The sequence below is a fragment of the Streptomyces sp. NPDC028289 genome (genome assembly GCF_055565975.1).
Genome location: NZ_JBVHTI010000021.1, coordinates 1 through 57,671, shown reverse-complemented (window position 1 = coordinate 57,671; position 57,671 = coordinate 1). Strand labels below are relative to the sequence as shown.

Sequence of the window (57,671 nt, the reverse complement as noted above, 5' to 3'; positions counted from 1 at the left end):
CCGTCGGCGTGCCCGTGTTCGGCAGCACCTGGGTCGGGTCGGCCGCGCCCGGCACGGCGGCCGGTGCCGGGTCGGGGGCGAGCAGCGCGCCGACGCCCTCGGCCGCCGCGATCTGCGCGGAGTTCGCGTGCACGCCCACGCCCTCGGCGACGACCCGCAGGCCGCGCGCGAGGTTCTCGGCGCTCGGGCGGTCGTCGGGGTTCTTGCGCAGGCAGCGTTCTATGACCGTCCACAGCGGGTCGGGGACGGTGGAGGGGCGACGGGGCTCGGCGCTGAGGTGCTGGTGGAGGACTTCCAGGGCGCTGCCGCCGGAGAACGGCGGGCGGCCGGTGACCAGCTCGTACAGCAGGATGCCGGCGCCGTAGATGTCGACGGCGGAGGTCTGCGGCCGGCCCTCGGCGGACTCCGGGGCGACGTACGCGGGCGTGCCGACGAACTCGTGGGTGCGGGTCAGGCCCGGGGAGTCGGCGAGGCGGGCGATGCCGAAGTCGGTCAGCATCGGGTGCATCTGGCCGTTGTACTGCGCGAGCAGCACGTTGGCCGGTTTCAGGTCGCGGTGCACCACGCCGTCGGCGTGGCTGGCGGCGAGCGCGTCGGCGACCTGGGCGGTGAGCAGGGCGGCGGCGACGGGCGTGAAGGGGCCGCTCTCGCGCAGGTAGCGGTGCAGGTCGGGGCCGTCGACGAGGTCCATGACGAGGGCGAGGAGATCGCCCTCGACGACCAGGTCGCGGACCCGGACGATGTTGGGGTGGGTGAGCCGGAGCAGGACCGAGCGCTCCCGCAGGAAGCGCATCACGATGTCGGGGTCGCTCGCGAGCTCTTCCTTGAGGACCTTGATCGCGACGGTCTCGCCGGGCTGGCCGGGCACGGCCGCCTCGGCGCCCGCGGTCTCCCGCTGGCGGGCACGCCAGACGGTCCCGGTGGCGCCGCGTCCCAGCGGCTCCTCCAGGAGGTACTTGCTGCCTACCGGCCGCACGTCATGCGCTCCCTGCTGCTTGCTGAATGTCTCCGACCCATGTGTCCGACCCACTGTAGTGCCGTGGTGCCTGGGACCGGGCTGTCGTCCGGCTGTGCTTTCCCCTCCCCGGTAGGCAGCCGATAAGCGTCCCGACGTATCCCCATACGTTGGCGTTCCGGCCTGCGTTCGATGGAAAGACGCTTGCTTCGGTCCACTGGTTGCCGGGGCCGGACGTGACCGATCTCAAGTGATCGCCCGCACGGTATTGGTCAGGCACTTTTGGGGGCAGAGCTGACCAATCAAGATCACTTACCATCGGGGCGTGGGCGCGTTGTCAGTGGCAGGTGCGAGGATGCGCTTGACAGCAGAACTGGCCGACGTGCTCGTGGTGGTGGGGGGAATTCCCGCGCCCGCGCAGAAGGGACCGCTGACGGCGATGCAGATCCGGCTGACCGTCGTAGACCCGCTGGGCCCTGCCGCGCAGCGGGGCCGGCCCCTGAGCCGCGACGTGCTGGTGACGGCGCCCTCGGGCACGGACCTGGCCGCGGTGGCGTCGGGGCTGGCCTCGGCGGTCACCGGGGACGGCAGCCTGGGCGGCCGTGAGCCCAGCGGCGCCCCGGTCGTGCTGTACGCCGGGACGGAGCGGCTGGACGCCCGCCGCCGCATCCTGGGCGAGCCCCCGCTGGTCGACGGCGCCGTGCTGTCCCTGGGCGCGCCCGCGGCCCCCGAGCCGCACCCCGAGCTGGACGACGCCCCGACCCAACTGCACGTGATCGCCGGCCCGGACGCGGGCGGGGTCCACCTCCTGCACGGCGGCCAGATCACCATCGGCCGCTCCGCTGACGCCGACGTCCCGCTCGACGACCCGGACGTCTCCCGGCTGCACTGCGCGGTCACGGTCGCCGCCGACGGCCGGGTCTCGGTCGCCGACCTGCACTCCACCAACGGCACGGCCCTGGACGGCACCCGCGTCACCGACCGCCCGGTCCGCCTCACCCCGGGCTCGCTCCTGCGCATCGGGGAATCGGCCCTGCGGCTTACGCCGTCCGGGGGGCCGGGGGCCCGGGTCGGCACGGCACCCGACGGAGAGGGGTGCGTGCGGGTGCTGACGGGCGGCGAGGGGGCCGACGGCGACGGTTCCGCCGCCGTCGGGGGCGGTACGGCCGCGCCGGCCGACCGCACCCACCACGCCTACGGCACGGCGGGCTGGGGAGCCGCGGGCGGGGCCGCCGGGAGCCACGAGCACGGCTCGATGGAGCCACCGGTCGTACCGGCACAGGGGGACGCACCGAGGATCGAGAGCCGGGGCGGGCAGCTGGTGGCCGGCCGTGGCGACGGACCGCCGTGGACCGGGCGGGCAGGCGGATCCCCCACCGGGGACGGCGGGCACGCGGGCGGGTTGGCGTCGTCGGCAGGGCAGCGGACCGAACCGCCGTCGGCCGAGCGCGGGTACGACGGTGACCGGCACGGCTACCCGTCGACCGGGAATCGCGGCACGCTGCCGGGCCCGCGCGGCGCTTCCGCCGCCGCGCACGGTTCGGGCGCCGCATACGGCCCCGACGCGGCGCAGGACCCCGGCACCGGCCCCGGGTCCGCCGTCAAGCACAGTTCAGGCGACACCCACGCCGGCCGCTCCGGAGTGCTCGGCGATCGCCCGGCCCCCTCTGGAAGTGCCGGAGACGTAGGAAGCGGCCGGAGTTCCACCGGCGCGGCAAGCACCGCCCCCGGCCCGGCCCCCGCCGACGGCGGCACCCTCGCCCACGACCCCGCCGACGCCCCTGCCCCCTCCGGCAGGCGCAAAGGCACCCCCCTCCGCGGTACCGAAGCCCCCGCCCTGCCCGGCGCCCGCAGGCGCGGCGGGCTCGGGGCCTGGGCACGGCGGCTGGCCGGCGGGCGCGGTGAGCCTCCGTCGGCCGCCGACGACGAGACCGCGGCGGAGGACGGCGGTGCCGGGTCCGCCGATGTGCCCGCCCAGCCGGAGACCTGGCCCGACCCCGCCGCCGTGCTGCTGACCGCGCTCGGCCCCGGCCCCCGCCTCTGGGAGCGCGCCCCCGGCCACCCCGAGGCACTCACGGTCCGGCTCGGCACGGCCGACCGCCCGACGCCCGACGGCTCGGGCCTGCTCCCCGCCGTCCCGGTCACCGCCGATCTGCGCGAGGCCGGTGCCCTCGGCCTGGCCGGTCCACGCACCCGCCTGGCCGGCCTCGCCCGCGCGGTCCTGGCCCAGCTCGCCGCACTGCACTCGCCCGACCTGCTGGAGATCGTCCTGATCAGCGCGGACCGGGCCCGCCCCCTGGAGGAGCGCACGGCCGAGTGGTCGTGGCTCGGCTGGCTCCCGCACGTCCGCCCGGGGCACGGCCAGGACTGCCGCCTGCTGCTGGCCTACGACCGCGAACAGGCGGCCGCGCGTGTGGAGGAACTGCTGCGGCGGACGGAGGAGCTGTCGGCCCCCCGCAGACCGGCCACCCCGTCCGACCGCCCCGCACCGGTCCCCGCCCCGGCCCGTACGGCAGCGGACGCCGCGGCGGCCCCCGAAGCCGCCAAGGGCCCCTCCTGGGCCCGTCACGACCCGGGCGCCGACGGCAAGGACGGCTTCCCGGGCCCGTACACGGTCGTCGTCGTGGACGGCGATCCCGGTGGCTCCGCGCTGCGCGACGCGGTGGCGCGGCTGACCGTGGCCGGACCGCGGGCCGGAGTGCACGTCATCTGCCTCGCGGAGACGGCCCCCACCTCGCCCACCTCCCCGGTCGACCAGACCTACGAGCAGGCGTGCGCGGTGACGCCGACGTTCCGGGAGTGCGGGGCGGTGGCCCTGCTGAGCGGCGACGTGGCGACGGCGCTGCACCTCATGCGGGTCTCCGCCGGCGTCCGCACCGGCCACGCCGGTTCCGCCGGCCCGGTCGGCCCCGGCACCCTGGCCGCGGTGGACGCGGTCTCCCCCGCCTGGGCCGAGCGGTTCGCGAGGGCGCTGGCCCCGCTGCGCCCCGACGGCCCCGGCGCCGACCGGCGCACGCGCATGGCCGCCCCGCTCCCCCAGTCCGCCCGGCTGCTGGACGAGCTGGGGCTGGCGAGGGCCACCCCGGCCTCGCTGATGGCCCGTTGGGCGGACGCGGCCGACGACACCGAGTCGCTGGGCGGCCGGGCCCGGGCGGTGCTCGGCGCCGGACCGCGCGGCCCGCTCACCGCCGACCTGGTGGCCGAGGGACCGCATCTGCTGATCGAGGGCCCGCCCGGCAGCGGTCGTACGGAGCTGCTGCGGGCGGTGGTCGCCTCGCTGGCCGCCGCCGAGCGCCCCGACCGGCTCGGGATCGTCCTCATCGACGGCCGCGACGGCGTCGGCACGGGCGCCGGGCACGGCGAGGGACTGCGGGTCTGTACGGACATACCTCATGTCACGACCCACCTGACCGCCAACGACCCGGTGCGGATGCGGGAGTTGGCGCAGTCGCTGAGTGCGGAGCTGAAGCGCCGGGCCGAGCTGCTGGGCCGTTCCGACTTCACCGGCTGGCACGCGCGGCGGGAGATCTCCGGCCGTATCGTCCCGCAGCGCGCCCGCCCCGCAGCGGGCGCCGCCGACATAGAGGCCCCGCCGAGTTCGACGCTCCGCCTGCGCCCGGCGGCCGGTGCCGCGGCCCGCGGGGGGGCGGAGGCACCGCCGCCCCCGCTTCCCCGGCTCGTGGTCGTGGTCGACGATCTGGACGCCCTGGTCTCCCCCGCGCTCGGTTCACCGGGCCGCCCGGCCGCCGGTTCCGTGATGCGGGCGCTGGAGGCGGTGGCGAAGGAGGGCGAGCGGCTCGGCGTCCACCTGGTCGCGGCGGCCGGCGCCGGCGGCCGCACGGCGGAGACGGAACCGGCCCGGCAGGCCACCCTGCGCATCACCCTGGACACCCCGGCCGGCGGCCCCGACGAACCGGCGCCGGGCCGCGGCCGTCTGACCACCCCGGACGGCCGCACCACGGCGTTCCAGACGGGCCGTGTCACGGGCCGTATCCCGCGCACGGCGACCCAGCGACCCACGGTGGTCGCCCTCGACTGGCACCGTATGGGCGACCCCCCGGCCCGCCGCCCGATCCGCGAACTGGGCAACGGCCCCACCGACCTGGCCCTGCTGGCGAGCGCGGTGGAGAGGGCGGCGAAGGAGGTCTCGGCGGCGGAGGTTCCATCGCTTTTGTGATCAGGGGGCGCTGTCAGCCCGTCCGGGGGTGCCCCCTCTGGGGGAGTCTGAGGACGAGGCCGTCCAGGCCGAAGCGGGGGCCCGGGGGCGGCAGCCCCCGGTGACGCCCGCACCGACACCGGCCACCGATCACAACGCGATCACGATCCCCGCCGCTGACCTGTCGGCCTACTTGCCGCGTACGCGGCCCCCGCGTACACCGGAGCGCACGGGACACAGTTCTGACGTTCAACGAGGAACGACGAACGGGGAAGTGATGCGCGTCATGAGCAACACCATCCGGACACACAGGGCCCTCGCCACACTCGCCGCCCTGCTAGCGGGATCCCTCGCACTCACCGCGTGCGGAAGCAGCGACAAGAAGTCCGACGGCGACACCAGCACCGGCGCCACCGAGACCAGCACCCTCAGCCTCCCCAAGCTCGACGGCACCACCCTCGAAGTGGCCGCCGTGTGGACGGGGCAGGAGCAGAAGAACTTCAAGCAGGTACTCGCGGAGTTCGAGAAGCGCACCGGCGCGAAGGTCACCTTCGTGCCCGCCCAGGACCCGATCATCAACTTCCTGGGGTCGAAGATCGCGGGCGGTCAGCCGCCGGACATCGCGCTGCTGCCGCAGCCCGGCGCGATCAAGCAGGCCGTGCAGAAGGGCTGGGCGAAGCCGCTGAGCGCCGACACGATCACGGAAGTGCAGAAGAACTACTCGCAGGGCTGGCAGGACATCGGCAAGGTCGGCGGGAAGCAGTACGGCGTCTACTACAAGGCCGCCAACAAGTCGCTGATCTGGTACAACGCGAAGGTCTTCGAGAACGCGGGCGCCAAGGAGCCCAAGACCTGGCAGGACCTGCTGACGACGGCGCAGGCGGTGTACGACTCGGGCGTCACCCCGTTCTCGGTCGGCGGCGCCGACGGCTGGACGCTGACCGACTGGTTCGAGAACGTCTACCTCTCCCAGGCGGGCCCGGAGAAGTACGACCAACTCGCCCAGCACAAGATCAAGTGGACCGACCCGTCGGTGAAGCAGGCGCTGACCACCCTGGCCCAGGTCTGGGGCAAGAAGGGGTACGTCGCGGGCAACGCGTCGGGCGCACTGCAGACGGAGTTCCCGGCCTCGGTGACCCAGACCTTCACCGGCGGCGACCAGCCGAAGGCGGCCATGGTGTACGAGGGCGACTTCGTGCAGGTCAACATCGGTGAGACCAAGGCGAAGGTGGGCACGGACGCCAAGGTGTTCCCGTTCCCGGCGGTCGGCTCCACCGCCCCCGTGGTCTCCGGCGGTGACGCGGCGGTCGTCTTCAAGGACTCCAAGGGCGCCCAGGCGCTGGCGAAGTTCCTGGCCTCCCCGGACGCGGCGACGATCCAGGCGAAGCTCGGCGGCTACCTCTCGCCGAACAAGAGCGTGCCGAACTCGGCCTACCCGAACGAGGTGCAGCGCACGATCGCCAAGTCCCTGATCGCGTCCGGTGACGACTTCCGCTTCGACATGTCCGACCAGGCCCCGCAGGCGTTCGGCGGCACCCCGGGCAAGGGCGAGTGGAAGGACCTCCAGGACTTCCTGCAGAACCCCACGGACGTCGCGGGCACCCAGGCGAAGCTGGAGAAGGACGCGGCGGCCGCCTACGGCAGCGGAAGCTGACCCGGCGATGGCCGCACCCTCGACCACGGCCCCCGCTCCACCGGGCCGCCGCAGGAGCGTGACCGGCACCCGCAGGAGCGTGGCGGTTCTCTTCCTCCTCCCCGCCCTGGTGCTGCTCGGCGCGCTCGTGGTCTACCCGATCGGGTACTCGCTGATCCGCAGCTTCTACAACGCGAACGGGGACGGTTTCGCCGGCTTCGACAACTACAAGGCGATCTTCACGGACGACAGCATCCGCACCGCCGTGAAGAACAACGTCATCTGGGTGGTGTTCGCGCCGACGGTCTCCACGGCCCTCGGCCTGATCTTCGCGGTGCTGACCGAACGGGTGCGCTGGAGCACGGCGTTCAAGCTGGTCGTCTTCATGCCGATGGCGATCTCGATGCTGGCCGCAGGGATCATCTTCCGCCTCGTCTACGACCAGGATCCGAACAAAGGGGTCGCCAACGCGGTCTGGGTCGGCATCCACGACACCTTCGCCCAGTCCTCCGCGTTCCCGAACGCCCACCCGGGCCGCGAGTCGCCCCTCAGACCGGACCAGGGCGGCTTCATCACCACGGCCACCGTCCACACCGGCCGGACCGTCACCCTCCCGCTCGTCGGCGTCGCCCCCGACCAGATGCCCGACGGCGCCAGGAAGGCCGTGGCGGCCAAGTCCGACCCTGGGAAGATCACCGGCACCACCTGGCAGGACTTCACCCGCGGCAAGGGCGTCGGCAAGCTGGGCGCCCCCGACCCGTCCGAGCTCGGCTACGACGGGATGCGTATCGAGGCGGTGAAGAACGGCGAGGTGGTGGCGTCCACCAAGGCCGCGGCCGACGGCACCTTCACCCTGCCGGCCGCCGCCGACGGCGCCCAACTGCGGCTTCCGGCAAGCAACTTCAAACAGCCCTACAACGGCGTCGACTGGCTCGGCCCGACCCTCGTCACGCCGGCCGTCATCGGGTCGTACGTCTGGATGTGGGCCGGCTTCGCGATGGTGCTGATCGCGGCCGGGCTGGCCGGGGTGCCCCGGGAACTCCTGGAGGCGGCGCGGGTCGACGGGGCGTCCGAGTGGCAGGTGTTCCGCAAGGTCACCGTGCCGCTCCTCGCACCGGTCCTCGCGGTGGTCACCGTCACCCTGATGATCAACGTGCTGAAGGTCTTCGACCTCGTGTACATCATCGCGCCGGGCTCCTCGCAGGACGACGCGAACGTGCTCGCCCTGGAGCTGTACCGGAAGGGCTTCTCGGAGGGCCAGCCGGGCATCGCGAGCGCGATCGCGGTGTTCCTGCTGCTTCTCGTCATCCCGGTGATGTGGTTCAACGTGCGTCGGCTGCGGCGGGAGGAGCGGCGATGAGCTGGCTGCTGGAGAAGATCAACGGCGGTCTGGTGCGCGTCTTCCTGATCGTCGTCGCGCTGTTCTGGCTGGTGCCCACCATCGGGCTGCTCGCGTCCTCCCTCAGGTCCCCGGAGGACATGAGCGCGAACGGCTGGTGGCACGTGTTCGCCAAGCCGTCCCAGCTGACGTTCGACAGCTACCAGAAGCTCCTGGAGAACGGCGACATCACCAACTCCCTCTGGAACACGGTCCTGATCACCGTCCCGGCGACGGTCCTGGTCGTGATCATCGGGGCGCTGGCCGGTTACGCGTTCGCGTGGATGGAGTTCCCGGGCCGGGACTGGTGGTTCCTGGTCGTGGTCAGTCTCCTGGTCGTGCCCGTCCAGGTGGCGCTGATCCCGATCGCCGAACTCTTCGGCAAGATCGGCCTGTTCGGGACGATCTTCGGGGTGATCCTCTTCCATGTCGGCTTCGGGCTGCCGTTCGCGGTGTTCCTGCTGCGGAACTTCTTCGCGGAGATCCCGCGCGAGCTGCTGGAGGCGGCCCGCCTCGACGGCGCCGGCGAACTGCGGCTGTTCACCCGGGTGGTGATGCCGCTCGGCGGGCCGGCGATCGCGAGCCTCGGCATCTTCCAGTTCCTGTGGGTGTGGAACGACATGCTGGTCGCGCTGGTGTTCACCAAGTCGGGCACCCAGCCGATCACGGTCGCGCTCCAGACCCAGGTACGCCAGTTCGGCAACAACGTCGACGTGCTCGCGCCCGGCGCCTTCATCTCGATGGTGATCCCGCTGGCCGTGTTCTTCGCGTTCCAGCGGCAGTTCGTGACGGGGGTGATGGCGGGCGCGGTCAAATAACCCCGTAGGAGGCATCGAAAGAGGGCGGGCCGGCCATCGGCTCGCCCTCTGCCGTTCACGTACGGTCACTCACATGACGTAACGAACCGTAACCGAATCACTCCATTGGCCGTTCCCGGGCAGAACGCCCGCGCCGACCGACCCATGGATGTGCCTTGCCCAGGTTCAGTGTCATCGTCCCCGCGTACCAGGTCCAGGCGTATCTGGCCGAGTGCCTGGACTCGGTGCTCTCGCAGTCGTACCCCGATCTCGAACTGATCGCCGTGGACGACTGCTCGCCGGACGCCTGCGGCACGCTCATCGACGAGTACGCGGCCCGGGACGCGCGTGTGAAGGCCCTGCACCTGCCGGAGAACCAGGGCCTGGGCGGCGCCCGGAACGCGGGGATGGCGCAGGCGTGCGGCGACTACCTGCTCTTCCTCGACGGCGACGACACCCTCACGCCGGACGCGCTGCGGGCGATCGCCGACCGGATCAAGGAGACCGGCGATCCGGACGTGCTCGTCCACGACTACGCGCGGACGTTCTGGACGGGCCGGGCGGAGCGCAACAAGGTCGCGCTGCACCTGACCGAACAGGGTCCGGCGCCTTTCCGGCTCGACGACCGGCCCGGTCTGCTGCGCGTGCTCATGGTGGCCTGGAACAAGGCGTACCGGCGGGAGTTCGTCGAGGAGAACGGCTTCGCCTTCCCGCCCGGCTTCTACGAGGACACGCCCTGGACCTACCCGGTCCTGATGGCCGCCGAGTCGATCGCGACCCTCGACCGGGTCTGCGTGCACTACCGGCAGCGGCGGCGGGGCAGCATCCTCGGCACCACCAGCCGCCGGCACTTCGACATCTTCGAACAGTACGACCGGGTCTTCGCGTTCCTCGCGGAGCGGCCCGAACTGGCGCACTGGCGGCCGGTGCTGTTCCGCCGCATGGCCGACCACTTCACCACGGTGTTCACCAGCCGGGACCGGCTTCCGAAGGGCACCCGCGGGGAGTTCCTGCGCACGGCCCGCGCCCACTACCGGCGCCATCACGCGCGGGGCTCGAACGTCCCGCTCCGCACCCGCCTGCGCCACGCCCTCGTCCACTACGGCCTGCACCGCACCTACCGCGCCCTCCAGTCGGCGATGTCCGTCCGCCGCCGCGCCGTCAAGGCCGGCGTGAAGTCCGTCCGCGGTCTGCGCTCGGCCCTGCTCCAACTGCACTACCGCATCCAGCTGCGCCTCCCGCTGCGCGCCGACCGCGCGGTCTTCGCCGCCTACTGGAACCGCGGCCACGGCTGCAACCCGGGCGCGCTGGAGGAGGCGTTCCGCACCCACGCCCCGCACATCCGCACCGCCTGGATCGCCCGCCCGGAACACCAGCACACGATCCCGCCGGGCCCGCGCCGGCTGCGGCCGGGCACCTTCGGCTACTGGACGGCGCTGGCCCGCTCCAAATACCTGGTCAACAACGTCAACTTCGACCGGCGGCTACGCAAGCGCCCCGGCCAGGTGTTCGTGCAGACCCAGCACGGCACCCCGCTCAAGCACATGGGCCTCGACCTCCAGGAACACCCGGCGGCCGCCGCCGGCATGGACTTCGAGGAGCTCCTGCGGGGCGTCGACAAGTGGGACTACGTCCTGTCCGCCAACCGCCACACCACCCTGACCTGGGAGCGCGTCTACCCCGGCGGCTACCGGACCCTCGAGTACGGCTACCCGCGCAACGACGTCTTCCAGCAGGCCACCTCGGCAGACGTCACCCGGATCCGGGAGTCGCTCGGCGTCCCCGAGGGCGCGGTCGCCCTGCTGTACGCCCCCACCCACCGCGACTACCGGCGCACCCAGCGCCCCGCCCTCGACCTGGACCGGATCGTGCGCCGCCTCGGCCCGCGCTTCGTGATCCTGGCCCGCGCCCACTACTGGCACGGCGGCCCGCTCGCGTCTAGGGACCGGGTGATCGACGTCAGCGACCACCCCAGCGTGGAGTCCCTCTGCCTGGCCGCGGACGCGCTGGTCACCGACTACTCCTCGCTGATGTTCGACTACGCCAACCTGGACCGGCCGATCGTCGTGCACACCGAGGACTGGGACGCCTACCACGCGGCCCGCGGCACCTACTTCGACCTGCGCTCCAGCCCGCCGGGCGCGGTCGCCCGCACCGAGGACGAGCTGATCGACATCTTCGCCACCGGCCACTGGCGCGGCTCCCGCTCCGCCCAGCTGCGCGCCGAGTTCCGCGAGCGGTTCTGCCGGTACGACGACGGACGCGCCGCCGAGCGGGTCGTACGGCATGTGGTGCTCGGCGAGACGGCCGGGCTGCCGGAGGTCGTCCCGCTGGAGCAGCGGCACCCCGTGCCCTCGGCGGCCTCGGGGCTCACCCACTCCCCGTTGGCCACCGTTCCGCAACCTTCCGGACATCTGCCCGTCACCGAGAGCCGCTGAACGCCGTTTGCCTTGCAGGGAGTTCTCTCATGCCCCCCAACACCTCGCGGCCCACTCCGTCCCGGCCGTCCACCTGGCGGCCGACGGGAAGGCCGGGCCGCATGCACACCTGAGAAAGAGCAGCATGCCCCGCTTCAGCATCATCGTCCCGTCCCACGGGGTCGCCGGCCGGCTGTCCCAGGCGCTGGACTCGGTCCTCGCCCAGTCCTTCGGCGACCTGGAGCTGATCCCGGTCTGCGACGGGCCCGACGCCCCGGCCGCCTCGGTCGTCGCCCCCTACGCCGAGCGGGACTCCCGGGTGGCCCCGGTGCACTCACCGCCGGCCGCCGGGCTGAGCGGGGCCCGGAACACCGGGATGCGGGCGGCGCACGGCACGTACCTGCTCTTCCTCGACGGCGACGACGTCCTGGTCCCGGGCGCGCTGGCCCTGCTCGACGCCCGGCTCGCCGAGACCGGTGACGTGGACGTCCTGTATGCCGAGCACGAACGGACACCCTGGTGGGAGGGGGAGCCGACCAACCCGGCGGCGCCCCTGCTGGCAGGTCTCCCGAGCGGCGCGTTCACCCCGGACCGGGCCCCGCGGCTGACCGGCGTGGCCCTGCCGGCCTGGAGCGCGGTCTACCGCCGGTCCTTCCTCACCGAGCGGCACCTGCGCTTTCCGGACGGGCACTTCACGGACCTCGGCTGGGGCGGCCTGACCACCGTCGCCGCCGAGCGGATCGCGGTGCTGCGCTCGGTGGTCGTACGGCACCGGCTGCGCCGGCAGGGCAGCCGGCTGAACCTGCCGGGACCGCACCAGCGAGAACTCCTCGACCAGGTGGAGCTGGTGCTGGAGCGGGCCGCCGCGCTGCCGGGCGACCGGGCGCGGGCGCTGTTCGAGCAGGTCTTCGCGGTGGTGCTGAAGACGGCCGCGCGGCCGGAGCGGATGCCGGCCGGGCACCGGGCGTTCTTCCGGCGGGCGGCCCGGCTGCACCGCACGCACCGCCCGGACGGGTTCCGGATGCCGGGCGGGAGCGTGGGTGTCCAGCACCGGCTCCTCGCGGCGGGCGCGTACACGGCGTTCCGCGTGCTCCGCGGCGCCAACCGGATCGCGGCCGGCGCCGCCGGGCGGCTGCCTCGCCCGCACATGCCGCTCACCCGGCTGCGGTACGCCCTCGACCTGCGCCGCCCGCTGGACGCGAACCTCGCCGTGTACTGCGCCTACTGGGGGCGCGGCTACGTGTGCAACCCGGCCGCGATCCACGCCGTCGCCCGCGTACTCGCCCCGCACATCCGCTCGGTGTTCCTGGTCGAGGCCGGCCAGGAACACGGCGTGCCGGACGACGTCGAGTCCGTGGTGATCGGCAGCCGCCGGTACTGGGAGGTACTGGCCCGCGCCAAGTACCTGGTCAACAACGCGAACTTCGCCGAGGGGATCGTCAAGCGGCCCGGCAGCGTCCACCTCCAGACACAGCACGGCACCCCGCTGAAGAAGATGGGCGTCGACCAGTCGACGTACCCGGTGGTCGCCGCGCAGACCGGCAGCTTCACCAGGCTCCTCGGCCGCGTCGACCGCTGGGACTTCAACCTCTCCTCCAACCGCCACTCCACCCAGACCTGGGAACGCGCCTTCCCCGGCTCGTACCGGACCCTGGAGTACGGCTATCCGCGCAACGACGTCTACTACACGGCGTCCGCCCACGACGTGGTCCGGGCCCGCCGCAGACTGGGGGTCCCCGACGGCAGGACGGCCGTGCTGTACGCACCCACCCACCGCGACCACCACACCGGCTTCGAGTCCGGCCTCGACCTGGAGGCGTTCTGCGAGGCGGCCGGCGAGGACGTCGTCGTGCTCCTGCGCGCGCACTACTTCTACGACCGGGGCCGTCGGGCGGCCACCGGCCGGGTCATCGACGTCACCGCGCACCGCTCCGCCGAGGACGTGTGCCTGGCCGCGGACGCGCTGATCACCGACTACTCCTCCATCATGTTCGACTACGCCAACCTGGACCGGCCGATCGTCGTCTACGCCGACGACTGGGAGGTCTACCGGCAGACCCGGGGCGTCTGCTTCGACCTGATGGCCGAGCCGCCGGGGCCGGTCGCCCACACCCCCGAGGAGCTGGCCCGGATCTTCCGCGAGGGCTCCTACCGGGGCCCGGAGTCCCGGCGGCTGCGGGCCGACTTCCGGGCGCGGTTCTGCCAGTTCGACGACGGCCTGGCCGCCGAACGGGTCGTACGGCGGGTCTTCCTCGGCCGGCCGCCGGAGGAGATCCCGACGGTGATCCCGCTCGCCGAACGCCTGCCCGCCCCGGCCGCGACCCTCGTCAGGAGCTGACCGTGCCCCGACTCAGTGTGATCATCCCCTGTTACCTGGTGCAGGGATTCCTCCGCGAGTGCCTCGACTCGGTCCTGGAACAGTCCTTCCACGACATCGAGGTGATCGCCGTCGACGACCGCTCCCCGGACGGCTGCGGCGCGATCCTCGACGAGTACGCGGCCCGCGACCCGCGCGTGAAGGTCCTGCACCTGCCGGAGAACGTCGGGCTCGGCCGCGCCCGCAACGCCGGGCTCCCGCACGCCACCGGTGATTTCCTCCTCTTCCTCGACAGCGACGACACCCTCACCCCGGGCGCGCTGGGCGCGGTCGCCGACCGGCTCGCGGAGACCGGCGACCCGGACGTGCTGGTCTTCGACTACGCCCGCACCTACTGGTGGGGCGGGACCCGGCGCAACGCCCTCGCGGAGGTGCTGGGTTCCACCGACGGCGTCTTCACCGCGGCCGAACGCCCCGAGATCCTCGACCTGTTGATGGTGGTGTGGAACAAGGCCTACCGGCGTGACTTCGTCGAGGAGAACGGCTTCGCCTTCCCGCCGGGCTACTACGAGGACACCCCCTGGACCTTCCCGGTCATGCTCAGCGCGGCCCGGATCGCCACCCTCGACCGGATCTGCCTCGGCTACCGCCAGCGCCGGCAGGGCAACATCCTGTCCACCACCAGCCGCAAGCACTTCGACGTCCACGAGCAGTACAAGCGGGTCTTCGCCTTCGTCGACGCCCGCCCGGAACTGGCCGGCTGGCGGCCCTACCTGCACCGGAAGATGGGCGAGCACTGCCTGGACATCCTCGCCAAACCGGACCGGCTGCCGCCCGCCGCCCGGGGCGAGTTCTTCCGGCGGACGGCCGAGCTGTACCGGGCGTTCCGGCCGGAGGGGGCCGACCTCGGTGTGCTGGGCGGGTCGTACGCGTCGTACCGGCTGCGGGAGCAGGCCGGGCGGGCCGGACGGGCGGGCGGCCGGCAGGCGCTGCGGGTGCGGCGGGCGGCGGGAACCCGGGCCCGGCGCGCGCTGACCGGGCTCCGCGGCCTGCGCCCGCCGGACGAGAACCTGGTCCTGTACTCCGCGGCCTCGCACCAGGGGCTGCGGGGCGACCCGGCGGCCGTGTACCGGGCGGCCCGGGAGATCGCCCCGCGGCTGCGCGGCGTCTGGGTGGTACGGGACGCGGAGGTCGCGGCGGAGCTGCCGGCCGGCGTGGAGCACGTGCTGCTGGACTCCCCGGAGTACCTGTGGCTGACCGCCCGCGCGAAGTTCTTCGTCAACGACGTCAACTGGCCCGGCGCGCTGGTGAAACGGCCCGGCAGCGTGCACGTCCACACCCACCGGGGCACCCCGCTCAAGTACCTGGGCGCCGACCTGCTGGGCAAGCCCGGCGCCCGGCTCGGTTTCGACGTGCCGCAGATGCTGCGCCGGGCCGACCGCTGGGACCACAGCCTGGTCGCCAACCGCCACTCGGAGCTGGTGTGGGAGCGGGCCTACCCCTGCCACTTCGCGTCGGCCCGCACCGGCAGCCCGCGCAACGACGTCCTGGTCAACGGCGGCCCCACCGACTTCCGGGCCCGGCACGGCATTCCGGCCGACCACACCGTGGTGCTCTACGCGCCGACCCGCCGCGACTACGTCCGGGGCGGGCACGTCGACCGGATCGACCTGACCCGCTTCGCCGCCGACCTCGGGGAGGGCCACACGCTGGTGGTCCGGCTGCACCCGGGCCTCGCGACCGGTCCGGCGCGCGGGATGGGGCTGGCCGAGCTGCACCGGCGCGGAATCGTGGTCGACGCCACCGGCGAACCGCATGCCGAGGAGGTCATGCTGGCCTCGGACGCCCTCGTCACCGACTACTCCTCGATCATGTTCGACTACGCCAGTCTCGACCGGCCGATCGTCGTGCACGCCGACGACTGGGCCGTGTTCACGGCGAGCCGCGGCGCCTATCTCGACATCACCGCCGAGGCCCCGGGCCATGTCTCCCACTCCTATCGGGAGTTGGCCTGGCTGTTCGCCTCGGGCGGCTGGCGGGACGAGGAGTCGGCACGGCTGCGGGCCGACTTCCGGTCCCGGTTCTGCGAGTTCGACGACGGCAGGGCCGCCGAGCGGGTCGTACGGACACTGCTGCTCGGCGAGTCGATGCCGGAGCCGCCGACCCGGGTGCCCGGCCCGGCCGGCGCGCGTGACCTGCTGGCGTCGCCGTGAGACCGCGCACCTGGGTGCTGGTGCTGGCCGCCGTCTTCGCGGTGCTGCAACTCGCCGATGTGACCGGCCGGGACACGCCGGACTCCAAGAACTACGTGTCGTACGCGCTGACCCTGGCCGGGGCGGGCAAACGGGAGGCGGCGGCCGAGACGGTGGACTGGGTGTGCGCCGGCAAGGCGTCGGCGGCGGAGCGCGCGCAGCGCGTGGACGTGCTGCGCTTCCACGCGCCCAGTCCGGAGGGCCGGGTGTTCGCGGAGTGCCGGGCCGGTGAACTGCGGCGGGTGGAGCGGCGGTTGCGGGCGGGGGGCGCGCAGACGGACGGGCACGTCGTGCCGTTCGTGGCCCCTCGGCTGCGGCGGATCTTCGAGGTGCGGCCGGGGTATCCGGTCTTCCTGGTCCCGTTCGTCACCGTGTTCGGGGTGACATGGGGCGTGTGGCTGGCGAGTGTGCTGGTCGCGGGCGCGGGCGGGGTGCTGGTGTTCCTGGTGCTGCGGACGGTGTCGGTACCGGTGCCGCTCGCGCTGACCGGGCAGGCCCTGTACTACGTCCTGCCGGTCGGCACGACCGCGATGCGGCCGATGACGGAGGGCCTGATGCTGGCCCTGACGCTGACGGCGCTGTGGGGCTGCGCGCTGGTCCTGACCGGGCGGGCGGGGACGGAGGCGGCGCGGGCGGCGACCGCGCGGATGGGGACGACGCGGACGGGGACGGCGTTGGCCGCGGGCGCGCTGCTCGCACTGTTCGCCGTGAAGCACTCGCAGGCCCTCTTTCTCGGTGCGTGCCTGGCCGGGGCCGCGGCGGTGGTCGCGTTGTGGCGCCGCCGCCGGCACGGGGGGAACCCCGGGCGCGGGCGGAGTCCCGGGCGCGGGCGGAGTCCCGGGCGCGGGCGGAGTCCCGGGCGCGGGGTGGCCGCGATCGCGGTGGTGGGGTGCGGGGCGGTGGCCGGCACCCTGCTCCTCGCCCGGCTGCTCCGCTACCCCTCAGAGGCGGAGAGCGTGCAGGACCTGCTGACCGGCCACTACACCCACCCGGACCGGGCCCACCCGTGGCGGGAGTTCGTCCACCTGGAGTTCGACTTCTGGGTGGAGTGGCTCCGGCGGCAACTGACGGCGCCGCTGTTCCCGGCCGCGCTGGCGGCCGGGGCGTGGGGAGCGCGGCGGCGGCCCGCCTTCGGGGTCTTCCTGCTGGCGGCCGCCGCGACCGGGATCCTCACCCAGGCCGGCCACCCCGACATCACCGTCTTCGGCGACCGGCTGATCGTGCTGGCGTGGCTGCTGCCGGTGGTGGGCGTCCCGCTGCTCCTCGAACCGCTGGCGCACCGGTCGGTCCCGGTTCCCGTGCAGGGGGCGGTCAAGGCGGTCGGCGTCACTCGATGAGGTGACGGACGGCAACGCGGTCGGGGCGGACGGGAACACTTGGCAAATGGTCCGTCCCGTCCGTTTCCTCCGGTGAGCACCGGCGCCCTGCTCCGGCGCGCCACACGTGGCTCCACCGCCCTGCGCGGCGGCCGCGTCCGCAGACTCACCCCGTACCAGGTCTTCGGCCTGCTGTTCTGGCTGCTGATGACCCTGGCGTACTGGCGGGTGCCGCCGTGCTGCGAGGCCGGACTGCACGCGGCGGCGGTGGCACGGCTGCGGGCGGGCCTGACGGGCACCGCCGCCTCCCCGTACGTACTCGCCCAGGGCGCGCTCGCACGGCTGACCGGACTGACGGGGTGGCAGCTGCTGCGGGCGTGCGGCCCGCTGAACCTGCTGGTGCTGCTGACGGGACTCGGCCGCCTGGTCCGCGTTCTCACCCCGCGCCCGTGGGCGCCGGTGCTGGCGCTGGCCTTCCTCTCCGTGCTGTGGGGCACACGGCCGGCGTGGGGCGGGGGTTCGCTGGCCCTGCTGCCGCTGACCGGCAGCCTCGGCTATCCGTCCGCGTTCGCCCTCGGCCTGACCCTCTGGGCCTGGGCCCTGACCGGCGCCCGCGCCCGCGATCTGCGCCGGGTGCGCTACGTCGGCCCGAGCGGCCTGCGCAGCCTGTCCGGCTACGCGGCGCTCGGCCTGCTGTACGGGACGGTGGCGCTGATCGACCCGGTGACCGGGGCGGGCGCGGCGGCCGGGGCGGTGGCGTTCGTGGCGGGGTGGCAGCGGGGGTGGCGGTTCGCGCTGTGGGGGCGGTGGGCGCTGGTGTGCACGGTGGCGGCGGCAGCGCTCGTCTTCGGGACGCACGCGCGCGTGCTGCCGCCGTCGCCGTACGGGGCGTACGCCGGTCCGGGTGGATGGGCAGGCCAGTGCTGGCTGGCCCTGCTCGGGCTGCCGGCACTGTGGCTGCGGGCACGGCAGGCGGGCGGGGCGGCGGTGCGCGGTGCGGTGCGGTCTGCGGCCTGGTGTGATCCGCTCGTGCTGTTGTTCGCCCTGGAGTGCCTGGTGCTGGTGTGCGGGCGGCTCGTCGGGCTGCTCGGGCTCGTTCTGCTGGCGCCGCAGTGTGCGCTCGCCGTGGAGCTCACGGCGGAGCGGCCCTGGTGCAGGTGGCGGCGGCTGCTGGGGTGGGCCGCGGCCGGCGGGGTCTGCCTGGGCTTTCTGGCCGCGCAGGCCGGGGCGGTCGTACCGCGCTCGGTGGACCCGGTCGGCTTCGTCCAGCCGCCCCGCTGGCCGTCGTACGACTGGGCGGCCCGGCACATCGGCCCGGGGGAAGCGGTGGTCACGGACGCCTACTACGCCCTCCGGCTGCTCCCCGGGTACGGCATCGACCTGACCGACGGGCACGACCACCGCCCCCGGGTGCGCTGGCTGCTGCTGACACGGCAGGAGCGGCTGCCCGCGGAGGCGGTGGTGGTGGACTGGAGCCGGCGAACCGGGGAGGTGCTCGCGCGGCTCACCCGGACGGGGGACGCGTCCCCCGTACCGCTGGTCGCTCGACCGGTTACTCGATGACGAGCTCGACCGGGATGTTGCCCTTGGTGGCCTTGGAGTAGGGGCAGTACTCGTGGGCCTGGTGGACCAGCTTCTCGCCGGTCTCGTTGGCGAGCGCCTCGGGAAGTTCGACGCGCAGGGTGACCTTGAGCGCGAAGCCGCCGTCGGACTCGTCCTTGCCGATGCCGACCTCGGCGGTCACGGAGATCTCGCCGGTGTCGACCTTGGCCTGGCGGCCGATGGCGCCGAGGGCGCTGGCGAAACAGGCGGCGTAACCGGCGGCGAAGAGCTGCTCGGGGTTGGTGCCCTGGCCGTTGCCACCCAGCGCGGGCGGGAACGCCAGCGTGAGGTCCAGCTGGCCGTCCGAGCTGACCGCCCGTCCTTCCCGGCCGGTGGCGGTGGCGGCTGCGGTGTAGATGGCGTCCATGGAAGACCATCCCTCTCGAAGTACTCGAAGTATCGGTGTCCGGCGGCTCCCGTTCCCGCCGCCCTCACGACGACAAGTAGAGCACACAATTCAATTGCCCACAACTAAATGACCCGCAAGCGCTACGATTGAGCCATGACCGCGACGACCCCGACCCCCAGCCCCGCGCCCGAGGCGGAGTGGCTCCGCCTGGACCGCCAGATCTGCTTCTCCCTGCACGCCGCGTCCCGCGCCTTCAACGGCGTCTACCGCGTGATCCTCAAGGACCTCGGGCTCACCTACCCGCAGTACCTGGTGATGCTGGTGCTGTGGGAACAGGGCGACCTGCCGGTCAAGAAGCTCGGCGAACACCTGCGCCTGGACTCCGGCACCCTCTCCCCGCTGCTCAAGCGCCTGGAGGCGGCGGGCCTGGTGCACCGCGAGCGCAGCGCGCTCGACGAACGCTCGGTGGACGTACGGCTGACCGAGGAGGGAACCGCACTGCGGGAGCGGGCGCTGGAGGTACCGCGGAGGATCGTGGCGGCGACGGGCTTCGACGTGGAGGAGATCCGCGACTTGAAGGCGCGACTGGATCAACTGACGGGGACTCTGGACGCGGCAGCCCTGGAAGAGGGTTCCCGCTGAAGCGCCCTCTGCTTCCAGGTTTTCAGGGGCGCGGGGCTGTTGTCGATGTGCGGCTGCCGCCGCGTGGGCGCGACCGGCCCCCGCCGGTCTGCAGCCCGGACTCCTCCGAACCCCCCCGAATCGGCCGCACGTACAACCTCACAGCAATACGGTCGATCACCATCTCCTCCCGCAGCACGAACTGCTGGTTCAGCACAGCGAACTTCGCCCGCTCCGTCCCCAACCGCGGCCGATACCCGCTCACCAGCGCGTACTTCTCCATCACGGCCCACACCTCGTCGGCCCCCGCCAACCTCCGCCGCAGCGTCCCCACCCCCACCTCGCGCCCGTACAACGTCCCGGACTCCGCCCCCGGTTCGGCCAGTGCAACATCCCTCGTGGCTTTGAAGTCGGCGGGATACGCGAGCTCCGCCCCGCGCGCGTGGGCCGGCAGGAACAGCACGGGGTCGCCGGGCCGCAGCACACGGGCCACGGCCGCCGCGACCGCGCCGAGGTCGTCCGGACGGGTGCCCGGCACCCGGTCCGCCCGCAGCAGCGGCAGCTGGTGGGTGAAGGCGAGGAGAACCGCCAGGACCCCGGCCAGGGTGAGCGCGTGCGACCGGGACGGCGCCGCCTGCGCGCCGCGGGGCCAGAGCCGGCCGAGCACCCGGGCGATCTGGTCCGCACCGAGCGCCACCAGCAACGGCGCCCCGGCGAGCGCGTACAGCACGTACCGGTCGACGTACAGCGGTGTGAACTGCGAGGCCAGCATCAGCGCCACCGGTGGCAGCACCGCGAGCGGCAGCGCGACCGCCGCGAGGGTCACCTCGCCGCGCCTGCCCACCAGCCGCGTCAGTCCGAGCAGCCCGAGCGCCAGGCACACCCAGTACACCCGGTCGGTCGGTCCCAGGTACTGGCGCAGCAACTCCTGCGCGGTCTCCACGTCCGGCTCCCGCAGCCAGGCCACCTGGGCCGACTGTCCGTGCGAGACCACGACCATCGGCAGCAGCGACAGCCCCACGCCCCCGGCCGCGCAGCCCCACCGCCGCCACACCCTTCCCGACGAACGGGCCAGCGCCAGGGTTCCCGCGTGTGCGAGCAGCAGCAGGACGGCGAACTCGTGCAGCCAGCAGGTGACTCCGAGGACGGCGCCGTACCACCACCAGGCCCGCCGCCCCTTCTCCCGCACCGCCCGGACCAGGAGCAGCGTCGCGCCGGTGGCGCCCGCGGCGACCAGGGCGTACGAGCGGCCCTCCTGCGCGTAGTGGCCGACCAGCGGGGTGACCGCGTACAGCAGCCCGGCCCACAGGCCGACGCGCGGCCGGGCCAGGCGGCTGCCGAGAGCGGCCACCAGGCCCGCGGTACCGGCCGCCGCGCACACCGAGGGCAGCCGGAGGACGACCTCGCCGGGGTGGCCGGGGTCGGCGGCGAGGACGAAGTGCATCAGCAGGTAGTACAGGCCGTGCACCGCGTCGACGTCGTGCAGCAGCAGCCAGATCTGCGGCACCGTGCGCCGGGCGACCTGGTAGGTGACGGCCTCGTCGCGCCACATGCCGCCGCGGTGCAGCCCCCAGAACCCGACGGCGAGCATCACCGCGGCCGGGGCGGCCACGGCGAGGAACCGGGCGGCGCGCGGCCACCGGGGCGGGCCGCCGAACGGGCGCGGCCGACTCCGTGGAGCCGGCCGGCTGTCGTCTTCTGTTCGCGTCGTTCGCGGATGTGCTTTTACGAGAGGCCCGATACTCACCACGGCCCGATCTTTTGCGATTAGCCAACCTTTGCCGGGTAATGACGGCGTATCGGCATGGATACACCATCCGCGCGGCTTACGCTCGCCGTCGATGAATCGTCACCCGTACACTCCGCTTCCGCGCGTCCCGTTCGCCCCGTCTGTTCGACTCCCGCGTCTGCGCCGCCCGTCCGGCCACTCGCACCTCCCCCCGCACCTCCCGCCACGTCCCTTCCCCCCGCTCCTCCGACTCGCCGTCGCCTGGACCGCCACGCGCGCGCTGATGCTGTGGCTCCTCGCCCACAACAACGAGCGACCCCTGGGTCACGGAGCGGTCGCGCGCGAAGTGTGGCGGCTGTACTTCCACTGGTACGGCGTGCTGTCGCACGGCGCGTTCCCGGCGCACGACACGCTGTGGCAGTACCCGCCGGGCGCCGGCGCGGTACTGCTGGCGCCCGGCCTGGTGCCCGGACTGAGCTACTTCCAGGCGTTCGTGGCACTCACCCTGGCCACCGACGCCCTGGTCACGGCGGCACTCGCCCGCGCGGGCAGGTGCCCCGGCCGCACCCTGCTCGGCGCGGCCCTGTGGACCGGCGGCCTGCCTCTCCTGCTGCACCTCCCGCTGGCCCGTTACGACGTGGAGGTCACCGCCTTCGCCGTGCTCTCCCTGCTGGCGCTGTCGCGCTCCACGCGCGCGTGCGGTGCGCTCGCGGCGCTGGGCGCGCTGGTGAAGGTGTGGCCGGCGCTGGTGCTGCTGGGCCTCGAGCGCGGGCGTCCGACCCGCAGCGCATGGCTGACCGCGGCCCTGACGGGGACCGTGACCCTCGCCGTCTTCGTGGTGTCGTTCCGCAACCCGCTCGCGTTCCTCCGTCAGCAGGGCGGCCGGGGCGTGCAGATCGAGTCGCTGGGCGGGACCGCGCTGAGCCTCGCACGGCACGCCGGCTGGCGGGGCACCACCCGCTACCAGTACGGCGCCATCGAACTGGTCGGCCCGCATGTGCGGGCGGTCGCGACGGCCTCCCTCGCGCTCACCGCGGCCGCCTTCGCGCTGCTGCTTCTGTGGCGGGTACGGGCCCGGCACTGGTCCCCGGCCACCCCGTACGACGCGGCGCTGAGCGCCGTACTCCTGTTCACGGTCACCAGCCGGGTGATCAGTCCGCAGTACATGATCTGGCTGCTGGGCCTGGCCGCCGTCTGCCTGACCTCACGGCACACCACCCAGCGCCCGGTCGCCGCGCTCGTCCTGGCGGCGACCGCGCTCAGCGCCGTCGCCTACCCGGCGTTCTACGCCGAGGTCGTCCACTGCACCTGGACCGGCTGCCTGCTGATGCTCGCCCGCAACGGCCTGCTGGCCACGGCTGCCGTACTCTCCCTCACCCGGCTGTGGTGCGCCACCCGCCGCCGCGAGAACACGTCACGTGTCCGCATGACCGCGTTGCGTCAGGTCGCCCGTCCGCAGATGTCGGCGGCACCTGGTTCACTGAGGAGTGACCGCGGCTGACGAACACCACGGGCCAACTCACGAAGGGGACGGCCACACATGACCTGGCTGATCACCGGCGGCGCCGGCTACATCGGGGCGCATGTCGTACGCGCGATGGCGGAGGCGGGCGAGCGGACGGTGGTGTACGACGACCTGTCCACCGGCATCGCCGAGCGCCTGCCGCAGGACGTGCCGCTGGTGACGGGCTCCACCCTCGACGGTGAGAAGGTCGCGCGCGTGCTGGCCGAGCACGAGGTGACCGGGGTCGTGCACCTGGCGGCGAAGAAGCAGGTCGGCGAGTCGGTGGACCGTCCGCTGCACTACTACCGCGAGAACGTCGAAGGCCTGCGCGTCCTGCTCCAGGCCGTGACGGAGGCCCGGGTCCCGTCCTTCGTGTTCTCCTCCTCCGCGGCGGTCTACGGCATGCCGGACGTCGACCTGGTGACGGAGGAGACGCCGTGCGTGCCGATGTCGCCGTACGGCGAGACGAAGCTGGCGGGCGAGTGGCTGGTCCGCGCGACGGGCCGGGCCACCGGCCTGTCCACCGCCTCGCTCCGCTACTTCAACGTGGCCGGCGCGGCCCGCCCCGAACTCGCCGACGTCGGCGTCTACAACCTCGTCCCGATGGTCTTCGAGAAGCTCACGGAGCACGCCGCGCCGCGCATCTTCGGCGACGACTACGCGACACCGGACGGCACCACCATCCGCGACTACATCCACGTGGTGGACCTCGCCGAGGCCCACGTGGCCGCGGCCCGCGCCCTCCAGGCCGAGCCGGGCCGCGCCCTCACCCTCAACATCGGGCGCGGCGAGGGCGTCTCGGTCCGCGAGATGATCGACCGCATCAACGCCGTCACCGGCTACGACCTCCCCGCGGCCGTCACCGCGCGCCGCCCCGGCGACCCGGCCCGCGTCGTCGCCTCAGCCGACCGCATCACCACCGAACTCGGCTGGAAGGCCAAACACGACGTCCAGGACATGATCGCCTCGGCCTGGGACGGCTGGGTACGCCTGCATCCGGAGGCCGCCCGGGGCTGACACACCGGCCGGGCCACCGGGCACGTGACGCCACGGCTCGGCGCCGGGCGCGCGAGACCACCGGCCCATCCACCCGGTGCGCGACGCGACGGACCCGGCCACCGAGCGCGCGAGACCACCGGCCCATCCACCCGGTGCACGCCTGACCACCACCCCAGCCACCCCGGTACGTGAGGCTCCGTCACTCCACGGTCCTGCGGACCTTTTTGACTTCCTCGGCGATGGCCCAGGCGTCCGCCACCGGGCCCACGTGGCCGAGTTTGTCGGGGTTGAGGACCAGGCGGATCGCCTGGACGCGGCCGTCGAGGATGTCGAGGGCGAAGGTCTGGAGGACCTTGCCGTCGCGGTCGCGGAAGATCGCGCCGGGCTGGCCGTTGACCTCGTGCTGCTCGCAGGTGACGTCGATCCGGAACAGCAACGGGACGACGGCGGCGAGGAGACGGGCCACGTTCGGGGCGCCCAGCACGGCGCGGGCCAGCTGCGGGGCCTTGCCGCCGGCGTCGCCCACCAGCGACACGTCGGCGGCGAGCAGGTCCTGCAGGCCGGCCAGGTCGCCTTCGTGGAGGGCCTCGAAGAAGCGTGCGGCCAGTTCGTCGCGTTCCCTGCGGTCCGCCTCGAAACGGGGGCGGCCCTCGGCCATGTGGCGCCGGGCCCGGACCGCCAACTGGCGGCAGGCCGCCTCCGAACGGCCCACCGCCGACGCGACCTCGGGGAAGCCGAAGTCGAACACCTCGCGCAGAACGAAGACCGCGCGTTCCAGGGGGCTGAGCCGCTCCAGGAGCAGCAGGGCCGCCATCGACACCGAGTCGGCCAGCTCCGCCGACCGGACCGGGTCCTCGTAGGGGTCGGCCAGCAGCGGCTCGGGGAACCACGGGCCGACGTACACCTCGCGCCGGACCCGGGCCGAGCGCAGCACGTCGATCGAGATCCGGGTCACCGCCGCCGACAGGAACGCCTTCGGCGACCTGACCTCCGTCGGTGAGCCGGCGAAGCGCAGCCAGGCCTCCTGGACGGCGTCCTCGGCCTCGCCGACGCTGCCCAGCAGCCGGTACGCGATCGAGAACAGCAGCGGCCGCAGCTCCTGGAACTCCTCGGTCCTGTCCATCACGTCCACTCCCCCTTGTCCGTCGGAGTCTGCTCAGAAGGAGCCCGGGCCGAACCGGCCCACCGCGACGACCAGCGCCAGCGCCAGATAGAACAGGTTCAGCGCCACGAACGCCCGCTCGCCGCGCAGGCCGTGGGTGATCATCGCGCCGATCATCAGCAGGATCCAGGCGGCGGCGGTCACCGGCACCAGCACCGGCGCGATGCCGGTGACGGCGGGCAGCACCAGGCCCACCGCGGCCAGGAGTTCGAGGATGCCGAGCGTCCGCACGAAACCGTCGCCGACGTCACCGGTCCAGCCGCCCCCGTGCGCCGTGGCCAGCTTCTCCCGGGGCACGAACGTCTTGCTGATCCCGCCCGCCAGCGCCACCGCGGCGAGCAGCCCGGCGGTGATCCACAGCGCGAGGTTCATCGTCCACTCCCTGTTCGAGGATGTCTGCGCCCTCTACGACGAGACGGCCGCAGCGCCTGTGACATCCACGGTCGAGTGGCTACAGCGCCTTGAGCGCCTCCGTGGTCCCGCGGGCCAGCGCCGCCAGATACCCCTTCGGCAGCTTCGGGGTGCGGATCACCACCGAGCGCCAGTACAGCGGGCCGGAGATCAGGTCCATGGCCAGGTCGTCGTCGAGGCCCTCGGCGAGTTCACCGCGCCGCTGCGCCGCCTCGATGATCTTGCTGGCGACGCCTTCCTGGCCCTCGCGCAGCGTCTTCTGCATGGCCTCGGCGATGTCGGGGTTGCGGGCCGCCTCGGCCTGCAGGTCCGGGATGATCTGCGAGGCGACCGGGTGGCGCAGCGCACGGGACGTGACCTCGTACAGCAGCCGCAGGTCGCCCTCCAGGGAACCGGTGTCGGGCACCGGCAGGCCCATCACGGCGAGGGCGGAGACGACGTCGAGGACGAGGTGCAGCTTGGAGCGCCAGCGGCGGTAGACGGCGGTCTTGCCGACGCCGGCGCGGCGCGCGATGCCCTCGATGGACATCCGGGCATACCCGACCGCCGCGAGCTCCTCGAAGACGGCGGCCCGGATGGCCTCGGTCACGTCCTCGCGGAGGACGGCCGCCCCGGCGGGGGCTCGTCGGCGCGGACGCGTCTGGGACTCCTCGGCGTTCGTCGTCATGCCTCCCAGCATAGGGGCGTAACGACGAAACGGTTGCGTTCCGACGACGCCCCGGCACCGAGCCGCCACCCGAACGCCGCAACGCGGCCGCAACCCGGTCGCGCTGAACACGCCCCAGCTCACCGCCGTACCGAACACGTGCCCGCAACACACCGCAACGAATCGGTCGCGTCATGACCTCGAAAGTGTTACGGCACACATCCGTCCGTGACGACGAAACGGTTGCGTTCCGACGCCAACTCGGCCTACGCTCCCGTTGCGACGATACGGTCCCGTCCCGACGTAAGAAAACGTGAAGAGAAGCGTAAGGAAACGCCGGATGTACGGGCCCGGCGCCCAGCCGGACGCCGCACCCCCACCCCCCGAGTGAAAGCAGCGGATGTGACCCAGGTCCTTCACACACCGCCCCCGGCCCCGGTCACGGCCGAGGACGACCTCGCGGCGCTCGCCGCCCGGTACGGTCTCTCGGTCAGCGGCGCCCGTCCCTCCCTGCCGGAGTACATCCGCCAGCTGTGGGCGCGGCGGCACTTCATCACCGCGTTCGCCACCGCCAAGCTCACCGCCCAGTACGCCCAGGCGAAGCTCGGCCAGGTCTGGCAGGTCATGACCCCGCTGCTGAACGCCGCGGTGTACTACTTCATCTTCGGCATCCTGCTGGGCACCAAGCGCGGCGTCCCCGACTACATCCCGTTCCTCGTCACGGGCGTGTTCATCTGGACGTTCACGCAGAGCTCGATCATGGTCGGCACCCGCGCGATCTCGGGCAACCTCGGCCTCGTCCGCGCCCTGCACTTCCCGCGGGCCGCGCTCCCCATCTCCTTCTGCCTCCAGCAGCTCCAGCAGCTGCTGTTCTCCATGGCCGCCCTGGTCGTCATCCTGCTCTGCTTCGGCGTTCCGGTGGCCGCCTCCTGGCTGCTGGCCATCCCGGCGCTGATCCTGCAGTTCACCTTCAACGCCGGCTTCGCGATGATCATGGCCCGGTGGGGTGCCAAGACGCCGGACATCGCCCAGCTGATGCCGTTCGTGCTCCGCACCTGGATGTACATCTCCGGCGTCATGTGGAACATCGACAAGCTGACCAAGAACCACCACGGTCTGCCGAGCTGGGTGAACCCGGTACTCAAGGACAATCCGGCCGCCGTCTACATCGACCTGATGCGCTTCGCCCTGATCGACAGCTTCCACGCCAGCCAGCTGCCGCCGCACGTGTGGATCGTCGCGACCGGCTGGGCCCTGCTCTTCGGCGTCGGCGGGTTCATCTACTTCTGGAAGGCTGAGGAGACGTACGGCCGTGGCTGACAACGTGAGCGACACCCCCAGAATGAGCGACGACACCGGCATGAGCGACACCCCCACCGTGCGTGAGCCCCGCACCGTGAGCGACGTCCCCACCGTCGTCTGCGACGGCGTCGACATCGTCTACCGGGTCAACGGCACCGGCGCCGGACGCGGCTCCGCCACCGCCGCCCTCAACCGCATGCTGCGCCGCAAGCACGCGGAGCAGGCGGCCGGCGTCCGCAAGGTGCACGCGGTCAAGAACGTCTCCTTCGTCGCCTACAAGGGCGAGGCGATCGGCCTGATCGGCACCAACGGATCCGGCAAGTCGACCTTGCTCAAGGCGGTCGCCGGCCTGCTCCCGGTGGAGAACGGCGCCATCTACACCGACGGCCAGCCCTCCCTCCTCGGCGTCAACGCGGCCCTGATGGGCGACCTGACCGGCGAGAAGAACGTCTACCTCGGCGGCCTGGCCATGGGCATGTCCCGCGAGGAGATCAAGGAGCGGTACCAGGACATCGTCGACTTCTCCGGCATCAACGAGAAGGGCGACTTCATCACCCTCCCGATGCGCACCTACTCCTCCGGCATGGGCGCCCGGCTCCGCTTCTCCATCGCCGCCGCCAAGGACCACGACGTCCTGCTCATCGACGAGGCCCTGGCCACCGGTGACGCGTCCTTCCGCATGCGGTCCGAGGAGCGGATCCGCGAACTGCGCCAGCACGCGGGAACGGTCTTCCTGGTCAGCCACAACAACAAGTCCATCCGCGACACCTGCGAGCGGGTGCTGTGGCTGGAGCGCGGCGTACTGCGCATGGACGGGCCGACCGAGGACGTCCTCGCCGAGTACGAGGCCTTCACCGGCGACAAGTCCGACAAGACGAAGGCCAAGCCCAAGCCCAAGCCGCAGCCGAAGGCCGCCCAGCCGTCCTGAAGCATGACCTGCTGACGCCCATGAGCCGCGCCGTCGTCACACGGCGCGGCTCGTGTCCGTCTGGAACACCCACGTCCGGTAGACGAGGAAGCGGAAGGCCGAGGCGAGCACGATCGACAGCGCCTTCACCACGTTGGATTCCAGCGGCCCGTCGAGACCGAGGCCGTGATAACCGGCGTAGAACAGACCGCTTTCCAGCACGACACCCAGGCCGCTGAACACGAAGAAAAGTGCGATCTGCTGTCGTGTGCGCGAGGCCCGGTCGCGATAGGCGAAAAACCGGAAGCCCACGTAATTGGTGGCCATCGCCAGGCAGCTGGCCGCCACCGTCGCGGTCATGGCCGGCCAACGCAGGCCGTGCAGCAGCAGGTTGAAGGCCAGGAAATTGACGAGGACACCGCTGCCGCCGACGACCCCGAATTTCACGACTTCGAGGACGACGTGCGGGACCGGCCGCGCCACCGTGAGTTGCACTGTCACAGGGCAGACCATATCCGAGACATCCGGATTAGCAGGAAACGGTAAATTCAGCGTCCGTTTCCCCCTGGATATCGGCAAGAACAAACACCGGCAGGAAAGAAAGCGCCCCGGACCGTCACCGGCCCGGGGCGCCTTTCATGTCGTACGACTGCTTCGTACGGCTGCTTCGTACGGCTGCTTCGTACGACTACGAGTGCGTGCGCAGCAGCGTCCGCATCGTCCGCATGGCCACCGAGAGGTTGGCCAGGTCGAAGGAGTCCGAGCCGCGGATCTCCTCCAGGGTGGTCCGGGCCCGGCCGAGGATCGCGGCGTTCTTCTGCTCCCAGGCCTGGTAGCGCTGCTCGGGCGTCGACGTGCCGTTGCCCGCGGCGAGCACGTCGGCGGTGAGCATCGCGTGGGCCGCGTACAGGTCCTCGCGGATGGAGGCGCGGGCCATCGACTGCCAGCGGTCGGCCCGCGGGAGCTCGATGATGCGGTCCATCAACTGGGTGACGCCGAGCCGGTCGGCGAGGTCGTAGTAGACCTCGGCGACGTCCAGCGGCTCCTTGCCCGTGCGGTCGGCCACCGAGACGATGTCCAGCGCCGGGAAGGCGGAGGAGAAGCCGGCCACGCGGGTGGCGACCTCGGCGGGCACGCCGGCGCCGGACAGCTCGTCGTACACGTGCTGGTACCACTCCAGGTCCGCGCCGCGCAGCAGCTTCGGCAGCTGCTGCCAGACCTGTTCGACCCGCTCGGAGAAGAAGTCGACGGTCTCCAGGAGCTGGAGCGGCTGCGGCCGGTTGTTGAGGAGCCAGCGGGTGCCGCGCTCCACCAGGCGGCGGGAGTGCAGCCGGATCCGGGTCTGGACGGCAGCGTCGACCTTGTTGTCCAGTTCCTCGACCGCGTCCCAGACCGGGGCCGAGCGGAAGATCGCGCGGGCCGCGGTCTGCGCCCGGACGATCTCCTCCAGGGAGGCCCCGGTCTCCTCGCGCAGCCGGTGCAGGTAGGTCGTACCACCGGTGTTGACCGTGTCGTTGACCAGGACGGTGGTGGTGATCTCGCGGCGCAGCGGGTGGGTGGCGAGCGCGGCGGCGAACCGCTCGCGCAGGGCCGTCGGGAAGTACGCGTGCAGCAGGCTGCTCAGGTACGGGTCGTCCGGCAGCGTGGTGGCCAGCAGTTCGTCGGCGACCGTGATCTTCGTGTACGCCAGCAGGACGGCCGTCTCCGGGCCGGTCAGGCCCTGGCCGGTGCCGATGCGCTCGCGGATCTGGCGGTCGGTGGGCAGGAACTCCAGGGCCCGGTCGAGGTGGCCCTCCCTGACCAGGTGGCGCAGGTACCGCTGCTGGGCGTGGAGCATGTCCCCGGACTGGGCGAGCGCGTTGGCGATCGCCACGTTCTGCGCGTAGTTGTTGCGCAGCACCAGGGCACCGACCTCGTCGGTCATCTCGGCGAGCAGCTTGTTGCGCTGCTTGACCGTCATGTCGCCGTCCGCGACCGCGCCGTTGAGCAGGATCTTGATGTTCACCTCGTGGTCGGAGGTGTCCACGCCGGCACTGTTGTCGATGGCGTCGGTGTTGATCTTGCCGCCCTGGCGGGCGAACTCGATCCGGCCCAGCTGGGTCAGGCCCAGGTTGCCGCCCTCGCCGACGACCTTGACACGCAGGTCGGCGCCGTCGACGCGGATGGCGTCGTTGGCCTTGTCGCCGACGTCCGCGTTGGACTCGGTCGACGCCTTGACGTACGTACCGATGCCGCCGTTCCACAGCAGGTCGACCGGTGCCCCGAGGATCGCCTTCATCAGGTCGGCCGGGGTCAGCTTGGTGACCTTCTCCTCGATGCCGAGGGCCTCGCGGATGTGGCCGTTGACCGGGATCGCCTTGGCGCTGCGCGGGAAGATCCCGCCGCCGGCCGAGAGCAGGTCGGTGTCGTAGTCGCCCCAGCTGGAGCGGGGCAGGTCGAACAGGCGGCGGCGCTCGGCGTAGGAAGTGGCCGCGTCCGGGTTCGGGTCGATGAAGATGTGCCGGTGGTCGAAGGCGGCGACCAGGCGGATGTGCTCGCTGAGCAGCATGCCGTTGCCGAACACGTCACCGGACATGTCACCGATGCCGACGACCGTGAAGTCCTCGCTCTGGGTGTCGACGCCCAGCTCCCGGAAGTGCCGCTTCACGGACTCCCAGGCGCCGCGCGCGGTGATGCCCATGCCCTTGTGGTCGTAGCCCGCGGAGCCGCCGGAGGCGAAGGCGTCGCCGAGCCAGAAGTTGTAGCTGCCGGCGACCTCGTTGGCGATGTCGGAGAACGTCGCCGTGCCCTTGTCGGCCGCCACCACCAGGTAGGTGTCGTCCTCGTCGTGCCGGACCACGTCCTGCGGGGGCACGACCTCGCCGGCCACCATGTTGTCGGTGATGTCGAGCAGCGCCGAGATGAACGTCTTGTAGCTGGCGATGCCCTCCGCGAGCCACGCGTCCCGGTCCACGCCCGGGTCGGGCAGCTGCTTGGCGACGAAGCCGCCCTTGGCGCCGACCGGCACGATGACGGTGTTCTTCACCATCTGCGCCTTGACCAGGCCGAGGATCTCGGTACGGAAGTCCTCACGCCGGTCGGACCAGCGCAGACCGCCGCGCGCGACCTTGCCGAAGCGCAGGTGCACACCCTCGACCCGCGGCGAGTACACCCAGATCTCGAACGCCGGGCGGGGCGCCGGGAGGTCCGGGATGGCCTGCGGGTCGAACTTCATGGAGACGTAGGAGTGCGGCTTGCCGTCGGCCGTCTCCTGGAAGAAGTTGGTGCGCAGCGTCGCCTTGATGACGGTCAGGAAGGAACGCAGGATGCGGTCCTCGTCGAGGCTCGCCACCTGGTCCAGCGCCGCGTCCAGCTCTTCGAGGAGGGCGTCGGTGATCTCCAGGCCGGCCTTCTGCCGGTCCGGCGACATCCGCGCCTCGAACAGGGAGACGAGCAGCCGGGTGGTGTGGACGTTGTTGCGAAGGGTGGTCTCCATGTAGTCCTGGCTGAACGTGGAGGCGGCCTGCCGCAGGTACTTCGCGTACGCCCGCAGCACCATCGCCTGCCGCCAGCTCAGCCCGGCGCTCAGCACCAGCGCGTTGAAGCCGTCGTTCTCCGCCAGGCCGGTCCAGGTCGCCGCGAACGCTTCCTGGAAGCGCTCACGGCCGTCGTCGCCCAGGTAGTCGCCGTTGCCACCGCCGGAGACCTTCGGCATGCGCAGCCCGAAGTCGTAGATCCACGCGGTCGTCCGGTCCGAGCAGCGCAGTTCGTACGGCCGCTCGTCGATCACCTCGACGCCCAGCCGGTTCAGGACCGGCAGGACGGCCGACAGGGAGATCGCCGCGCCCTTGCGGTAGATCTTGAAGCGGCGCTCGCCGGGAGCGGCGCCCACCGGCTCGTAGAGGCTGAGGGCGAAGTCGTTGCCCGGTTCCTCGCTGAGCCGCTCCAGGTGGACCAGGTCGGCGACCGCCGCGCGCGGGGTGTGGTCGGCCTTGTAGCCCTCGGGGAAGGAGTTGGTGTAGCGGCGCTGCAGCTCGGCCGCGCGCTCCTCGCCGCACTCGGCGTTGAGCGCCTCGGCGAAGGCGTCCGACCAGGAGCGGGCCGCCTCGACCAGGCGGGCCTCGATGCGGTCCTTGTCGCTGTCGGACAGCTCGGGCAGCTCGGTGCCCTGCGGGACGCGGACGACGAAGTGCAGCCGGGAGAGGATCGACTCGGTGTTCCAGGCCGTGAAGTCGACGCTGATGCCGCCGAGCTCCTCCTTCAGGATGTCGATGATCCGCAGCCGGACGCCGGTGGTGTAGCGGTCGCGCGGGAGGTAGACGAGGGCCGAGTAGTAGCGGCCGTACTCGTCCTGGCGCAGGTACAGCCGCAGCCGGCGGCGCTCCTGGAGGTAGAGAACGGACGTGACGATCGACTCCAGCTCCGGGACCGGGGTCTGGAACAGCTCGTCGCGCGGGTAGGTCTCCATGATCTGCATCAGGTCGCGGCCGTCGTGGCTGTTGGGCGAGAAGCCCGCCCGCTCCAGCACGGCGTCGACCTTGCGGCGGATGACCGGCACCCGGCGCACCGACTCGGTGTAGGCGGCGGACGAGAACAGCCCCAGGAAGCGCCGCTCGCCCACCACGTTGCCGTCCGCGTCGAACTTCTTGACGCCGATGTAGTCCAGGTACGAAGGCCGGTGCACGGTCGCCCGGCTGTTCGCCTTGGTCAGGACGAGGAGCTTGTGCTCGCGGGCCTTGGCGCGCGCGTCGGCGGGGAGCCGCTCGAAGGAGGGGCTGACCGGGTGGCCCTCCTCGCCGGCGTGCTGCGGGTCGGAGCGCAGGATGCCCAGGCCGGTGCCGGGCACGGCGGCCAGCGAGTCGTCCTCGCGCAGCTGGTACTCGCGGAAGCCGAGGAAGGTGAAGTGGTCGGCGGCCAGCCAGCGCAGCAGCTCGCGGGCCTCCTCGACCTCGGGGCGCGGCAGGTCGGCGGGGACCGGCTCCTCGCCGAGGTTCTCGGCGACGCGGACGGCCGCCTCCCGCATCTTCTCCCAGTCCTCGACGGCCTCACGGACGTCGGAGAGCACGCGCAGCAGGTCGGCGGTGATCTGCTTGAGGTCGGAGCGGTCGGTCTCGCGGTCGATCTCGACGTGGATCCAGGACTCGATGTACGCGTCGTGCGGCAGTTCCTCGCCGACGGCCGGGGTGGGCAGCACCTCGATCAGCTTGCCGGTGAGGTCGCGGCGGACGGCGATCTGGGGGTGGATGACGACGTGGATCCCGCGCCCCTGCCGGGTCAGCTCGTTGGTGACCGAGTCCACGAGGAAGGGCATGTCGTCGGTGACGACCTCCACCACCGTGTGGGTGCAGGTCCACCCGTTCTCCTCGACGCTCGGGGTGTGGACCCGGACGTTCGCGGTGCCCTGGGGGCGGGTCTCGGCGAGGCGGTAGTGCGAGACGGCCGCGCCGAAGACGTCGACCGGGTCGCGGTCGGCCAGGTCCTCCGGTGCGGTGTGCAGGTAGTAGCGCTGGAGGAACGCGAAGACGGACTCCTGGTCCGCCTCTCCCGTCGTCCCAGTCGGTAGGTGCCCCCCGGCCGGGCTGTTCTCAGCTACCCGGGCGGCCCGATCGAGCAGCTCGGCCTTGGCTTCGTCCAGCTTGGTCTGCATTGTCCTCTGGCTCCTGTCGCGCGCCATTGCGTGACGTAGAAGGAAGTACGGGATCTTCCCCCTGCGGCTCGACGCCACGGCCGGGTTCTCCGGTCTGCTCCGACGCTATGCCGCAGGGTGAGACGAGCGGGGGGTATTGAGCCATATTCGAGCTGCTCCGCAGGTGTGACGCTGCTCTCGGCAGCACTCCTGCCTGGGCCGCCTTCGGCGCCCTCCGCCCGGGAAGACCAGCCACCGCCACCCGGTCACGGAGGTGCTCCGTGCTCACCGGGCGCAGGGCAGGGGCACCGATGCCCCCGCGAACTATCGCGCTGATCACGCCACCAAGGCTATCGCTCCCGACCGGGCGGCCGTCATGAGCCGTATGTGTACAAAACAGGGGGTGGAACTTTGACGTTCTGCACAGGGGCACTGCGCCGGCTTGGCCTACATGGGAGTGGGGGGTGGCTGAAAACGGGTGGTGAGGGTGCGGGTGCGTGGGGGCTGGTCGCGCAGTTCCCCGCGCCCCTAAAGGGGCGCTGCAGTCGCGTCGGCTACATAGCTGCGGCACCCGGCCAGCGCCGGTAAGCGACACCCCCCGTCCCAGCCCACCCGCACCGCTCACGCCACCAGCCGCTCCGCCTCCTCGACCGCCTCCGCCAGCGAGTCCACGACCGGCACCCCGGCCTCCTCCAGACTCGCCCTCCCGTGCGACCCCCCGGTGTACAGCACCGCCTTCGCCCCCGCTGCCTGCGCCGCCACCGCGTCGTCCGCCGCGTCCCCGATCACCACGGTCCGCCCCGGGGCCACATCCGCCAGCTGCCGCAGATGCCGCACCATGTGCTCGGCCTTGCTGCCCCCCGACGGTCCGACCCGCCCCTCCACCCGTATGAAGTGCGGCTCGATCCCGAACCCCCGCACCAGCGGGACCAGTTCGTCATGAACGTACATGCTCAGCAGCGACTGGCTGCGCCCCGCCGAACGCCACCCGGCCAGCAGCTCGGCCGCCCCCTCGGTCAGCCCGCACCTGACGCGGTGCTCGGCGTAGTACCGGTGGAAGATCACGTCCATGACCTCCCACTCGGCGTCCGTCGGCAGCCGCCCCATCAGCCGCTCGTAGAACTTCGGCACCGGCACGCAGTACAGCGCCCGGTACTGCTCCAGCGTGATCGGCGCCAGGCCCAGCTCGGCCGAGGCGGCGTTCGTCGCCCCGATGATCGCGTCGTTGTCGTGGAACAGCGTCCCGTTCCAGTCCCAGACAATGTGTGCGCTTTCGTGCTTCCCCATGCCAAAAACGCTACCCGCCAGCGCTGACAATCAAGACCTCCGGCACATCACCGCAGGTCACAGCCGCCTCGTCGGCCCCCGGCAACCTCTGTCGGACCCCGCCGGCCTCGCTTCAGCCGCCGAGCCCCACCAGGTTCGGGATCTCCTGTGTGGCGTACCAGAGCAGTTCGTGGTCCTCGGCCCCGTCCACGACGAACTGCGCGTCGTCGTCCCCGCCGTCCGCCGCCTCCAGCGCCCCGGCGGCCGCCGTCACGTCCTCCTCCGCGTCGTCGGAGTCGACGTGCACCGAGGCCGCCTTGGCCAGCGCCACCGTCCCGGTCACCCGGACCTCGCCCAGCGCCGCCGGGTCGAGCCCGCGGTCCGGGTCGGCAGCCGCCGTGCCGTCGGGCACGTCGACGGCGACCACCACCCGGCGCCGCAGCGCGTCCGGGGCGGCGGCCAGCAGCCGCAGCGAGGCCAGCGCGGCCCGGTTGAGCGCGGCGTACTCCAGTTCCTCCATGTCGTCGGAGAGGTACCACTCACGCAGCGCGGGCGTGACCGCGTAGGCGACGAACGGACCGGTCCCCAGTTCGCCCGTCTTGTGCGCCTCGGCGAGCCCGGGGAGGGTCAGGGGGACGTAGACGCGCATGGCTGGGCCGCTCTCTTCCGGACTCTTCGACTCTGCTTCGGCATTGCGCCTCCCGGAAGGCCTGGCGCCTTCCGGAGGGCCTTCAGGATACGTGCGGGCGTCCCCTTTCGGGTCCCGGCCGGTGACGTCGGGAGCGTCCACCCGACGGCCCGCGATTCACCCGGTGCGGCCGCCCGCCCAGCGGGTTTCCGGCACCTGCGACCACTCGGATAGGTGAACATTTCCGGACCCCCGACACAGACCGCCGCCGCCTTGCTGTCGCCGTCCCGGCCCCCGTACAAGATCCGTAACCGAAAGTTACCGCCCGGTACCCGCCGGGCCCGCCGAACGGGGACCCCCATGAACAAGGTCATGACCAGGACCGCCCAGCTTCGCCCGGTCACCAGGCCGCCCGGCCGCCGCGACTCCCGCCGCCCCGGCGCCCCCTCCTCCCGCCGGCCGCTCACGCCTCCGGCGGCCCCGCCGGGCCCCCGCCCCACCGACCTCTTCGCGGAGCGTCTGCTGGCCGTCCTGAGCGGCCGTCGTCCCGTCCACTGGATGCTCCGGCACACCGCGGGGCACGCCTACGACGACCTGGCACGCCTCGCCGAACGCGGCCCCCTGCGCACCCGCGGCACCGACCCCGTCGTCCGCGACATCGGCTACTACGTCGCCCGCGCGGGCGCCCTGGAGGTCTTCGCCCGCATCGCCGCGGGCGACCGGCTGCGCGCGCTGGCCTTCCGTCTGGAGCGGGGCGCGGACCTGCGCTGGCGCTGCACGGCGGTGGAGATGGGCGGCCCACGCGCGCCGCACGACGACTGACGGCCGGAGCCCGGCCCGGCCTCCCGCCGTACCCCCAAGCCGAAGGGCCGGCCCCCCTTCCCAGGGGGACCGGCCCTCGTGGAGCGCTCGTCGGCGCCAGGGGTTACTTCCTGCGGCCGCGGCGGCTCTTCGCCTGCTTGCGGCGCTCGGCGCGGGTCAGGCCGTCGGCCTCGGAGCGGGCCGGCTCGTCCTCGTCGTAGTCGAAGTCGCCCTCGACGATGCCGCCCTCGCCGTCCACCGTGGCCGCCGAGAAGTGCATGCCCCGGCGCTGCGGCGCCTCAAGACCCTTCGCGCGGATCTCGGGACGGGAACCCGCCTGGGCCGGAACCGCGTCCTGGACGCCCTCCGCCGCCTCGGTGTCCTCGACCGGGACCTCCTCGACCTGCTGCTCGACCTGGACCTCCAGGTTGAACAGGTAGCCGACGGACTCCTCCTTGATGCCGTCCATCATCGCGGTGAACATGTCGAAGCCCTCGCGCTGGTACTCGACCAGCGGGTCCTTCTGGGCCATCGCGCGCAGGCCGATGCCCTCCTGGAGGTAGTCCATCTCGTAGAGGTGCTCGCGCCACTTGCGGTCCAGGACCGACAGCACGACCCGGCGCTCCAGCTCACGCATGATCTCGGAGCCGAGCTGCGTCTCGCGCGACTCGTACTGCTCGTGGATGTCGTCCTTGATGGACTCGGAGATGTACTCGGCGGTGAGGCCCGCGCGGTCGCCGGCCGCCTCCTCCAGCTCGTCGACGGTGACCTTGACCGGGTAGAGCTGCTTGAAGGCGCCCCACAGGCGGTCGAGGTCCCAGTCCTCCGGGAAGCCCTCGGCGGTCTCCGCGCCGACGTACGCGTCGATCGTGTCGTCCATGAAGTGCTGGATCTGCTCCTGCAGGTCCTCGCCCTCCAGGACGCGGCGGCGCTCGCCGTAGATGACCTCGCGCTGCCGGTTGAGCACCTCGTCGTACTTCAGGACGTTCTTACGGGTCTCGAAGTTCTGCTGCTCGACCTGCGACTGCGCGGACGCGATCGCGCGGGTGACCATCTTGTTCTCGATCGGCACGTCGTCCGGCACGTTCGCCATGGACATCACGCGCTCGACCATCTGGGCCTTGAACAGGCGCATCAGGTCGTCGCCGAGGGAGAGGTAGAAGCGGGACTCGCCGGGGTCGCCCTGACGGCCGGAACGGCCGCGCAGCTGGTTGTCGATCCGGCGCGACTCGTGCCGCTCGGTGCCGAGGACGTAGAGCCCGCCGAGGTCCTTGACCTCCTCGAACTCGGCCTTGACGGCCTGCTCGGCCTTCTCCAGGGCAGCGGGCAGCGCCTGCGCCCACTCCTCGATGTGCTCCTCGGGGTCGAGGCCGCGCTGGCGCAGCTCCGCCTCGGCGAGGTCCTCGGGGTTGCCGCCGAGCTTGATGTCCGTACCACGGCCGGCCATGTTGGTGGCCACCGTGACGGCACCCTTGCGGCCGGCCTGGGCGACGATCGAGGCCTCGCGCTCGTGGTGCTTGGCGTTGAGGACCTCGTGCTGGATGCCGCGCTTGGAGAGCTGCTGGGAGAGGTACTCCGACTTCTCGACGGAGGTCGTGCCGACCAGGATCGGCTGGCCCTTCTCGTGCTTCTCCGCGATGTCGTCGACGACCGCCTCGAACTTGGCGACCTCGGTGCGGTAGATCAGGTCCGACTGGTCCTTGCGGACCATCGGCCGGTTCGTCGGGATCGGGACCACGCCGAGCTTGTAGATCTGGTGGAACTCGGCGGCCTCGGTCATGGCCGTACCGGTCATGCCGGACAGGCCCGGCTGTTCCTTGCCGTTGTGGTCGTGGCGCTTGTAGAGGCGGAAGAAGTTCTGCAGGGTGATCGTGGCGAGGGTCTGGTTCTCGTCCTTGATGTCCACCCCTTCCTTCGCCTCGATCGCCTGGTGCATGCCCTCGTTGTAGCGGCGGCCGGCGAGGATACGGCCGGTGTGCTCGTCGACGATCATGACCTCGCCGTCGAGGACGACGTAGTCCTTGTCCTTCTTGAAGAGCTCCTTCGCCTTGATGGCGTTGTTCAGGTAGCCCACCAGAGGCGTGTTCACCGACTCGTAGAGGTTGTCGATGCCCAGCCAGTCCTCGACCTTGGAGACGCCGGACTCGTGGATGGCGACGGTGCGCTTCTTCTCGTCGACGTCGTAGTCGCCGGTCTCCTCCTGGCCCTTGAGCGGGTTGCCGGCCTCGCCCTTCTTCAGGCGCAGGACCAGCTTGGCGAAGTCGCCGTACCACTTGGTGGCCTGGTCGGCCGGGCCGGAGATGATCAGCGGCGTACGGGCCTCGTCGACCAGGATGGAGTCGACCTCGTCGACGATGGCGAAGTTGTGGCCGCGCTGGACGAGCTCGTCCTGGGCCCACGCCATGTTGTCGCGCAGGTAGTCGAAGCCGAACTCGTTGTTCGTGCCGTACGTGATGTCGCACGCGTACTGCTCGCGGCGCTGGGCCGGCGTCATGTTGGCGAGGATGCAGCCGACGGTGAGGCCCAGGAACTTGTGGACGCGGCCCATCATCTCGGAGTCGCGCTCGGCCAGGTAGTCGTTGACCGTGATGAGGTGGACGCCCTTGCCCGCCAGCGCGTTGAGGTACGCCGGCAGGGTGCCGACGAGGGTCTTGCCCTCACCGGTCTTCATCTCGGCCACGTAGCCGAGGTGGAGGGCCGCGCCGCCCATGATCTGCACGTCGTAGTGGCGCTGGCCGAGGGCGCGCTTGGCGGCCTCGCGGACGGTGGCGAACGCCTCGGGGAGCAGGTCGTCGAGGCTCTCACCGTCGGCATAGCGCTGCTTGTACTCATCGGTGAGGGCCCGCAGCTCGGCGTCGGAGAGGTCGACGAAGTCCTCTTCGATGGAGTTGACCTGGTCCGCGATGCGGTGCAGCTTGCGCAGGATCTTGCCTTCGCCTGCACGCATGATCTTCGAGAGGACGGACACGGGGGTTAGTCTCCTTGCCGGTCGGGCCTGGGAGGGTCGGTTTCCATTTGACGTACTGAGCAACGGCCATCGTATGCGAGGACCCGGCCGTGTCGGGAGGCCTGTCGGCCCGACGGCAGCCCGTCGCTTTTCAGAGGGCCCTGCCGGCCCACTTCGTGCTTCATCCGGGACAACGGCCGGGGCGGGCGGATAGTGCCGCGCCGGGGCGAGGAATTGCGCGAAATGTGATCACGCGCTCACGGAGAGCGAAATCGATGGCGTACCGGACGCACTGGCGAGCAGAATCAGCCGATGGAACCCGTCACGCTCACCACCCCTCGTCTGCTGCTGCGCGCGGTCGGCCCGCAGGACACCGACGCGGTGTACGCGGCCGTCCAGGACCCCGACATCCAGCGCTGGACGACGATTCCTGCGCCCTACCTCGCCGAGCACGCCCGCAGTTTCACGGAGCAGATGGTCCCCGACGGCTGGTCCGAGGGTTCGATGTTCACCTTCGGCGTCTTCCTGCCGACGGGCGGCCTGGCCGGGATGCTCGCCCTGACCATGCGCTCCCTGGGGACGGCCGAGGTGGGATTCTGGACCGCCAAGGAGCACCGCGGCCACGGCTACACCGCCGAGGCCACCCTCGCGGCCGCCCGCTGGGCGTTCACGCGGATCGCGGTCGACCGGGTCGAATGGCGTGCCGAGGTCGGCAACCACGCCTCCCGCGCGGTCGCCGAACGCGCGGGCTTCACCGTCGAGGGCACCCTCCGCTCCTCCCTCAACAACAAGGGCGTACGACGCGACTGCTGGGTGGGTTCCCTGCTCCCCTCGGACCTGGGCCTGCCGTCGGCGGCGCCCTATCTGCCGGCCCCTGCGCAGAGCTGAAACCCCAGCTCGTGCCCGGCTGTCAGTGCCACCGTCTAGGGTCCGGTCCATGACGACCCTCCCGCGCCCCGCCGCCGCTCTCTCGGCGGACGAAGCCCGCCGTATCGCGCTGAAGGCACAGGGCTTCATCGGCGCCCCCGACCGCCGCTCCGGCGTCCGGGGCGTGCTCCGCCACCTCGGCGCGGTCCAGCTCGACACCATCTCGGTCCTCGCCCGTTCGCACGAGCTGATCCCGTACGCCCGCCTCGGGCGCGTCGGCCGCAGGACGGTCGAGGCCGCCTACTGGCAGGACGCGCACGCCTTCGAGTACTGGTCGCACGCCGCCTGCCTCCTCCCCATCGAGGAGTGGCCGCACTTCGCCTTCCGCCGCCGCGCCTACCGCGACCGCCCGCACTGGAACCACGACCTTCCCGACGGCGCCTACGACCAGGTCATCAAGCAGCTGCGCGGCGAAGGCCCGCTGACCGCGACGGAGTTGGGCGGCGCGAAGAAGACCAGCGAGTGGTGGGACTGGTCCGGCACCAAGGTCGCCGTGGAGCGCGCACTGATGTACGGCGAGGTGGTGTGCGTCGAGCGGCGCGGCTGGAAGCGGGTGTACGACCTCGCCGAGCGCGCCGTCCCTGGCGCGCTGCTCCACGACGAGCTGGACGACACCGAGTGCCTGCGCCGCCTGGTCCGGCTGGCCGGCCAGTCGCTGGGCGTCGGCACGCGCGCGGACATCGCCGACTACCACCGCCTCAAGGGCGAGCAGGTCGACGCGGTGATCGCCGACTCGGGCCTGGTCCCGGTGGAGGTGGAGGGCTGGGGGAAGCCCGCCTGGGCGGACCCGGCGGCCCTGGCCGCACCCCCGCGCGGCCGGCACCGTACGACGCTGCTCTCCCCGTTCGACTCCCTGATCTGGGACCGGGCGCGCACGGAGCGGATCTTCGGCTTCACCCACCGCCTGGAGGCCTACGTCCCGAAGCCGAAGCGGGTGTACGGCTACTACGCGATGCCGGTGCTGGCCGGTGGCCGGCTCGTGGGCCGGGTGGACCCGGCGCGCGAGGCAGGCGGCGTCCTGGTGGCCCGCCAGGTCACGCTGGACGGCCCGAAGGCGGTCCCGGCGGTGGCGGAGGCGCTGGTCGAGGCCGCGAGCTGGGTGGACTGCACGACGGTGCGCGTGGAGCGCGTGGACGCCCCCGAGCTGCACGAGCCGCTCATGAAGGAGGTGACCCGCTTCCTGATCGCGGCGCTGCGCTGACCGGCGCCAGGCCCGGCGCGGCCTCAGCGGATCTCGAGGATCTTCTCCCGCATCGCGTAGACCACCGCCTCCATCCTGGAGTGCAGCTGCAGCTTCTCCAGGATGTTGCGCACATGGTTCTTCACGGTGTTCTCGGAGATGAACAACTCCTTCGCGATATCGCGGTTGTTCATCCCCGTGGCGACCAGCTTGAGCACTTCGAGTTCACGGTCGGTCAGCCGCGGTGCCGGCACCAGCCGGCGCTCGTCGGTGCGCTGGATCATCGACTTGAACTCGGTGAGGAGTTTCGACGCCATGGACGGGCTGATCTGCGACTGCCCGTCGGCCACTGCGCGGATGGCGGTGGCCACCTCGTCGGTGGAGATCTCCTTGAGGAGGTATCCGGTCGCGCCCGCCTTGATCGCGTCGTAGAGATCGGCCTCTTCGTCGCTGATCGTCAGCATGATGATCTTCGCGCTTGGCGCGACCTCCTTGATGGAGGTGCAGGCCTCGATACCGCCGCGCTTGGGCATCCGGACGTCCATCAGCACGATGTCGGGCAACAGGTCGGCGGCCTTGTCGACGGCCTCCGCGCCGTCGCCCGCCTCCCCGACGACCTGAATGTCCTCCTCGGCGGCGAGCACGATCTCCAGTCCGCGGCGGAAGAGGGCATGGTCGTCGACGACAAGGACTCTGATCGGTTCCTTGCGTGGAGTACCGCCCGCGTCCGGGCCCATGCCGACGACGCCGCCGTCGGCATCACCGTCCTGCATCGGTCCGAAGCTGTCCGCCATCGTTCCTCCCCCTGAAGGCTGTGGCCTGTGGTGCTGTGCCATCCGCCAACCCAAGGCAGCGGCCCACCGATTGGGCCGCCCTGGCCATGATTCCATGCCCGGGCGCCAACGGGGTGACCGAGCGGGGCGCGAAGTGGTCGCACACCGGTGCCCCTGGGGGCGCACGCGCGCTTCCAGGGGCACGGGCTCACCTGCCGGCCGGGCCGGTCAGCCGCCCAGCGTGCCTCCCGCCGCGGTCGGTTGCGCCTGGGCGACCATCGGGTCGGTGTTGAGGTGGATGACACCGTAGTCGTACGCGTGCCGCCGGTAGACGACACTCGGCTCCTTGGTCTCGGAGTCGACGAACAGGTAGAAGTCGTGTCCGACCAGCTCCATCTCGTAGAGAGCCTGGTCGAGGGTCATCGGAGCCGCGACATGCGTCTTCTCGCGAACGACGAGGGGGCCTTCGCCCTGCACCTCGAGGGAGCCCATCTTCTTGGTGGGCACTCCGTCCGCGTCCTCGGGGTGGACGGGGCTGCCGTTCCCGTTGAGCGTCGCCGCGCCCGGGACGTGGTCGGGGACCTCGGCCGCCGAGATCCGCCGTGCGCCGCGGCGCGAGAACCGCTTGTCGTGCTGCTTGCGCAGCCGCGCGTCCAGCTTCTCCGCCGCCAGGTCGAGTGCCGCGTACGGGTCACTGGCCGCTGCCTCCGCCCGGATCACCGGACCGCGGGAGCGGAGCGTGATCTCCACTCGGTCGCAACGGTCGGCCTGTCGGGGGTTGGGCTCCTTGGACACCTCGACGTCGAGGCTGATCACCTTGCCGTCGAGCTTCTGGATCTTCTCCAGCTTCAGCTTCTCGGCCACGTGCTTGCGGAACCGCTCAGGCACCTCGGTCTTGCGGCCCTTGACGACGATGTCCACGCAGAACTCCGTTCCCGGATCACTCCGCTGCGCTGCGGAGCATCTCCCTTTTTGCACCCAGCTCCGGTGAACCCCGGAGCCTCGGACTCGGCGACTTCACCTCCTCCTCCCCCATGGGCAAGATCCGCACCCCAGCACCGCGATGATTGCGGAAAAACCGCGGCACGGCATTCGGATAGGGGAGACATGGCCTGCGGCTTTCTCCCTCACAACCGAACATATCTCGCCCGGACGGATGGCGTCACCCTCTACTGATGCGTACCTCCATTCAGGTGAATTGACCCCGTCACTACCTGCAACGATGTACGTTCACGGTCAGTTCCGGTTCATTTCGAAAGAATCCGGTGCGGCCGCGACCACAGCGGCACGGACCGGCCCCGCGAGGCCGTTCACCTCGGCCATTCCCGATGTGTTCCGTGCCCACTTCGCCCGCTCTTCCGCTGGTCCGGTCTTCCGTTCCTCCCTTCCTTCCCAAGCCGCGCGCCGATACACAGCCGTTGTCACCTCTCCTGTCCCTTCGCCCCCGGCAACCTCTCGTACCGCACGCGCCGCCTCCGCGAGGGTGGCGCCCGTGGTGACGAGGTCGTCGACGAGGACGACCCGGCCCCCGGCCAGCAGCCGGGCGCCGCCCGCCGTCACCTCCAGCGCGCCCGCGAGATTCGCGAACCGCTGCCGGGCGTTGAGCCCCGCCTGGTCGGCGACGGCCCGCCGCTGCCGCAGCACCGGGACCACCCGGGCCGAGGCTCCGGCACGCCGCAGCTCCGCGGCCGCCGCGAGAGCGATCCGCCGCACCGGATCATGCCCCCGCGCCCGCACGGCCCACGGCGCGGACGGCACCGGAAGGAGCAGCACGGGCCCGGACCCGCCGGCGCCACCCGCCGTACCGCTCCACGAGGAGACGATCCGCACGGTCCGGCCGTCCCGAAGCCCGGCCGGGCCGTCCTGAAGCGTGTCCCACAGCCCGTCCCGAAGCCCGGCCCGCACCGATTCCGCCAGCGCCGCGCCCAGCGCTCCGGCGAGCGCCAGCGCACCGCGCTCCTTGTGGGCGAGGAGAGCCGCCCGTACCTCGTCCGCGTAAGGCGCCGCCGCGTACACCGCCGGCAGCCCGGGCGGTTCCGGCACCGGTCGCACCCGGCGCGGTACGGCCCCGCTCAGGGCGGCACGGCACTCGTCGCAGAGCACCGTGCGAGGCGTCCCACAGCCTCCGCACTCGGCCGGTAGCACCAGGTCGGTGAGGTCCTGCCACCACCCCCGCATGTGCCCACTGTGCCAACGACCGGCCCGACCGGCCACCCCTGTGGACAACTGCCTGGGGACAACTCCACCCGCCACGCACGGCGCATCACCCACGCGGGTGAGAAGGAGCATTGCCGTACCGGAGGACGGTTGCCCGGGGGCGCATCACAGCTCCCGTCCGCAGCCCACGAAAACGGCCGCCCCGCCGGCTCGACGCCGGACCGGGACGGCCGCTCAGGCACGGCTCGGGCATCAGCCCGGATAGACCGGCGCCGACCCGTCCTTGACCACCTTCTGCCACTGGTCTCCGGACGGCAGCCGCACGATCCCGTCGTCCTGCGAGTCGGCCACCAGCGCCACCCGGTCGTCCTCGGACGCGGCGATCGCCAGGACACCCGTGAGCGCTGCGGGCGCCGGCCCGTCCGGCGTGGATCCGTCGACCTGGACGTACCGCGTCTGCTGCACGCCGCCCTGCTCGCGTCCGACCACCACGAGCCTGCTGTCCCCGGCCCAGGACATCGCGGTGACCTCCTCGGATCCGGGGGTCGCGGAGCGCGGTTCGAGGACCGAGACCTCCTGCTGGTCGTCGGACTTGGTGCGCTCGATCCGTCCGACGAGCAGCGACTGCTTGTCGTCCTTCTCGACGACGAGCGCGATCCGCACGCCGTCCGCGGCGACCCGCACGTCCTTGATGCGGCCGTCCAGTTCGGGGATCTGCACGGCCACGGGCTGGCCCACGCCCTGCGCCAGCACGTAAAGCTGCGGCTTGGCGGGGTCGCGGTCGGCCACCCACAGGTCACCGCGGGCGTCCCAGCTCGGCGCCGTCAGCCGGTCGTCCTCGGTCGCACCGTGACTGGTCAGCACGGCACCACCCAGCGAACCGTCCGACGCGAGCGAGGTGACGTACAGCGCCCTGCCGTCGCTGCTGACCCCGGCCGCGGTCCGCTCGTCGCGGGCGACCGCCACCGACCGCAGCGGCTTGGTGCCCGCGCCGAACGGGCCCGGGACCGCGACCGCGCCGGTGCTGGTGCTGGTGCCGGCGGTCGTCATCCGCACCAGCCGGTGCTTGCCGTCGAGGAAGTACAGGTAGTCGGGGCGCTTGGTGGAGGCACGCCACGCGGTCGCCTCGGCCTGCTCCTCGTCGACGTCGCACATGTGGGCACCGTTGACGGACTGCAGCGCGACCGAGTCCACGGTGGGCGTCAGGTTGCGCAGCGTGAAGAGCAACTGGGTCGCCATCTCGCCGCACTTGGCGGAGCCGATCCGGGACGCCTTGACGTTCAGCGGCACCGTGAGCCGGTTCTGGTCGTCCGGTACCAGCCCGGACACGCCCCTCTTCAGCGCCGTACCGGTCGGAAAACTCGACCGGACCACCGGGCCGAGCCAGGTGGTGGGACCCTTGAGCAGCGAACGCACCAGCTGGGTCGTCGGATCGACCCGGCTGCGCACGAAGACGGGATCGGCGACCGCCACCGGCTGCCCGGTCTCCGCGGCCGACGTGTCCGAGGCGAAGTAGTACTTGTCGACCGACGTGTAGTTGCGCTGGAAGTCGGACCTGCCCATCACGACTCCCTGCGGCAGCGAGTCGATCCGCCACTGCCCGCTCTTGGCGTCCCTCGTCAGATGCACCGACCTGCGGTACGGCCCGTCCGCCGGCGCGTACGCCTGCTGCGCGTCGACGGTGGCCACCCGGCTGCCCTGCAGCGTGTAGGTGATGCTGCTCGTGCCCTCACGGCCCGCCGGCCGCGGGTCCGTCTGGATGCTCGGCCCGTTCGCCAGCACCGTGGCCTGCGACTCCGGCTGCCAGGTCTTCGCGGCGGCCTTGGTCAGGTACTTGCGCGCCGTGTCGTAGTTCGGATCGTCACTGGTCAGGGCCTCCAGGAAACCCTGCACGATCTCCGTGGACGAGGCGTCCTGCTGCGGCGGCATGGCGAAGACCCGCACCTGTGTGTCCTGCCGTGGCGTCGACTCGACGTCCCGCAGGTCGCCGCTGTCCGGCATGGAGGCACAGCCCCCCAGCAGTACGGCCCCACAGGCGGCGTACGCCACCGCGCGCGCGAGCCTGCGCCGGGCGCTCCCCTCGCGGTCAGCGCCCACGAAATGCCTCCCCTGGCTTGTTCGACTCGTCCGCCCCGTCGCCCTGGCCTGTCTCGGGCGTGTCCTCCTGACGCCGGGCGCCCTGGGCCGGACGGGGCACCACGCGCGCGCCGTTGCCGGGCAGCGCGGTCGGGTCGGCGGTGGGGGCCACGGCGGCCATCCGCTGCGTCATCGGTGCGAGCGACGACGCCTGGCCGCCGCCGGGCTGCACCGGGACGGTGGCCCGCTTGTCCTCGCCGCTCGGCAGGCCGGCCTCGTTGAGCCCCCGGTTGCGTCGGGAGTCCTTGGGCTCCAGGGGTATCGGCGAGCCCCGCAACGGCTCGTCCGCCGTCCTGGGGAGCGTCAGCCGGAACTGCGAGCCGCCGCCCGGTTCCCCCCACGCCTGCAGCCAGCCGCCGTGCAGCCGCGCGTCCTCCAGGGCGATCGACAGCCCCAGGCCCGTACCGCCGGTGGTACGCGCGCGTGCCGGGTCGGCCCGCCAGAAGCGGCTGAAGACCCGGGTCGCCTCGCCGGGCTTGAGCCCGACGCCGTAGTCGCGCACCGCGATCGCGACCGCCCCGCCGGCCGAGGCCAGCTTGACGACGACATCCTTGCCCTCGCCGTGCTCGACGGCGTTGACGACCAGGTTGCGCAGCACCCGCTCCACGCGCCGGGCATCCGCCTCGGCCACCACGGGCTGCAGGTCGCCGAGCACGCGTATGTGCGTGCCTTTGCGCTCGGCGAGCGGCGCGGCCCCGCTGACCACCCGCCGTACGACCTCCCTGAGGTCTATCGGCTCGGCCTCCAGCGCCGCCGCGCCCGCGTCGAAGCGGCTGATCTCCAGCAGGTCGGCGAGGAGCGACTCGAACCGGTCCAGCTGGTCGGCGAGCAGCTCCGCGGACCGCGCGGTCACCGGGTCGAAGTCCTCGCGGGCCTCGTGGATGACGTCGGCCGCCATCCGGACGGTCGTCAACGGGGTCCGCAGCTCGTGCGAGACGTCCGACACGAACCGGCGCTGCATCCGCGACAGGTCCTCCAGCTGCTGGATCTTCAGCTGGAGGTTCTGCGCCATCTTGTTGAAGGCCTCGCCGAGCCGCGCGATGTCGTCCTCGCCGGTGACCTTCATCCGCTCCTGGAGCCGCCCCGCCGACAGCCGCTCGGCGATCCCGGCCGCCATCCGCACCGGCGTGACGACCTGCCGCACGACGAGCCAGGCGATGGCCCCGAGGAGGACGACGACGAACAGCCCGGCGGTCGCCAGGGTGCCCTTGACCAGGCTGAGGGACTTCTCCTCCTGGGTGAGCGGGAAGAGGTAGTACAGCTCGTACGGGTCGTTGTTCGGATCGCTGACCTGCTTGCCGATGACCAGCGCGGGCTGCGACTCCTTGTCATCGGTGTAGATGATCCGGGTATAGCTCTGCGCGGCCGTCGTATTGCCGTTGATCCGCGCGCGCAGGTCGTCGGGCACGCTGGCCGTCGGGTCGACCTGCCCGGAGGCCCGCGTGCGCCCGCCGCCGCTGTTGTTGTCGCCCGCGGGAAGTGTGACCACGTCGAAGGCGCCCTGGCCGCCACTGGAGAGGGACTCGACGAGGTCGCTCATCCACGAGGTGACGTTCTGCGACTGCCGCCCGTCCGCCGACTCGGCGGTGTCACCGGTGCCGGTCGCGGCCTCGTCCGCCTTCTGCTTGGCCACCGCGAAACCACCGGTGGCCTGGCTCTGCGAGGCCTTCACCTTGGCGTCCAGCAGGCCGTTGCGCACCTGCCCGATGACGACGAAGCCGAGCAGCAGGACGACGCCCAGCGACATCAGCAGGGTCGTGACGACGACCTTGAGCTGGATGTTGCGCCGCCACAGCCGCATGACCGGCAGCAGCGGCCGCCGCACCCAGCGCATGAACAGGCGCAGCACCGGGCTGCCCTGAACCCCGCCCTGGAGCAGCCCGCCCTCGAAGAGCAGGCGCCAGCGCGAACCGAACCGTTTGCCGCCGACAGGCCGCTCCGGACGGTCCCCGGACCGGCCGGGGGCCGAAGCAGCGCTGTCCCCGGACATGTCAGCTCGGTCCCGCCTTGTATCCGACACCACGGACGGTCACCACGATCTCCGGCCGCTCGGGGTCCTTCTCGACCTTGGAGCGCAGCCGCTGGACGTGAACATTGACGAGACGGGTGTCCGCCGCGTGCCGGTAGCCCCAGACCTGTTCCAGGAGCACCTCGCGCGTGAACACCTGCCACGGCTTGCGGGCGAGCGCGACCAGCAGGTCGAACTCCAGGGGGGTCAGCGCGATCGACTGCCCGTCCCGCTTCACCGAGTGCCCGGCCACGTCGATGACCAGGTCGCCTATGGCGAGCTGCTCGGGCGCCGGCTCCTCCGACCTCCGCAGCCGGGCCCGGATCCGGGCGACCAGCTCCTTCGGCTTGAACGGCTTCACGATGTAGTCGTCCGCGCCCGACTCCAGGCCCACGACCACGTCGACGGTGTCGCTCTTCGCCGTGAGCATCACGATCGGCACCCCGGACTCCGCCCTGATCAGACGGCACACCTCGATACCGTCCCGACCGGGCAGCATCAGGTCCAGCAGCACCAGGTCGGGCTTGGTCTCCCGGAAAGCGGCCAGCGCCTTGTCGCCGTCGGCTACGAAAGACGGCTCAAAACCTTCACCACGCAGCACGATGCCGAGCATCTCGGCCAGTGCGGTGTCGTCGTCGACGACAAGGACTCGTCCCTTCATAAACGACATCATCCCATTCTCATAACAGTGAAGGTTGCGCAGGTGACCAGGCTCACCGGCCAGTGACCCTAGCCGCTGAGGACCGTCACTGTCTGCCCCCGCCCGTCGGCGTTGATGTCAGCGACGGATGTCAGCTCGGCTGACGAGCATGCAGCGCAGCCCAAGCCAGGCCGTGACGGCACACCGCCAGCCACCAGCGGCCTAATCGGCGCTCACGCGCCTCAACAGGGGTACCGGGGCACCCTTCGCGGCGCCTCCGGCAACGCCGTGATGGCGACGAGGGTTGCAGTCGCGGTGCCGAAGGATTGCGGTGATGCTGTCAGGTGGAGCGTGGCTGGCCTCGCACGGGCAGTGTGCGTGGGTGACCGCGCTGTACAGGAAGGGTGCTGCCATGACAACGGTGCCGGACAGGACACGGAGAGGCCCCGGAAAGCCCGGCAGCGGCGAAACGATCAATGACGCCTCCTCGTTCGCAGGGATCATGATGCTGCTCAGCGGGCCCCTCAGCATTCTTATGGGCGCGTCCGGCATCGCACAGGACACCCTGTTCGCCGCGTCCCGGTACGCCTACCGGTTCGACCTGACCGCTTGGGGCTGGATTCACCTTGTGATCGGAGTGGCACTTGTCATCACCGGCCTGGGAGTCCTGACAGACCAGAGCTGGGGGCGCGTGGCCGGTGTAGCGGTGGCAGGGATCAGCCTGATCACCCAGTTCATGTTCGTTCCGTACTACCCGTTGTGGGCCATCCCTGCGATGACACTCGACCTCCTGATCCTGTTTGCGCTGACGAGGGTCCATATCGAGAGCAGGGGCGGCCGGTGAACCCAGCACTTCATCCTCCGCCGCAGCACAGCGCCCCACAACAACCCACCACTAGGCATTGCCTTGATGTCAACCACAGATGCCAACGGCCCCTCTCCTGCGAATCGCCGCAGGTGGAGGGGCCGTTCCCGTCGGTCGAGCCGGCGTCATCCCGTTAGCTAGATCGTTACCTGGCGTGACCTGGCACACAGCTCCGCAAGAGCCTCAGCCGTCACGGGAGAAACAACGCCTTCCTCGGTGACGATCGCTGTCACCAACTCGGGCGGCGTCACGTCGAACGCCGGGTTGTACGCCTGGGTCCCCAGGGGGGCCACCGGAATCCCGCCTCCCGCTCCCGCCACCGGCACCTGCGGTGCTGTGACCTCGGTCACCTCGTATCCGGGGCGCTGCTCGACCTCGATGGATGCCCCGTCCGGGGTCTCCGGATCCACCGTCGTCAACGGCGCCACCACGATGAACGGCACATGGTGGTACCGCGCGAGCACCGCGAGCGGATAGCTCCCCACCTTGTTCGCCACCGATCCGTCGGCCGCGATCCGGTCCGCCCCGATCAGCACCGCGTCCACCTCCCCCGCCGCGAACAGCGAACCGGCCGCGTTGTCGGTGAGCAAGGTGTACGCCATGCCGCTGCGAGCCGCCTCGTATGCCGTCAGGCGAGCGCCTTGCAGCAACGGACGCGTTTCGTCCACCCAGAGCCGCCTCAGCCGCCCCGCCCGGTGCGCCTTGAGGGCCACCGCGAACGCCGTTCCTTCCCCTCCCGAGACCAGCGATCCGCTGTTGCAGTGGGTGAGGATCCGGTGCCCTCCGCCGGGCAGCAGTTCCTCCAGCAGCGCCAGCCCGTGCCCGGCCATCCGGGCGCTGGCCTCGGCATCCTCCCGGTGCAGCGCCCGGGCCGCCCCCAGCGCCACCGCGGCCGCCGCCCCGCTGTCACCGCTCTCGGCCAGCGCGGAGCGGTACGCCGACGCGGCCCTGTGCACCCCGACGGACAGGTTCACGGCCGTGGGCCGGGCACCCGACAGCGCCACCGCGGCCTCGTCCACGTCGAAGCCCCGCGCGGCGGCGAGCGCCACCCCGTACGCCCCAGCTATCCCGAGCAACGGCGCCCCGCGCACCGCGAGCGAACGGATCGCCTCGACCAGTGCCGACGCGTCCGTGCACACCAGCTCGACCTCCTCCGCAGGCAGTCTGGTCTGGTCGAGAAGGACCACCACCGGACCTTCGGGCGGCTCCTCCCACCGGATCACTGGCATTCCCGTCGGCCGCTTGTCCTCGCCGGTTTGCGCGTACTGATCAGCCATGGGCTCAGTCTGCCCCGTATCCGGCGGACAATTGAAGGTGCGCAGCCTCTACCGCGGCCGGTCACTGGGCGCCCACCCCATGGCACGATGGCAGCCAACCTGCCGCCGCGCTCGCGGACGGGCACCGTGAAGGAGCTTCGATGAACGACACTCCGGGCTGGGCCTCGCCCGGATCCGCCCCGTCCGACGGGCGGGAACCCGGCGCGTCCGCCCCTGCCGACCGCCCCGTCCCCGCAGGGCCTGTCGAACCGCCCGCCGACCAGCCGGGCACGGATCCACAGGGCTCCGGCTCGCAGTGGTCCAAGGAGCAGCCGCCACCCGGCCAGTGGTCCGCGCCCACCGGCGCCCCGGCACCAGGCCAGGCACCGCCGCCCCCACCCCCCGGCCCCGGCTGGGGTGGCCAGCCCCCCGGCGGCGGTTACGGAGGCTACGGAGGACCCGGAGGCTACGGCCCGCCCGGCGGATACGGCCCGCCCGGTGGCTACGGAGCCTGGGGCGGTGGCTGGGGCGGTCCCCCGCCTGCCGCCAAGCCCGGCGTGATCCCGCTCCGCCCGCTCGGCGTCGGCGAGATCCTCGACGGCGCCGTCTCCACCATGCGCACCTACTGGCGCACGGTCCTGGGCATCTCGCTGACGGTCGCCGTCGTCACCGAGGTCGCGGTGATCCTCCTGCAGGGCCTCGTCCTGAACGACACCGAGACCACCGACGCCCTCAACGACCCGGGCGCCTCCCTCACCGAGATCAGCCGCGCCCTCGCCGAGGTCACGCTCAGCTCGGGCGCCGTCCTGCTGATCACCCTGGTCGGCACCATCATCGCGACAGCCCTGCTGACGACCGTCACCAGCCGCGCCGTACTCGGCAAGTCCGTGACCATCGGCGAGGCCTGGCGCGACGCACGTCCGCAGGTCCTCAAACTGTTCGGCCTCATCCTCCTGACCGGGCTCATCGCGGTCGGAGTCGTGGTCGTCGGCGCGCTGCCCGGCATCATCGTCGCGATCGCCGGCGGCCCGAGCGGCGCCATCGCCGCCCTGCTCATCCTCGGCATCCTCGCCGGTGTCGTCGTCACCGTGTGGCTGATGGTCCGCTTCTCGCTGGCCTCGCCCGCCCTGATGCTGGAGAAGCAGGGCATCACCAAGTCCCTGGTCCGCTCCACCAAACTCGTCCGCGGCTCCTGGTGGCGGGTCTTCGGCATCCAGTTCCTCGCCTCGATCATCGCCAACATCGTCTCGTCGCTCGCCGTGGTCCCCTTCACCCTCATCGGGGCCTACGCCGGCGGCCACGGCCTGACCGGCTTCCTCGAGAACACCAACGACAACTACGGCTGGACGTTCCTCGTCATCAGCGGCATCGGCTCGGTGATCGGCTCCATGCTCACCTTCCCGATCAACGCGGGCGTCACCGTGCTCCTCTACATCGACCAGCGCATCCGCCGCGAGGCCCTCGATCTCGAACTGGCCCGCGCCGCAGGTGTCGAGAACTACGGCGCCGGCACCCCCGGCACCGTCCCGGGGAGCTGATGCGGTGAGCCCGACGGGGGGAGTCCTCGCAGCGGTGCCCGCAACCCTGCCGCGCGCCGCCGGCGAGGCCGTACGAGGTCTGCTGCAGGCCCGGGACACAGCGCTGCTGTCCCTGACCGGCTCGGACGGCCAACCGCCCGTGACCATCCCGCGCGACCCCGCACGGGAGGCGGCACGGCGTGAACTGTCCAAGCGGATGTACCACGAGAACGACCCCGGGCTGTTCCAGCGCGCCCTGAACGCCGTCCTGGACTGGGTCGACCGGCTGCTCTCCGCCGCCGCGTCCGCGACGCCCGGAGGCGCACTGGGCCTGGTCGTCGTGGTCCTGGCCGTCATCGCCGTCCTGGGCGCCCTGTGGTGGCGCCTGGGCGCCCCCCGCCGCCAACCCGTCTCCGCAGCCACCCTGTTCGACGACCGCCCCCGCAGCGCCGCCGAACACCGCGCGGCCGCCGAGGCACACGCCGCCCAGGGCCACTGGAACCAGGCGCTCCAGGAACGCATGCGCGCCGTCGTCCGCGCCCTGGAGGAACGCGCCCTCCTCGATGTCCGCCCCGGCCGCACCGCCGACGAGGCCGCCGCCGAAGCCGGCCGCACCCTGCCCGCCCACACCGACCGACTGCGCGCCGCCGCCCGGGAGTTCGACGACGTGACGTACGGCGGCCGCAGGGCGACCCAGGCGTCGTACGACCGCATCGCCGACCTCGACCTCGACCTGGAACGCACCAAGCCGATCCTGGCCGGCAGCGCCAACAGCTCCAGCAGCGCCCACAGCACGACCCACAGCACCCGCCAGGGAGCCGCCGAATGACCACCGGCGCAGCCTTCCCGGCCACCTCCACCGCGCCCACCACCCGCCAGGTGTGGACCCGAACCCGGGGCATCGTCCTCGCCGTGGTGCTCGTCCTCGCCGGGGCCGTCGCCATCGCCGTCATCCGCTCCGACAACAGGCACGGCGACCTCGACCCACGCTCCGCCGACCCCTACGGCAGTCGCGCCGTCGCCGAACTCCTCGCCGACCGGGGCGTGGACACGCGCGTGGTCACCACCCTGGCCGAGGCGCGCGCCGCGGGCGGCCGCGACACCACCCTTCTCGTGGCCGTCCCGGACCTGCTGACTCCGCATCAGCAGTCGCTGCTGCGGAAGTCGACAGCCCGCTCGGACGGCCGCACCGTCCTGGTCGCCGCCGGCAGCACGTCCGTCGAACGGCTCGCCCCCGGCGTCACCGCCGACCCCGCCAACAGCGTCCGGTCCACGCTCGACCCCCACTGCACGCTGGCCGCGGCCCGGCGAGCGGGCAGCGCCGACACCGGTGGCATCCGCTACAGCACCACCCATCTCGACGCCGACTCCTGCTACCCCAGCCAGCGCCTGGCCACGCTCCTCCGCATCCCCGCAGCCTCCGGAGACGGTGACACCGTCGTCCTCGGCGCGCCCGACATCCTGCTCAACGACCGCCTCGACAAGCAGGGCAACGCCTCGCTCGCCCTCCAGCTCCTCGGCTCCCGCCCCCATCTGGTCTGGTACCTCCCCTCGCTTTCCGACGCCGCGGCCACCGGTACCGGCGACCAGAAATCCCTGTTCGACCTGCTGCCCTCCGGCTGGCTCTGGGGCACGCTCCAGCTCTTCATCGCGGCCGCCCTTGCCGCCTTCTGGCGGGCACGCCGGCTCGGCCCCCTCGTGCCCGAGAAACTCCCTGTGGCGATCCGCGCCTCCGAGACCGTCGAAGGGCGCGCCCGCCTCTACCGCAAGGCCAGCGCCCGCGACCGCGCGGCCGCCGCTCTTCGCTCCACCGCCCGCACCCGCCTCGCCCCCCTCGTCGGCGTCCCCGTCTCCCAGGCGCACGCGCCCGAGGCCCTGCTCCCCGCCCTCTCCGCCCACCTGCACGGCGACGGACAGGCCCTGCAAGCCCTGCTCTTCGGACCGCCGCCCGGCGACGACGCGGCCCTCATCTCCCTCACCGACCAGCTCGACGCCCTCGAAAGAGAGGTACGCCGTCCATGATGGACCCGACCACTGACAACGCCGGGAACACCGGGAACCCGGCCGACGCCCGGGCCTCCCTGGAGGCCCTGCGCGCGGAGATCGCCAAAGCCGTGGTCGGCCAGGACCCCGCCGTGACCGGCCTCGTCGTCGCCCTCCTCTGCCGCGGACACGTTCTCCTTGAAGGAGTCCCCGGAGTCGCCAAAACGTTGCTCGTCCGCGCCCTCGCGTCCGCGCTCGAACTGGAGACCAAGCGCGTCCAGTTCACCCCCGACCTCATGCCGAGCGACGTCACGGGCTCCCTCGTCTACGACACCCGCACCGCCGAGTTCTCCTTCCAGCCCGGCCCGGTCTTCACCAACCTCCTCCTCGCGGACGAGATCAACCGCACCCCGCCCAAGACCCAGTCGTCCCTCCTCGAAGCCATGGAGGAACGCCAGGTCACCGTCGACGGCATCCCACGCCCGCTCCCCGATCCGTTCCTGGTCGCCGCGACCCAGAACCCCGTCGAGTACGAGGGCACCTACCCCCTGCCCGAAGCCCAGCTCGACCGCTTCCTCCTCAAACTGACGATCCCCCTGCCCTCCCGCCAGGACGAGATCGACGTCCTCACCCGCCACGCCGAGGGCTTCAACCCTCGCGACCTGCGCGCCGCCGGCGTACGCCCCGTCGCAGGCCCCGCCGACCTCGAGGCCGCCCGTGCAGCGGTCGCCAAGACGACCGTCTCCCCCGAGATCACCGCCTATGTCGTCGACCTCTGCCGCGCCACCCGCGAGTCGCCCTCCCTCACCCTCGGCGTGTCCCCGCGCGGCGCCACCGCCCTCCTCGCCACCTCACGCGCGTGGGCCTGGCTGACGGGCCGCGACTACGTCATCCCCGACGACGTCAAGGCCCTCGCCCTGCCCACCCTCCGCCACCGCGTTCAACTCCGTCCCGAGGCCGAGATGGAAGGCGTGACCGCCGACTCGGTCATCAACGCGATCCTCGCCCACGTTCCGGTCCCCCGCTGATGCCCCTCACCGGACGCGCCGCCCTCATCGCGGCCATCGGATCGATCCCCATCGGCATCTGGGGACCGAGCTGGACGGGCATCCTCGCCGTCGACGGCTCACTGGCTCTCGCCTGCGCCTGCGACTTCGCCCTGGCGGCTCCGGTACGACGCCTCGTGCTGAACCGCTCCGGCGACACGTCCGCCCGCCTGGGCGAGACCGCGGACGTCACCATGACGGTGACCAACCCGTCCGGACGCCCTCTCCGGGCCCGCCTCAGGGACGGCTGGCCGCCGAGCAGTTGGCAGCCCGGCACAGAGGTCGAGGCCTCACGACACCGTCTGACCGTCCCCCCGGGCGAGCGCCGGCGCGTCACGACCCGCCTGCGCCCCACCCGCCGCGGCGACCGCCAGGCGGACCGCGTCACGATCCGCTCCTACGGTCCCCTCGGCCTGTTCTCCCGCCAGGGCGGCCACAAAGTGCCCTGGACTGTACGGGTTCTGCCCCCCTTCACCAGCCGCAAGCATCTGCCGTCGAAACTCGCCCGATTGCGTGAACTCGACGGCCGCACCAGCGTCCTGACCCGCGGCGAGGGCACGGAATTCGACAGCCTTCGCGAGTACGTCCCCGGCGACGACACCCGCTCCATCGACTGGCGGGCAACGGCCCGGCAGTCGGCGGTCGCGGTACGCACCTGGCGCCCTGAACGCGACCGGCACATCCTTCTCGTCCTCGACACCGGACGCACCTCCGCCGGCCGAGTCGGCGACGCGCCCCGCCTGGACGCCTCCATGGACGCGGCACTCCTCCTCGCGGCCCTCGCCTCGCGCGCGGGCGACCGAGTGGATCTCCTCGCCTACGACCGCCGGGTCCGCGCTCTGGTCCAGGGCCGCGCCGCGGGCGACGTCCTGCCCTCCCTGGTCAATGCAATGGCCACACTGGAGCCCGAGCTCGTCGAAACGGACGCCCGCGGCCTGACCGCCACCGCGCTTCGAACGGCTCCACGGCGTTCCCTGGTCGTCCTGCTCACGACACTCGACACCGCTCCGGTCGAGCAGGGACTGCTTCCCGTGCTCTCCCAGCTGACCCAACGGCACACGGTTCTGCTCGCTTCAGTGGCCGACCCGCATATCGCCCGCATGGCGACGGCTCGTGGAAACACCGACGCGGTGTACGAGGCAGCAGCGGCCGCACAAGCCCAGAGCGAACGGCAACGGACCGCTGAGCAGCTCCGCCGGCACGGTGTGACGGTCGTGGACGCGACGCCTGATGATCTCGCCCCTGCGTTGGCAGACGCATATCTGGCCTTGAAAGCGGCGGGCCGACTCTGATTCTCGGTCGGCAGGGTCCGCGGCCGGCCCTGCCGATTTCCCTCTGAGCCCACTAAAACGCAAAAGAGCCCCACACCGTGAGGTGTGGGGCTCTTTCCAATATTTGTTCGGCGGTGTCCTACTCTCCCACAGGGTCCCCCCTGCAGTACCATCGGCGCTGTGAGGCTTAGCTTCCGGGTTCGGAATGTAAC

41 protein-coding genes and 1 rRNA gene (1 of these 42 running past the window's edge) are annotated in these 57,671 nt (G+C 71.9%); 23 read left to right on the top strand and 19 right to left on the bottom strand.

The features are described from left to right. Nucleotides 1-976, bottom strand: the 5' portion of a protein-coding gene (locus ACZ4UV_RS51255) for a serine/threonine-protein kinase (RefSeq protein ID WP_467850002.1). 764 nt of this gene lie to the left of the window's left edge; 976 of the gene's 1,740 nt are visible here — the first part of the coding sequence; it begins with the start codon at nt 974-976; its stop codon lies beyond the left edge, outside the window. Nucleotides 977-1,394: 418 nt separating this feature from the next. Here ACZ4UV_RS51255 and ACZ4UV_RS51250 point away from each other — a divergent pair, with 418 nt between their 5' ends. The 9 genes from ACZ4UV_RS51250 (at nt 1,395) to ACZ4UV_RS51210 (ending at nt 18,784) form a co-directional block, all read left to right on the top strand. Beyond that, nucleotides 1,395-5,132 carry an FHA domain-containing protein gene (locus ACZ4UV_RS51250; RefSeq protein ID WP_467850039.1) on the top strand — a complete coding sequence of 1,246 codons (3,738 nt, stop codon included), beginning with the start codon at nt 1,395-1,397 and terminating at the stop codon, nt 5,130-5,132. Between the two features lie 256 nt (nt 5,133-5,388). Beyond that, the gene (locus tag ACZ4UV_RS51245; RefSeq protein WP_467850000.1) at nt 5,389-6,765 is read left to right on the top strand and encodes an ABC transporter substrate-binding protein; all 1,377 of its coding nucleotides are present in this window, start codon (nt 5,389-5,391) and stop codon (nt 6,763-6,765) included. Nucleotides 6,766-6,772: 7 nt separating this feature from the next. Then, nucleotides 6,773-8,104 carry a carbohydrate ABC transporter permease gene (locus ACZ4UV_RS51240; RefSeq protein WP_467849996.1) on the top strand — a complete coding sequence of 444 codons (1,332 nt, stop codon included), beginning with the start codon at nt 6,773-6,775 and terminating at the stop codon, nt 8,102-8,104. Then, a complete protein-coding gene (locus ACZ4UV_RS51235) occupies nt 8,101-8,940 on the top strand; it encodes a carbohydrate ABC transporter permease (RefSeq protein WP_351486702.1) in 840 nt (279 codons plus the stop codon). Before ACZ4UV_RS51240 ends, ACZ4UV_RS51235 begins: the two co-directional genes overlap by 4 nt. A gap of 155 nt (nt 8,941-9,095) precedes the next feature. Continuing rightward, nucleotides 9,096-11,357: a bifunctional glycosyltransferase/CDP-glycerol:glycerophosphate glycerophosphotransferase gene (locus tag ACZ4UV_RS51230; protein ID WP_451019150.1), complete on the top strand. Its 2,262-nt coding sequence runs from the start codon at nt 9,096-9,098 to the stop codon at nt 11,355-11,357. A 124-nt stretch (nt 11,358-11,481) separates the two neighbouring features. Next, nucleotides 11,482-13,674, top strand: a complete 2,193-nt coding sequence (locus ACZ4UV_RS51225) for a bifunctional glycosyltransferase/CDP-glycerol:glycerophosphate glycerophosphotransferase (RefSeq protein WP_467849986.1) — start codon at nt 11,482-11,484, stop codon at nt 13,672-13,674. Nucleotides 13,675-13,676: 2 nt separating this feature from the next. Next, a complete protein-coding gene (locus ACZ4UV_RS51220) occupies nt 13,677-15,866 on the top strand; it encodes a bifunctional glycosyltransferase/CDP-glycerol:glycerophosphate glycerophosphotransferase (protein WP_467849980.1) in 2,190 nt (729 codons plus the stop codon). Next, on the top strand, nt 15,863-17,242 hold the full coding sequence (locus ACZ4UV_RS51215; protein ID WP_467849977.1) for a hypothetical protein: 1,380 nt from the start codon (nt 15,863-15,865) through the stop codon (nt 17,240-17,242). Before ACZ4UV_RS51220 ends, ACZ4UV_RS51215 begins: the two co-directional genes overlap by 4 nt. A gap of 72 nt (nt 17,243-17,314) precedes the next feature. After that, nucleotides 17,315-18,784 carry a hypothetical protein gene (locus tag ACZ4UV_RS51210; RefSeq protein WP_467849974.1) on the top strand — a complete coding sequence of 490 codons (1,470 nt, stop codon included), beginning with the start codon at nt 17,315-17,317 and terminating at the stop codon, nt 18,782-18,784. Here ACZ4UV_RS51210 and ACZ4UV_RS51205 read toward each other — a convergent pair. After that, nucleotides 18,774-19,190, bottom strand: coding sequence for an organic hydroperoxide resistance protein (locus ACZ4UV_RS51205; RefSeq protein ID WP_351499603.1), 417 nt, complete (start codon nt 19,188-19,190; stop codon nt 18,774-18,776). The genes ACZ4UV_RS51210 and ACZ4UV_RS51205 overlap by 11 nt on opposite strands. Nucleotides 19,191-19,325: 135 nt before the next feature. Between ACZ4UV_RS51205 and ACZ4UV_RS51200 the strand changes: the two genes are divergently transcribed. Further along, nucleotides 19,326-19,814: a MarR family winged helix-turn-helix transcriptional regulator gene (locus ACZ4UV_RS51200; RefSeq protein ID WP_351499605.1), complete on the top strand. Its 489-nt coding sequence runs from the start codon at nt 19,326-19,328 to the stop codon at nt 19,812-19,814. 22 nt (nt 19,815-19,836) lie between these two features. Here ACZ4UV_RS51200 and ACZ4UV_RS51195 read toward each other — a convergent pair whose 3' ends face one another. After that, nucleotides 19,837-21,384, bottom strand: a complete 1,548-nt coding sequence (locus ACZ4UV_RS51195; protein ID WP_467850035.1) for a glycosyltransferase family 39 protein — start codon at nt 21,382-21,384, stop codon at nt 19,837-19,839. A 421-nt stretch (nt 21,385-21,805) separates the two neighbouring features. On the opposite strand from ACZ4UV_RS51195, the gene ACZ4UV_RS51190 reads away from it, so the two are divergent. Next, nucleotides 21,806-23,023 carry a glycosyltransferase 87 family protein gene (locus tag ACZ4UV_RS51190; RefSeq protein ID WP_451017362.1) on the top strand — a complete coding sequence of 406 codons (1,218 nt, stop codon included), beginning with the start codon at nt 21,806-21,808 and terminating at the stop codon, nt 23,021-23,023. Between the two features lie 39 nt (nt 23,024-23,062). Then, nucleotides 23,063-24,043: a UDP-glucose 4-epimerase GalE gene (gene galE / locus ACZ4UV_RS51185; protein ID WP_467849967.1), complete on the top strand. Its 981-nt coding sequence runs from the start codon at nt 23,063-23,065 to the stop codon at nt 24,041-24,043. A 181-nt stretch (nt 24,044-24,224) separates the two neighbouring features. On the opposite strand, the gene ACZ4UV_RS51180 is transcribed toward galE, so the two are convergent. The 3 genes from ACZ4UV_RS51180 to ACZ4UV_RS51170 form a co-directional block, all read right to left on the bottom strand. After that, nucleotides 24,225-25,148: an RNA polymerase sigma-70 factor gene (locus ACZ4UV_RS51180; protein ID WP_451017364.1), complete on the bottom strand. Its 924-nt coding sequence runs from the start codon at nt 25,146-25,148 to the stop codon at nt 24,225-24,227. A 33-nt stretch (nt 25,149-25,181) separates the two neighbouring features. Beyond that, the gene (locus ACZ4UV_RS51175) at nt 25,182-25,559 is read right to left on the bottom strand and encodes a DoxX family protein (RefSeq protein ID WP_451017365.1); all 378 of its coding nucleotides are present in this window, start codon (nt 25,557-25,559) and stop codon (nt 25,182-25,184) included. A gap of 79 nt (nt 25,560-25,638) precedes the next feature. Further along, entirely contained in the window at nt 25,639-26,277 is a 639-nt protein-coding gene (locus ACZ4UV_RS51170) for a TetR/AcrR family transcriptional regulator (RefSeq protein WP_351499617.1), read from the bottom strand. A gap of 369 nt (nt 26,278-26,646) precedes the next feature. Between ACZ4UV_RS51170 and ACZ4UV_RS51165 the strand changes: the two genes are divergently transcribed. Both ACZ4UV_RS51165 and ACZ4UV_RS51160 read left to right on the top strand, forming a co-directional pair. After that, nucleotides 26,647-27,564 (top strand): ABC transporter permease, encoded by a 918-nt coding sequence (locus tag ACZ4UV_RS51165; protein WP_451017366.1) that lies wholly within the window; start codon nt 26,647-26,649, stop codon nt 27,562-27,564. 40 nt (nt 27,565-27,604) lie between these two features. Next, complete coding sequence (locus ACZ4UV_RS51160; RefSeq protein ID WP_451017375.1) at nt 27,605-28,474, top strand: ABC transporter ATP-binding protein; 870 nt, start codon at nt 27,605-27,607, stop codon at nt 28,472-28,474. A gap of 36 nt (nt 28,475-28,510) precedes the next feature. On the opposite strand, the gene ACZ4UV_RS51155 is transcribed toward ACZ4UV_RS51160, so the two are convergent. The 4 genes from ACZ4UV_RS51155 to ACZ4UV_RS51140 form a co-directional block, all read right to left on the bottom strand. After that, nucleotides 28,511-28,954 carry a GtrA family protein gene (locus ACZ4UV_RS51155; protein WP_451017367.1) on the bottom strand — a complete coding sequence of 148 codons (444 nt, stop codon included), beginning with the start codon at nt 28,952-28,954 and terminating at the stop codon, nt 28,511-28,513. 187 nt (nt 28,955-29,141) lie between these two features. Then, nucleotides 29,142-34,079 (bottom strand): NAD-glutamate dehydrogenase, encoded by a 4,938-nt coding sequence (locus tag ACZ4UV_RS51150; RefSeq protein WP_451017368.1) that lies wholly within the window; start codon nt 34,077-34,079, stop codon nt 29,142-29,144. Nucleotides 34,080-34,679: 600 nt separating this feature from the next. Beyond that, nucleotides 34,680-35,345 carry an HAD family hydrolase gene (locus ACZ4UV_RS51145; protein WP_390042469.1) on the bottom strand — a complete coding sequence of 222 codons (666 nt, stop codon included), beginning with the start codon at nt 35,343-35,345 and terminating at the stop codon, nt 34,680-34,682. A 112-nt stretch (nt 35,346-35,457) separates the two neighbouring features. Further along, nucleotides 35,458-35,973, bottom strand: a complete 516-nt coding sequence (locus tag ACZ4UV_RS51140) for a DUF6912 family protein (RefSeq protein WP_451017369.1) — start codon at nt 35,971-35,973, stop codon at nt 35,458-35,460. Nucleotides 35,974-36,312: 339 nt separating this feature from the next. On the opposite strand from ACZ4UV_RS51140, the gene ACZ4UV_RS51135 reads away from it, so the two are divergent. Continuing rightward, complete coding sequence (locus ACZ4UV_RS51135) at nt 36,313-36,774, top strand: Rv3235 family protein (RefSeq protein ID WP_390042465.1); 462 nt, start codon at nt 36,313-36,315, stop codon at nt 36,772-36,774. Nucleotides 36,775-36,877: 103 nt separating this feature from the next. Here the strand turns inward: ACZ4UV_RS51135 and secA are convergent, their stop codons facing one another. Beyond that, a complete protein-coding gene (gene secA / locus ACZ4UV_RS51130) occupies nt 36,878-39,721 on the bottom strand; it encodes a preprotein translocase subunit SecA (protein ID WP_390042463.1) in 2,844 nt (947 codons plus the stop codon). A 291-nt stretch (nt 39,722-40,012) separates the two neighbouring features. Here secA and ACZ4UV_RS51125 point away from each other — a divergent pair, with 291 nt between their 5' ends. Together ACZ4UV_RS51125 and ACZ4UV_RS51120 are read left to right on the top strand one after the other, a co-directional pair. Then, a complete protein-coding gene (locus tag ACZ4UV_RS51125) occupies nt 40,013-40,588 on the top strand; it encodes a GNAT family N-acetyltransferase (RefSeq protein WP_390042461.1) in 576 nt (191 codons plus the stop codon). Nucleotides 40,589-40,637: 49 nt separating this feature from the next. Further along, nucleotides 40,638-41,828 carry a winged helix-turn-helix domain-containing protein gene (locus ACZ4UV_RS51120; protein ID WP_451017371.1) on the top strand — a complete coding sequence of 397 codons (1,191 nt, stop codon included), beginning with the start codon at nt 40,638-40,640 and terminating at the stop codon, nt 41,826-41,828. A 23-nt stretch (nt 41,829-41,851) separates the two neighbouring features. Here the strand turns inward: ACZ4UV_RS51120 and ACZ4UV_RS51115 are convergent, their stop codons facing one another. The 6 genes from ACZ4UV_RS51115 to mtrA all read right to left on the bottom strand — a co-directional run bounded on the left by ACZ4UV_RS51115 (nt 41,852) and on the right by mtrA (nt 49,554). Beyond that, a complete protein-coding gene (locus ACZ4UV_RS51115; RefSeq protein ID WP_351501473.1) occupies nt 41,852-42,601 on the bottom strand; it encodes a response regulator transcription factor in 750 nt (249 codons plus the stop codon). A gap of 207 nt (nt 42,602-42,808) precedes the next feature. Then, complete coding sequence (gene hpf, locus ACZ4UV_RS51110; RefSeq protein WP_390042457.1) at nt 42,809-43,501, bottom strand: ribosome hibernation-promoting factor, HPF/YfiA family; 693 nt, start codon at nt 43,499-43,501, stop codon at nt 42,809-42,811. Between the two features lie 315 nt (nt 43,502-43,816). Further along, complete coding sequence (locus tag ACZ4UV_RS51105; protein ID WP_451017372.1) at nt 43,817-44,758, bottom strand: ComF family protein; 942 nt, start codon at nt 44,756-44,758, stop codon at nt 43,817-43,819. Nucleotides 44,759-44,989: 231 nt separating this feature from the next. Then, nucleotides 44,990-46,834, bottom strand: a complete 1,845-nt coding sequence (locus tag ACZ4UV_RS51100) for an LpqB family beta-propeller domain-containing protein (protein WP_451017373.1) — start codon at nt 46,832-46,834, stop codon at nt 44,990-44,992. Further along, the gene (gene mtrB, locus ACZ4UV_RS51095) at nt 46,824-48,863 is read right to left on the bottom strand and encodes an MtrAB system histidine kinase MtrB (RefSeq protein ID WP_351501481.1); all 2,040 of its coding nucleotides are present in this window, start codon (nt 48,861-48,863) and stop codon (nt 46,824-46,826) included. The genes ACZ4UV_RS51100 and mtrB overlap by 11 nt, the downstream gene beginning before the upstream one ends. Nucleotide 48,864: 1 nt before the next feature. After that, nucleotides 48,865-49,554 (bottom strand): two-component system response regulator MtrA, encoded by a 690-nt coding sequence (mtrA, locus tag ACZ4UV_RS51090; protein ID WP_015659998.1) that lies wholly within the window; start codon nt 49,552-49,554, stop codon nt 48,865-48,867. A 349-nt stretch (nt 49,555-49,903) separates the two neighbouring features. Between mtrA and ACZ4UV_RS51085 the strand changes: the two genes are divergently transcribed. Further along, complete coding sequence (locus ACZ4UV_RS51085) at nt 49,904-50,365, top strand: DUF7144 family membrane protein (protein ID WP_385680666.1); 462 nt, start codon at nt 49,904-49,906, stop codon at nt 50,363-50,365. A 158-nt stretch (nt 50,366-50,523) separates the two neighbouring features. Here ACZ4UV_RS51085 and mtnA read toward each other — a convergent pair whose 3' ends face one another. Continuing rightward, nucleotides 50,524-51,663, bottom strand: a complete 1,140-nt coding sequence (mtnA, locus tag ACZ4UV_RS51080) for an S-methyl-5-thioribose-1-phosphate isomerase (protein WP_451017374.1) — start codon at nt 51,661-51,663, stop codon at nt 50,524-50,526. 140 nt (nt 51,664-51,803) lie between these two features. Here mtnA and ACZ4UV_RS51075 point away from each other — a divergent pair, with 140 nt between their 5' ends. The 5 genes from ACZ4UV_RS51075 to ACZ4UV_RS51055 are packed head-to-tail and all read left to right on the top strand — an operon-like array spanning nt 51,804 to nt 57,480. Then, nucleotides 51,804-53,180, top strand: coding sequence for a DUF7847 domain-containing protein (locus ACZ4UV_RS51075; protein ID WP_467849919.1), 1,377 nt, complete (start codon nt 51,804-51,806; stop codon nt 53,178-53,180). Nucleotides 53,181-53,214: 34 nt separating this feature from the next. Continuing rightward, complete coding sequence (locus tag ACZ4UV_RS51070) at nt 53,215-53,988, top strand: DUF4129 domain-containing protein (protein WP_451023259.1); 774 nt, start codon at nt 53,215-53,217, stop codon at nt 53,986-53,988. Beyond that, complete coding sequence (locus ACZ4UV_RS51065; protein WP_467849911.1) at nt 53,985-55,181, top strand: DUF4350 domain-containing protein; 1,197 nt, start codon at nt 53,985-53,987, stop codon at nt 55,179-55,181. The genes ACZ4UV_RS51070 and ACZ4UV_RS51065 overlap by 4 nt, the downstream gene beginning before the upstream one ends. Further along, nucleotides 55,181-56,170, top strand: a complete 990-nt coding sequence (locus tag ACZ4UV_RS51060) for an AAA family ATPase (protein WP_390042960.1) — start codon at nt 55,181-55,183, stop codon at nt 56,168-56,170. The genes ACZ4UV_RS51065 and ACZ4UV_RS51060 overlap by 1 nt, the downstream gene beginning before the upstream one ends. Continuing rightward, the gene (locus ACZ4UV_RS51055) at nt 56,170-57,480 is read left to right on the top strand and encodes a DUF58 domain-containing protein (RefSeq protein ID WP_467849906.1); all 1,311 of its coding nucleotides are present in this window, start codon (nt 56,170-56,172) and stop codon (nt 57,478-57,480) included. Before ACZ4UV_RS51060 ends, ACZ4UV_RS51055 begins: the two co-directional genes overlap by 1 nt. A gap of 105 nt (nt 57,481-57,585) precedes the next feature. On the opposite strand, the gene rrf is transcribed toward ACZ4UV_RS51055, so the two are convergent. Next, nucleotides 57,586-57,671, bottom strand: a 5S ribosomal RNA gene (gene rrf / locus ACZ4UV_RS51050); the annotation flags it as partial.

Bases quoted from the DNA above. Each gene is read 5' to 3' on its own strand.
- ACZ4UV_RS51125 (WP_390042461.1), top strand. From the start codon at position 40,013: ATGGAACCCGTCACGCTCACCACCCCTCGTCTGCTGCTGCGCGCGGTC.
- ACZ4UV_RS51195 (WP_467850035.1), bottom strand. From the start codon at position 21,384: ATGCTCGCCGTCGGGTTCTGGGGGCTGCACCGCGGCGGCATGTGGCGC.
- ACZ4UV_RS51180 (WP_451017364.1), bottom strand. From the start codon at position 25,148: ATGGACAGGACCGAGGAGTTCCAGGAGCTGCGGCCGCTGCTGTTCTCG.
- mtrB (WP_351501481.1), bottom strand. From the start codon at position 48,863: ATGTCCGGGGACAGCGCTGCTTCGGCCCCCGGCCGGTCCGGGGACCGT.
- galE (WP_467849967.1), top strand. From the start codon at position 23,063: ATGACCTGGCTGATCACCGGCGGCGCCGGCTACATCGGGGCGCATGTC.
- ACZ4UV_RS51235 (WP_351486702.1), top strand. From the start codon at position 8,101: ATGAGCTGGCTGCTGGAGAAGATCAACGGCGGTCTGGTGCGCGTCTTC.
- mtnA (WP_451017374.1), bottom strand. From the start codon at position 51,663: ATGGCTGATCAGTACGCGCAAACCGGCGAGGACAAGCGGCCGACGGGA.
- ACZ4UV_RS51145 (WP_390042469.1), bottom strand. From the start codon at position 35,345: ATGGGGAAGCACGAAAGCGCACACATTGTCTGGGACTGGAACGGGACG.
- ACZ4UV_RS51225 (WP_467849986.1), top strand. From the start codon at position 11,482: ATGCCCCGCTTCAGCATCATCGTCCCGTCCCACGGGGTCGCCGGCCGG.
- ACZ4UV_RS51075 (WP_467849919.1), top strand. From the start codon at position 51,804: ATGAACGACACTCCGGGCTGGGCCTCGCCCGGATCCGCCCCGTCCGAC.
- ACZ4UV_RS51250 (WP_467850039.1), top strand. From the start codon at position 1,395: ATGCAGATCCGGCTGACCGTCGTAGACCCGCTGGGCCCTGCCGCGCAG.
- ACZ4UV_RS51055 (WP_467849906.1), top strand. From the start codon at position 56,170: ATGCCCCTCACCGGACGCGCCGCCCTCATCGCGGCCATCGGATCGATC.
- ACZ4UV_RS51120 (WP_451017371.1), top strand. From the start codon at position 40,638: ATGACGACCCTCCCGCGCCCCGCCGCCGCTCTCTCGGCGGACGAAGCC.
- ACZ4UV_RS51150 (WP_451017368.1), bottom strand. From the start codon at position 34,079: ATGCAGACCAAGCTGGACGAAGCCAAGGCCGAGCTGCTCGATCGGGCC.
- ACZ4UV_RS51115 (WP_351501473.1), bottom strand. From the start codon at position 42,601: ATGGCGGACAGCTTCGGACCGATGCAGGACGGTGATGCCGACGGCGGC.
- ACZ4UV_RS51240 (WP_467849996.1), top strand. From the start codon at position 6,773: ATGGCCGCACCCTCGACCACGGCCCCCGCTCCACCGGGCCGCCGCAGG.
- ACZ4UV_RS51170 (WP_351499617.1), bottom strand. From the start codon at position 26,277: ATGCTGGGAGGCATGACGACGAACGCCGAGGAGTCCCAGACGCGTCCG.
- ACZ4UV_RS51200 (WP_351499605.1), top strand. From the start codon at position 19,326: ATGACCGCGACGACCCCGACCCCCAGCCCCGCGCCCGAGGCGGAGTGG.
- ACZ4UV_RS51140 (WP_451017369.1), bottom strand. From the start codon at position 35,973: ATGCGCGTCTACGTCCCCCTGACCCTCCCCGGGCTCGCCGAGGCGCAC.
- ACZ4UV_RS51190 (WP_451017362.1), top strand. From the start codon at position 21,806: ATGCTGTGGCTCCTCGCCCACAACAACGAGCGACCCCTGGGTCACGGA.
- ACZ4UV_RS51205 (WP_351499603.1), bottom strand. From the start codon at position 19,190: ATGGACGCCATCTACACCGCAGCCGCCACCGCCACCGGCCGGGAAGGA.
- ACZ4UV_RS51175 (WP_451017365.1), bottom strand. From the start codon at position 25,559: ATGAACCTCGCGCTGTGGATCACCGCCGGGCTGCTCGCCGCGGTGGCG.
- ACZ4UV_RS51105 (WP_451017372.1), bottom strand. From the start codon at position 44,758: ATGCGGGGGTGGTGGCAGGACCTCACCGACCTGGTGCTACCGGCCGAG.
- ACZ4UV_RS51135 (WP_390042465.1), top strand. From the start codon at position 36,313: ATGAACAAGGTCATGACCAGGACCGCCCAGCTTCGCCCGGTCACCAGG.
- ACZ4UV_RS51060 (WP_390042960.1), top strand. From the start codon at position 55,181: ATGGACCCGACCACTGACAACGCCGGGAACACCGGGAACCCGGCCGAC.
- mtrA (WP_015659998.1), bottom strand. From the start codon at position 49,554: ATGATGTCGTTTATGAAGGGACGAGTCCTTGTCGTCGACGACGACACC.
- ACZ4UV_RS51065 (WP_467849911.1), top strand. From the start codon at position 53,985: ATGACCACCGGCGCAGCCTTCCCGGCCACCTCCACCGCGCCCACCACC.
- ACZ4UV_RS51160 (WP_451017375.1), top strand. From the start codon at position 27,605: ATGAGCGACACCCCCACCGTGCGTGAGCCCCGCACCGTGAGCGACGTC.
- ACZ4UV_RS51245 (WP_467850000.1), top strand. From the start codon at position 5,389: ATGCGCGTCATGAGCAACACCATCCGGACACACAGGGCCCTCGCCACA.